General features: G+C 57.4%; 55 protein-coding genes and 1 riboswitch (1 of these 56 only partly in view). Of the genes, 20 read left to right on the forward strand and 35 right to left on the reverse strand.

Annotated features, from left to right (window positions below; genetic code table 11):
* Positions 1 to 266 precede the first annotated feature (266 nt).
* On the forward strand, positions 267 to 1028 hold the full coding sequence (locus tag AC2FHW_RS03025; RefSeq protein ID WP_142632779.1) for an NAD kinase: 762 nt from the start codon (positions 267 to 269) through the stop codon (positions 1026 to 1028).
* Positions 1029 to 1290: 262 nt separating this feature from the next.
* Here AC2FHW_RS03025 and AC2FHW_RS03030 read toward each other — a convergent pair whose 3' ends face one another.
* From AC2FHW_RS03030 to AC2FHW_RS03040, 3 genes are all read right to left on the reverse strand, one after another.
* Positions 1291 to 2730 (reverse strand): amidase family protein, encoded by a 1440-nt coding sequence (locus AC2FHW_RS03030; protein ID WP_496821394.1) that lies wholly within the window; start codon positions 2728 to 2730, stop codon positions 1291 to 1293.
* Positions 2731 to 2803: 73 nt separating this feature from the next.
* On the reverse strand, positions 2804 to 4693 hold the full coding sequence (prpE, locus tag AC2FHW_RS03035; protein ID WP_271948034.1) for a propionate-CoA ligase PrpE: 1890 nt from the start codon (positions 4691 to 4693) through the stop codon (positions 2804 to 2806).
* A 265-nt stretch (positions 4694 to 4958) separates the two neighbouring features.
* Entirely contained in the window at positions 4959 to 7232 is a 2274-nt protein-coding gene (locus AC2FHW_RS03040) for an NADP-dependent malic enzyme (protein WP_142632785.1), read from the reverse strand.
* Positions 7233 to 7418: 186 nt separating this feature from the next.
* Here AC2FHW_RS03040 and AC2FHW_RS03045 point away from each other — a divergent pair, with 186 nt between their 5' ends.
* The 7 genes from AC2FHW_RS03045 (at position 7419) to upp (ending at position 13804) form a co-directional block, all read left to right on the forward strand.
* On the forward strand, positions 7419 to 8111 hold the full coding sequence (locus tag AC2FHW_RS03045; RefSeq protein ID WP_271948030.1) for a hypothetical protein: 693 nt from the start codon (positions 7419 to 7421) through the stop codon (positions 8109 to 8111).
* Positions 8086 to 9177: a cupin domain-containing protein gene (locus AC2FHW_RS03050; RefSeq protein ID WP_271948028.1), complete on the forward strand. Its 1092-nt coding sequence runs from the start codon at positions 8086 to 8088 to the stop codon at positions 9175 to 9177. Before AC2FHW_RS03045 ends, AC2FHW_RS03050 begins: the two co-directional genes overlap by 26 nt.
* A gap of 102 nt (positions 9178 to 9279) precedes the next feature.
* Positions 9280 to 9672: a cytidine deaminase gene (locus tag AC2FHW_RS03055; RefSeq protein ID WP_496677966.1), complete on the forward strand. Its 393-nt coding sequence runs from the start codon at positions 9280 to 9282 to the stop codon at positions 9670 to 9672.
* Between the two features lie 4 nt (positions 9673 to 9676).
* Positions 9677 to 10984, forward strand: a complete 1308-nt coding sequence (locus tag AC2FHW_RS03060) for a thymidine phosphorylase (protein ID WP_496677965.1) — start codon at positions 9677 to 9679, stop codon at positions 10982 to 10984.
* Positions 10981 to 12192 (forward strand): phosphopentomutase, encoded by a 1212-nt coding sequence (locus tag AC2FHW_RS03065; protein WP_142632793.1) that lies wholly within the window; start codon positions 10981 to 10983, stop codon positions 12190 to 12192. The genes AC2FHW_RS03060 and AC2FHW_RS03065 overlap by 4 nt, the downstream gene beginning before the upstream one ends.
* The gene (locus tag AC2FHW_RS03070) at positions 12189 to 13175 is read left to right on the forward strand and encodes an adenosine deaminase (RefSeq protein WP_142632795.1); all 987 of its coding nucleotides are present in this window, start codon (positions 12189 to 12191) and stop codon (positions 13173 to 13175) included. Before AC2FHW_RS03065 ends, AC2FHW_RS03070 begins: the two co-directional genes overlap by 4 nt.
* Positions 13172 to 13804, forward strand: a complete 633-nt coding sequence (gene upp, locus AC2FHW_RS03075; RefSeq protein WP_281994363.1) for a uracil phosphoribosyltransferase — start codon at positions 13172 to 13174, stop codon at positions 13802 to 13804. Before AC2FHW_RS03070 ends, upp begins: the two co-directional genes overlap by 4 nt.
* A gap of 6 nt (positions 13805 to 13810) precedes the next feature.
* On the opposite strand, the gene AC2FHW_RS03080 is transcribed toward upp, so the two are convergent.
* Positions 13811 to 14824 carry a hypothetical protein gene (locus AC2FHW_RS03080; protein ID WP_496677962.1) on the reverse strand — a complete coding sequence of 338 codons (1014 nt, stop codon included), beginning with the start codon at positions 14822 to 14824 and terminating at the stop codon, positions 13811 to 13813.
* Positions 14825 to 14976: 152 nt separating this feature from the next.
* Here AC2FHW_RS03080 and AC2FHW_RS03085 point away from each other — a divergent pair, with 152 nt between their 5' ends.
* From AC2FHW_RS03085 to AC2FHW_RS03095, 3 genes are all read left to right on the forward strand, one after another.
* A complete protein-coding gene (locus tag AC2FHW_RS03085; RefSeq protein ID WP_271948019.1) occupies positions 14977 to 15912 on the forward strand; it encodes a DMT family transporter in 936 nt (311 codons plus the stop codon).
* A complete protein-coding gene (locus tag AC2FHW_RS03090; RefSeq protein ID WP_142632803.1) occupies positions 15909 to 16556 on the forward strand; it encodes a sulfotransferase family 2 domain-containing protein in 648 nt (215 codons plus the stop codon). Before AC2FHW_RS03085 ends, AC2FHW_RS03090 begins: the two co-directional genes overlap by 4 nt.
* A 188-nt stretch (positions 16557 to 16744) precedes the next feature.
* Positions 16745 to 17473, forward strand: coding sequence for a Hint domain-containing protein (locus AC2FHW_RS03095; protein WP_496821396.1), 729 nt, complete (start codon positions 16745 to 16747; stop codon positions 17471 to 17473).
* A gap of 67 nt (positions 17474 to 17540) precedes the next feature.
* Here AC2FHW_RS03095 and AC2FHW_RS03100 read toward each other — a convergent pair whose 3' ends face one another.
* From AC2FHW_RS03100 to AC2FHW_RS03135, 8 genes are all read right to left on the reverse strand, one after another.
* Positions 17541 to 19742, reverse strand: coding sequence for a 3-hydroxyacyl-CoA dehydrogenase NAD-binding domain-containing protein (locus AC2FHW_RS03100; RefSeq protein WP_271948013.1), 2202 nt, complete (start codon positions 19740 to 19742; stop codon positions 17541 to 17543).
* Entirely contained in the window at positions 19735 to 20223 is a 489-nt protein-coding gene (locus AC2FHW_RS03105) for a cupin domain-containing protein (protein WP_496707883.1), read from the reverse strand. Before AC2FHW_RS03105 ends, AC2FHW_RS03100 begins: the two co-directional genes overlap by 8 nt.
* The gene (locus tag AC2FHW_RS03110; RefSeq protein ID WP_142632809.1) at positions 20223 to 21434 is read right to left on the reverse strand and encodes an acetyl-CoA C-acetyltransferase; all 1212 of its coding nucleotides are present in this window, start codon (positions 21432 to 21434) and stop codon (positions 20223 to 20225) included. Before AC2FHW_RS03110 ends, AC2FHW_RS03105 begins: the two co-directional genes overlap by 1 nt.
* Positions 21435 to 21444: 10 nt before the next feature.
* Complete coding sequence (locus tag AC2FHW_RS03115) at positions 21445 to 22083, reverse strand: glutathione S-transferase family protein (RefSeq protein ID WP_496821398.1); 639 nt, start codon at positions 22081 to 22083, stop codon at positions 21445 to 21447.
* Between the two features lie 79 nt (positions 22084 to 22162).
* Positions 22163 to 22375, reverse strand: coding sequence for a hypothetical protein (locus tag AC2FHW_RS03120; RefSeq protein WP_142632813.1), 213 nt, complete (start codon positions 22373 to 22375; stop codon positions 22163 to 22165).
* A 51-nt stretch (positions 22376 to 22426) separates the two neighbouring features.
* The gene (locus tag AC2FHW_RS03125; RefSeq protein WP_496677959.1) at positions 22427 to 24208 is read right to left on the reverse strand and encodes an acyl-CoA dehydrogenase C-terminal domain-containing protein; all 1782 of its coding nucleotides are present in this window, start codon (positions 24206 to 24208) and stop codon (positions 22427 to 22429) included.
* A 48-nt stretch (positions 24209 to 24256) separates the two neighbouring features.
* The gene (locus AC2FHW_RS03130; RefSeq protein ID WP_496821399.1) at positions 24257 to 24658 is read right to left on the reverse strand and encodes a MerR family transcriptional regulator; all 402 of its coding nucleotides are present in this window, start codon (positions 24656 to 24658) and stop codon (positions 24257 to 24259) included.
* Between the two features lie 298 nt (positions 24659 to 24956).
* Entirely contained in the window at positions 24957 to 25325 is a 369-nt protein-coding gene (locus tag AC2FHW_RS03135) for a MerR family transcriptional regulator (RefSeq protein ID WP_142632819.1), read from the reverse strand.
* Between the two features lie 113 nt (positions 25326 to 25438).
* Here AC2FHW_RS03135 and AC2FHW_RS03140 point away from each other — a divergent pair, with 113 nt between their 5' ends.
* From AC2FHW_RS03140 to AC2FHW_RS03150, 3 genes are read left to right on the forward strand one after another with little or no spacing between them, the layout of a single operon-like run.
* Positions 25439 to 25858 (forward strand): PaaI family thioesterase, encoded by a 420-nt coding sequence (locus AC2FHW_RS03140; protein WP_142632821.1) that lies wholly within the window; start codon positions 25439 to 25441, stop codon positions 25856 to 25858.
* The gene (locus tag AC2FHW_RS03145; protein ID WP_271948008.1) at positions 25858 to 26376 is read left to right on the forward strand and encodes a PaaI family thioesterase; all 519 of its coding nucleotides are present in this window, start codon (positions 25858 to 25860) and stop codon (positions 26374 to 26376) included. Before AC2FHW_RS03140 ends, AC2FHW_RS03145 begins: the two co-directional genes overlap by 1 nt.
* A gap of 6 nt (positions 26377 to 26382) precedes the next feature.
* Positions 26383 to 27699, forward strand: coding sequence for an MATE family efflux transporter (locus tag AC2FHW_RS03150; RefSeq protein ID WP_142632825.1), 1317 nt, complete (start codon positions 26383 to 26385; stop codon positions 27697 to 27699).
* Here AC2FHW_RS03150 and arsC read toward each other — a convergent pair.
* From arsC to AC2FHW_RS03170, 4 genes are read right to left on the reverse strand one after another with little or no spacing between them, the layout of a single operon-like run.
* Positions 27696 to 28037, reverse strand: coding sequence for an arsenate reductase (glutaredoxin) (gene arsC, locus AC2FHW_RS03155; RefSeq protein ID WP_142632827.1), 342 nt, complete (start codon positions 28035 to 28037; stop codon positions 27696 to 27698). The two genes, AC2FHW_RS03150 and arsC, sit on opposite strands and share 4 nt — an antisense overlap.
* Positions 28034 to 29092: a quinone-dependent dihydroorotate dehydrogenase gene (locus AC2FHW_RS03160; protein ID WP_271948007.1), complete on the reverse strand. Its 1059-nt coding sequence runs from the start codon at positions 29090 to 29092 to the stop codon at positions 28034 to 28036. Before AC2FHW_RS03160 ends, arsC begins: the two co-directional genes overlap by 4 nt.
* The gene (locus tag AC2FHW_RS03165; protein WP_271948006.1) at positions 29089 to 29520 is read right to left on the reverse strand and encodes a DUF1330 domain-containing protein; all 432 of its coding nucleotides are present in this window, start codon (positions 29518 to 29520) and stop codon (positions 29089 to 29091) included. Before AC2FHW_RS03165 ends, AC2FHW_RS03160 begins: the two co-directional genes overlap by 4 nt.
* Positions 29517 to 29855 (reverse strand): DUF952 domain-containing protein, encoded by a 339-nt coding sequence (locus AC2FHW_RS03170; RefSeq protein WP_271948005.1) that lies wholly within the window; start codon positions 29853 to 29855, stop codon positions 29517 to 29519. The genes AC2FHW_RS03165 and AC2FHW_RS03170 overlap by 4 nt, the downstream gene beginning before the upstream one ends.
* Positions 29856 to 29962: 107 nt before the next feature.
* On the opposite strand from AC2FHW_RS03170, the gene AC2FHW_RS03175 reads away from it, so the two are divergent.
* A complete protein-coding gene (locus tag AC2FHW_RS03175) occupies positions 29963 to 31540 on the forward strand; it encodes a bifunctional metallophosphatase/5'-nucleotidase (protein WP_271948004.1) in 1578 nt (525 codons plus the stop codon).
* A gap of 65 nt (positions 31541 to 31605) precedes the next feature.
* Here the strand turns inward: AC2FHW_RS03175 and AC2FHW_RS03180 are convergent, their stop codons facing one another.
* Entirely contained in the window at positions 31606 to 33264 is a 1659-nt protein-coding gene (locus AC2FHW_RS03180; protein WP_496728516.1) for a tetratricopeptide repeat-containing sulfotransferase family protein, read from the reverse strand.
* 55 nt (positions 33265 to 33319) lie between these two features.
* Here AC2FHW_RS03180 and AC2FHW_RS03185 point away from each other — a divergent pair, with 55 nt between their 5' ends.
* Both AC2FHW_RS03185 and mnmH read left to right on the forward strand, forming a co-directional pair.
* On the forward strand, positions 33320 to 33985 hold the full coding sequence (locus tag AC2FHW_RS03185) for an SOS response-associated peptidase (protein WP_496821400.1): 666 nt from the start codon (positions 33320 to 33322) through the stop codon (positions 33983 to 33985).
* Positions 33986 to 34029: 44 nt separating this feature from the next.
* Entirely contained in the window at positions 34030 to 35082 is a 1053-nt protein-coding gene (gene mnmH, locus AC2FHW_RS03190; protein WP_496784714.1) for a tRNA 2-selenouridine(34) synthase MnmH, read from the forward strand.
* On the opposite strand, the gene selD is transcribed toward mnmH, so the two are convergent.
* Genes selD through AC2FHW_RS03225 form a run of 7 tightly spaced genes read right to left on the reverse strand, consistent with a single transcriptional unit; the run spans position 35073 to position 43168 of the window.
* The gene (gene selD / locus AC2FHW_RS03195; protein ID WP_496821401.1) at positions 35073 to 37232 is read right to left on the reverse strand and encodes a selenide, water dikinase SelD; all 2160 of its coding nucleotides are present in this window, start codon (positions 37230 to 37232) and stop codon (positions 35073 to 35075) included. The two genes, mnmH and selD, sit on opposite strands and share 10 nt — an antisense overlap.
* A 5-nt stretch (positions 37233 to 37237) precedes the next feature.
* A complete protein-coding gene (locus AC2FHW_RS03200; RefSeq protein ID WP_142632844.1) occupies positions 37238 to 37624 on the reverse strand; it encodes a Na+/H+ antiporter subunit G in 387 nt (128 codons plus the stop codon).
* A 7-nt stretch (positions 37625 to 37631) separates the two neighbouring features.
* A complete protein-coding gene (locus tag AC2FHW_RS03205; protein WP_142632846.1) occupies positions 37632 to 37901 on the reverse strand; it encodes a K+/H+ antiporter subunit F in 270 nt (89 codons plus the stop codon).
* Positions 37898 to 38398 carry a Na+/H+ antiporter subunit E gene (locus AC2FHW_RS03210; protein WP_142632848.1) on the reverse strand — a complete coding sequence of 167 codons (501 nt, stop codon included), beginning with the start codon at positions 38396 to 38398 and terminating at the stop codon, positions 37898 to 37900. The genes AC2FHW_RS03205 and AC2FHW_RS03210 overlap by 4 nt, the downstream gene beginning before the upstream one ends.
* Positions 38395 to 39939 carry a monovalent cation/H+ antiporter subunit D gene (locus AC2FHW_RS03215; RefSeq protein WP_142632850.1) on the reverse strand — a complete coding sequence of 515 codons (1545 nt, stop codon included), beginning with the start codon at positions 39937 to 39939 and terminating at the stop codon, positions 38395 to 38397. The genes AC2FHW_RS03210 and AC2FHW_RS03215 overlap by 4 nt, the downstream gene beginning before the upstream one ends.
* The gene (locus tag AC2FHW_RS03220) at positions 39936 to 40295 is read right to left on the reverse strand and encodes a Na+/H+ antiporter subunit C (protein ID WP_142632852.1); all 360 of its coding nucleotides are present in this window, start codon (positions 40293 to 40295) and stop codon (positions 39936 to 39938) included. Before AC2FHW_RS03220 ends, AC2FHW_RS03215 begins: the two co-directional genes overlap by 4 nt.
* Positions 40295 to 43168, reverse strand: a complete 2874-nt coding sequence (locus AC2FHW_RS03225; RefSeq protein ID WP_496677974.1) for a monovalent cation/H+ antiporter subunit A — start codon at positions 43166 to 43168, stop codon at positions 40295 to 40297. The genes AC2FHW_RS03220 and AC2FHW_RS03225 overlap by 1 nt, the downstream gene beginning before the upstream one ends.
* Positions 43169 to 43394: 226 nt before the next feature.
* Between AC2FHW_RS03225 and AC2FHW_RS03230 the strand changes: the two genes are divergently transcribed.
* Both AC2FHW_RS03230 and AC2FHW_RS03235 read left to right on the forward strand, forming a co-directional pair.
* Positions 43395 to 43868, forward strand: a complete 474-nt coding sequence (locus AC2FHW_RS03230) for a rhodanese-like domain-containing protein (RefSeq protein WP_496707888.1) — start codon at positions 43395 to 43397, stop codon at positions 43866 to 43868.
* Positions 43865 to 44680, forward strand: coding sequence for a CE1 family esterase (locus AC2FHW_RS03235; protein WP_496707889.1), 816 nt, complete (start codon positions 43865 to 43867; stop codon positions 44678 to 44680). Before AC2FHW_RS03230 ends, AC2FHW_RS03235 begins: the two co-directional genes overlap by 4 nt.
* Here AC2FHW_RS03235 and mdoH read toward each other — a convergent pair whose 3' ends face one another.
* The 7 genes from mdoH to AC2FHW_RS03270 all read right to left on the reverse strand — a co-directional run bounded on the left by mdoH (position 44681) and on the right by AC2FHW_RS03270 (position 54172).
* A complete protein-coding gene (gene mdoH, locus AC2FHW_RS03240; protein ID WP_496821403.1) occupies positions 44681 to 46549 on the reverse strand; it encodes a glucans biosynthesis glucosyltransferase MdoH in 1869 nt (622 codons plus the stop codon). It lies immediately after the preceding gene.
* Positions 46546 to 48045, reverse strand: coding sequence for an OpgD/OpgG family glucan biosynthesis protein (locus AC2FHW_RS03245; protein WP_496677946.1), 1500 nt, complete (start codon positions 48043 to 48045; stop codon positions 46546 to 46548). The genes mdoH and AC2FHW_RS03245 overlap by 4 nt, the downstream gene beginning before the upstream one ends.
* A complete protein-coding gene (locus AC2FHW_RS03250; protein ID WP_142632862.1) occupies positions 48042 to 49259 on the reverse strand; it encodes an OpgC family protein in 1218 nt (405 codons plus the stop codon). The genes AC2FHW_RS03245 and AC2FHW_RS03250 overlap by 4 nt, the downstream gene beginning before the upstream one ends.
* Before the next feature lie 34 nt (positions 49260 to 49293).
* On the reverse strand, positions 49294 to 50664 hold the full coding sequence (locus AC2FHW_RS03255; protein WP_271947985.1) for a tetratricopeptide repeat protein: 1371 nt from the start codon (positions 50662 to 50664) through the stop codon (positions 49294 to 49296).
* Between the two features lie 181 nt (positions 50665 to 50845).
* Positions 50846 to 52030 (reverse strand): CaiB/BaiF CoA transferase family protein, encoded by a 1185-nt coding sequence (locus AC2FHW_RS03260; RefSeq protein WP_496821406.1) that lies wholly within the window; start codon positions 52028 to 52030, stop codon positions 50846 to 50848.
* On the reverse strand, positions 52017 to 53636 hold the full coding sequence (locus AC2FHW_RS03265; protein WP_271947981.1) for a thiamine pyrophosphate-binding protein: 1620 nt from the start codon (positions 53634 to 53636) through the stop codon (positions 52017 to 52019). The genes AC2FHW_RS03260 and AC2FHW_RS03265 overlap by 14 nt, the downstream gene beginning before the upstream one ends.
* Positions 53637 to 53713: 77 nt before the next feature.
* Positions 53714 to 54172 (reverse strand): DUF302 domain-containing protein, encoded by a 459-nt coding sequence (locus AC2FHW_RS03270; RefSeq protein ID WP_496821408.1) that lies wholly within the window; start codon positions 54170 to 54172, stop codon positions 53714 to 53716.
* A gap of 68 nt (positions 54173 to 54240) precedes the next feature.
* Between AC2FHW_RS03270 and AC2FHW_RS03275 the strand changes: the two genes are divergently transcribed.
* A complete protein-coding gene (locus AC2FHW_RS03275; RefSeq protein WP_496677940.1) occupies positions 54241 to 54654 on the forward strand; it encodes a DUF1636 family protein in 414 nt (137 codons plus the stop codon).
* On the opposite strand, the gene AC2FHW_RS03280 is transcribed toward AC2FHW_RS03275, so the two are convergent.
* The 4 genes from AC2FHW_RS03280 to cobF all read right to left on the reverse strand — a co-directional run.
* Complete coding sequence (locus AC2FHW_RS03280; RefSeq protein ID WP_496677939.1) at positions 54651 to 55145, reverse strand: hypothetical protein; 495 nt, start codon at positions 55143 to 55145, stop codon at positions 54651 to 54653. The genes AC2FHW_RS03275 and AC2FHW_RS03280 overlap by 4 nt on opposite strands.
* 66 nt (positions 55146 to 55211) lie before the next feature.
* On the reverse strand, positions 55212 to 55910 hold the full coding sequence (locus AC2FHW_RS03285; RefSeq protein ID WP_142632874.1) for a CbtA family protein: 699 nt from the start codon (positions 55908 to 55910) through the stop codon (positions 55212 to 55214).
* A gap of 4 nt (positions 55911 to 55914) precedes the next feature.
* Entirely contained in the window at positions 55915 to 56085 is a 171-nt protein-coding gene (locus tag AC2FHW_RS03290) for a CbtB domain-containing protein (RefSeq protein WP_142632876.1), read from the reverse strand.
* Between the two features lie 37 nt (positions 56086 to 56122).
* A riboswitch (cobalamin riboswitch) is annotated at positions 56123 to 56331 on the reverse strand.
* 43 nt (positions 56332 to 56374) lie between these two features.
* Positions 56375 to 56481: the final stretch of a precorrin-6A synthase (deacetylating) gene (gene cobF, locus AC2FHW_RS03295; protein WP_271947970.1), read on the reverse strand. 637 nt of this gene lie beyond the right edge of the window; 107 of the gene's 744 nt are visible here — the last part of the coding sequence; its start codon lies beyond the right edge, outside the window; its stop codon occupies positions 56375 to 56377.

A 56481-nucleotide genomic window follows, 5' to 3' on the forward strand; every position in this document is an offset into this window, starting at 1 on the left:
CGCTGACGGCCCAGCTCGGACGTGATCGAGCCGAACAGCTCTGGGTCGCGCGCTGAGAGAGACTGGGTGAAAAAACCGGTATCACGTAGATTGGCGTTCATGGGGGCTCCACAATGCTGGGATTTCTTGCGGATTTCCTATCGGAAACGGGGCATCGGCAAAAGGCTTAAAGCGACGATTTGGCCAACGGTGGCGTCAAGTCTGGTCTATAGGGGAAAGGTATGATTGTTTCGGAACCAAATGTGCAGCACTGGAAACCACAATAGATGATTCAAAGAATCGCTTTTCTTGCCAGCGACGCCAAGGTGGCTCAAACCGCACGCGACAAACTGGTCAGGCGCTATGGCAATGCGGCGCCGCGTGATGCAGGTGTAATTGTCGCGCTGGGTGGGGACGGCTTTATGCTGCACACTTTGCACAACATGCAGCACCTCGATACGCCCGTATATGGCATGAATCGTGGAACAATCGGGTTCCTGATGAACGAGTTCCACGAAGAAGATCTGATGGACCGTCTTTCCGCCGCTGAAGAAGAGGTCATCAACCCGCTGGCGATGCGCGCGATGGATCAGTCCGGAAAGATCCATGAGGCGCTAGCCATCAATGAGGTCTCTTTGCTAAGGGCAGGCCCTCAGGCGGCGCGGCTGAGGATCAGTGTGGACGGTCGCGTGCGCATGGATGAATTGGTTTGCGATGGCGCTTTGCTGTCAACGCCAGCAGGATCGACGGCTTATAACTATTCCGCGCATGGGCCAATCCTGCCGATTGGATCGGATGTTCTAGCCCTGACAGCGATTGCAGCCTTTCGTCCGCGACGCTGGCGGGGCGCGCTGCTGCCCAAAATCGCCCAGGTTCGGTTCGATGTGTTGGACGCGGACAAGCGGCCGGTCATGGCGGATGCGGATTCAAATTCATTTCCGGATATTGATTGGGTCGAAATTCGATCTGAACCGGCGATTCGGCACCGTATCCTGTTCGACCCGGGCCACGGCCTGGAAGAGCGTCTGATTTCGGAACAGTTCACCTAAATGGAAGGTCAGGTACGAATTAATCGCGCTTGTGTGAACCAGTTCACACGAATCCGATTAACATTAAGGTACTGTGAACTTGCCTGGAGAACACGCCATGGTGGAAGTGAGTGGCCATCAACGGCGGTTTCGAAATGAACGTGCAGTTTATGTGCGGGCGAGGGTAGGTGGTGCTACGCTCGTTATCGGATTTCTAGGCATATTTTAGAAAGCGGACCCCGGGTACAAAACCCCGGGGTCAATTTTTTTGGACAACGTTTATTTAGAAGGACGTCCCCATTTTCTTCCACAATGGCAGGCACATTTGCCCCACCCGGTCTTCTATTGCCGCGGCGGCGTCTACGGCCATATCCTCGCGCCATCTGCGGGCTGCGATCTGGATGTTGATCGGCTGCGGCCCATGCGGCAGCTCGGCCAGCCGCGCCGGAACACATGCCGCGGGCAGGCCGATGAAGTTCATCGCATAGGAATAGACCGCACAGCCCAGAACTTCATGCACGCCCTCGGCGCCCTCGGTGTCTCGGTCCGGTTTGAAGAACGGCTGTGGCAGGAATGGTGACAGGACCAGAGGATAGTTTTGCATGAACAGAGACCACTCGCGCGCATAGTGGCTGCGTTTGGCCAGCATTTCGATAAGGTCTGTGCCAACTATGGGTGGGAATTCCTGAAAGTAGACCTCGAATATGTCGCGGATTGTTTTTGATCCCGCAGCCTCGATATCGGCTTTCAACAAGGTCAGAACTTCACCCATCAGGGCGCGGTACCCACCACGACCAGCTTCAAAGATATCGGGTGGTGCGACCTCTTCCACTACATAGCCTGCTTCGATCAATGCATCGCGTGCCGTATCCAGAGCCTTGCCGACTTCGGGATGCAAATCGTATCCAAAGGTCTGCTTGGTGAAGGCGACCTTGATCGGGCCGGTTTGGTCCTCACCCCGCCACGGCATCGGCACGTGAAACGGATCGCGCGGATCGGGCGCGATCAAGCTGGGCATGGACAGGTGCAGGTCCGCTGCGGAGCGCGTGATCAGACCCTGCACCGACATCGATTGTGCCAGTATGCCCCGTTCTGCCGATTGGCTGGGATTCCACGCCGGAACACGACCCAGACCCGGTTTGACGGTGACCGCCCCATTGGCGGCGGCAGGAAATCGCAGGCTGCCCCCTATATCGTTGCCATGGGCCACCGCACCGATCCCAGCCATCACAGCCGCGCCCGCGCCACCAGAAGATCCCCCGGGCGAGATATGACGCCCCCAGGGGTTATACGTGCGGCCATGCAGTTCGTTGTCTGTGTCAGCACGGAATGAAAATTCGGGCGTGTTTGTGCGACCGATGACGATGGCGCCCGCCTTTTGCAGGTTGGAAACAACCGGCGCATCATCCGGGGCGATCACGTCTTTCAGGGCAACGACCCCATTCGAGGTCGCATGTCCTTTTTGATCGACGTTGATCTTGATGGTGACCGGCACACCATGCAGGGGGCCAGGCTGCTCTCCGCCACTGACCGCCTTATCCAGATTTCGCGCACGGTCCAGCGCTTGTGAACTTAGATCTTCAACAACCGCATTCAGCGCAGGATTGACCTGTTGCATCCGGTCGATGGAGGCTTTGACGGCCTCTTCCGCGCTGATTTCCCTGTTGCGCGTCAACGCGGTCAGATCGGTGGCGTTCAGACGCCAGATGTCGGTTTCTGTCATGGGGCCTCACTGTCTTGGTCAGACAGTAGAGGCCCGGTGTCAGGTTGCAAGAGGCGGCAGGCGCGCCGATTTTCTACTGGGCGTAGCCGATGGATTTGAGGGCCTCGGTGATCTCGTCCAGAATCGCCGGATCGTCGATGGTGGCGGGCATCTTGTAGTCCTTGCCATCCGCAATCGAGACCATGGTTCCGCGCAATATCTTGCCCGACCGCGTCTTGGGCAGCCGGTCGACAACCACGGCCAGCTTGAAGGCAGCGACCGGTCCGATCTTTTCGCGAACCAACTTGACGACATCCTGAACGACGTCACCGTGGTCCCGATCACAGCCCGCATTTAGGCACAAGAAGCCAACCGGCATCTGGCCCTTCAGCTGATCCGACACACCGATCACGGCGCATTCGGCAACGTCAGGGTGCGCGGCCAGAACCTCTTCCATGCCGCCGGTGGACAGACGATGGCCCGCGACGTTGATCACGTCATCGGTGCGCGCCATGATGTAGAGGTACCCGTCCTCATCAACCATGCCCGCATCGCCGGTTTCATAATATCCGGGAAAGTGATTCAGGTACGAGCTTTTGAACCGGTCTTCGGCGTTCCACAGCGTTGGCAGAGTGCCGGGGGGCAGGGGCAGCTTTACCGCAATCGCGCCCAGCTCTCCGGGTTTCATCGGGTGGCCACCTTCGTCCAGGATCTGCACATCGTAACCGGGCATCGGCTTGGCAGGTGACCCTAGCTTGGTTGGCAGTTCTTCAATCCCCAGCGGATTGCCCGCGATGGTCCAACCGGTTTCGGTTTGCCACCAATGGTCGATGACCGGAACGTTCAGCGCGTCTTTGGCCCATTCGATCGTGTCGGGATCCGCCCGCTCTCCGGCCAGAAACAGGGCTCGCAGGCAGGAGAGGTCGTATTCAGGGATTAATTCCCCCTTGGGATCTTCACGTTTGACCGCGCGGATTGCGGTGGGAGCAGTGAAGAAACTGCGAACATTATGCTCGGATATCACCCGCCAGAAGGTTCCTGCGTCTGGGGTTCCAACCGGCTTGCCCTCGAACACTATCGTGGTGTTGCCGTGGATCAGCGGCGCGTAGCAGATGTATGAGTGGCCAACGACCCAGCCGACATCCGAGGCCGCCCAGAACACATCGCCGGGGTCTACGTTATAGATGTTCTTCATCGTCCAGTTCAGCGCGACCAGATGACCGGCAGTTGGCCGCACAACCCCTTTGGGCGCTCCGGTCGTGCCCGATGTATACAGGATATAAGCTGGATCATTGCCATCGACAGGAACACATTCCGCAGGCTCAACACCGTACTGGAACCCGTGCCAGTTGAAATCACGCCCCTCGATCAAATGCGCAACCTCTTGTTCGCGCTGGAATATCACGCAGAAATCGGGCTTGTGGCTGGCAAGTTCGATGGCACCGTCAAGCAGCGGTTTATAATGCACCACACGGCCCGGCTCCATCCCGCAAGAAGCGGCGATGATTGCTTTTGGTTTGGCGTCATCAATACGGACCGCCAATTCGTTGCTTGCAAAGCCACCAAACACAACCGAGTGCACCGCACCCAGCCGGGCACAGGCCAACATCGCCTCAAGCGCTTCGGGGATCATCGGCATATAGATGATAACCCTGTCGCCCTTTTCGACACCTTTTGCCCGCAATGCCCCGGCCAAAGTAGCGACCCGATTGCGCAGTTCGACATATGAGATCTCGCGCTTGGTGTGGGTGATTGGGCTGTCATAGATGATGGCCGTCTGTTCACCGCGACCATTCTCGACATGGCGATCAACTGCATTCCAGCAGGTGTTGACCCTGGCATCACAGAACCATTCATAAAGAGGAGCATTGTCGTCAAACAAAGCCTTGCTGGGTGGCCGAACCCAATCAATTCCTTTTGCAGCTTCCATCCAGAATGCCTCTGGATCGGATTTCCAGCTCTGGTAAACGTCCTGATATGCCACTTTGGTCTCCTCCGAAAAATCCCTGCACCGTGTCTAGGGCGGGGTATAGGGGGCAGACAAGCGGTCGAAGTGACGGGGCGTCACTTTATCGCAAAATATTTGCAGATGTATAAGAATTTCCCTGCTAATTTTTGCAAACCTGTCGGCAATTTATGGATTTTGCGCGCCGAATTCACAGTTTTGCAAAACTGCAAATGTTTTGGTGCAAATATGAAGGAATCAGTCCGGGCACCTGTTTCGGTGCCCGGAGGGGATCCGTGACCCTTTACCCGTAATGAGCGACAGGCGTTCCTGCGATCGCCGCCATGTTCAGTAACCCGCGTGCGGTGATCGAGGGGGTCACGATATGTGCCTTGTTGCCCATACCCATCAGGATCGGGCCAACTTCCAGCGCGTTGGCCTTCATCTTCAGGATGTTGCGCACACCGCTGGCGGCATCTGCGTGGGCAAATATCAGGACGTTGGCGACACCTTCTAGACGTGAATGCGGGAAGATGCGCGACCGCAGTTCAGGGTCAAGCGCTACGTCCAGATTCATCTCACCCTCATATGTGAAATCGCGCGGCTCCGAGTCCAGAATCTCCAAAGCGGCCCGCAGGCGCTTGCCCGAGCCTTCGGCCTGATTGCCGAATTGAGATTGCGAACAGAACGCGATTTTTGGCTCCAACCCGAAACGCCGGACATGACGGGCCGCGCCCAGGGTGGTTTCGGCAAGCTCTGCAGGCGTTGGTAATTGCCTCACATGTGTATCGGCGATGAACAAGGGGCCGTCTTCAAGAACCATCAGAGACAAAGCGCCATGTGCGCGCAGGTCGCCATTGGCCAACACCTGTTCGACATAGCTTAGGTGCCAGCGGTATTCGCCAAAGGTTCCGCAGATCAGGCTGTCGGCCTCGCCACGCTGGACCATGATCGCCCCAATGGCTGTGCTGTTGGTGCGCATGATGGCCTTGGCCAGATCAGGGGTGACACCGCGGCGCTGCATGATCTGGTGATATGAGGTCCAGTAATCATAGTAGCGATTGTCATGTTCCGGGTTCACGATCTGAAAATCCTCGCCGGGACGCACGGTCAGGCCCAGGCGCTCGCATCGCGCTTCGATGACTTCGGGACGTCCGATCAGGATCGGTGTTTCCGTGGTTTCTTCCAGAATGGCCTGAGCGGCGCGCAGCACACGTTCGTCCTCGCCCTCGGCAAATACTATTCGGCGCGACGCAGCTGCTGCGGCCTCGAAAACCGGGCGCATGATCAGGGCGGATTTGAAAACCGTCTGGTTCAGGCGCTCTTTATAGGCCTCCATATCTGGAATCGGACGCCTGGCAACGCCACTGTCCATAGCCGCCCGGGCCACTGACGAGGACACAACAGCGACGAGGCGCGGGTCAAAAGGTTTTGGGATCAGATAGTCAGGTCCGAAGGTCAGTTGCTCGCCCTTATAGGCGGCGGCGGCTTCTGCACTGGTCGTTGCCCGGGCCATATCAGCGATACCGTCTACGCAGGCGATCTGCATAGCGTCGTTAATTTCGGTCGCACCAACATCCAGGGCGCCCCGGAAGATGAAAGGAAAGCACAGAACGTTGTTCACCTGATTGGGAAAATCACTGCGACCGGTTGCGATGATCGCATCGGGGGCCACTTCGCGAGCTGCGTCCGGCAGAATCTCGGGCGTCGGGTTAGCCAGCGCGAAGATGATTGGTCTGTTGGCCATTTTCGCGACCATTTCGGGTTTCAGGACATTCGGTCCGCTAAGCCCCAGAAACAGATCGGCATCCCCGATCACGTCATCCAGCGTGCGCAGATCAGTCTTTTGCGCAAATTGGCTCTTGTGCGGGTTCATGTCCTCGGCTCGCCCTTCATAGACAAGCCCGTGAATGTCACACAGCCAGATGTTTTCGCGTTTCACACCCAGCTTCACCAGCATGTTCAGGCAGGCGATCCCAGCCGCGCCTCCGCCGGTCGAGACGATTTTGATATCCTCGAACTTTTTCCCGGCAACGTACAGCGCGTTCTTGGCAGCGGCGCCCACGACGATTGCGGTGCCGTGCTGGTCATCGTGAAAAACGGGGATGTTCATCCGCTCGCGGCACAGTTTTTCGACAATAAAACAATCGGGGGCTTTGATGTCCTCAAGATTGATTGCCCCGAACGTGGGTTCCAGCGCGCAAACGATATCGGCCAGCTTTTCGGGGTCGGATTGGTCAACCTCGATGTCGAAACAGTCGATCCCTGCGAATTTCTTGAACAGAACCGCTTTGCCTTCCATCACCGGCTTAGAAGCCAGAGCGCCTATATTGCCCAGGCCCAGCACTGCTGTTCCGTTCGAGACCACGCCAACAAGATTGCCCCGCGCAGTGTAAAGCTCGGCGTTGGATGGGTCGGCCTTGATTTCCAGGCTGGCCTCGGCGACGCCGGGCGAGTAGGCGCGCGCCAGATCCCGACCGTTGGCCATGGGTTTCGTAGCCCTGATTTCGAGCTTTCCAGGCTTTGGGTGAGCGTGATAATCAAGCGCGGCCTGTCGCAGGTTGGGAGTGTCAGACATAGGCAATTCATCTCCGTTCCGAATTTGGTTGAAGGGTTAAACTATTTCTGGCGCCTTGGCTACGTGACGTCACTTCATAAATGGATTTTTGCCAAACACGGCCGTAGGTTGAATTATGTTCTAATATGGTTACGGTCGCGCATCTTCATATTCGGCACCGCTTCCACAGGAGATCGAAGGCCCAAGATGACCCCGGAAAAACAATCTCAGTCGATACCCGTCACAACCGATACCAAGCGGTCCTTTGGGCTGGACCAGCCGCTGTTTCGTGCAGCGATTGGAGTTGCGTTGCTGATCTTGGTGGTCCTCTGTATCTGGCCGGTGCAGGCGATGTCCCTCAGCCATGAGGGTGGCCCGTTCGAATCCATTTCGGCCGCGGCGCTTGTTCTGGCCGGGGGCATTGCGCTTTTCCGGTATCGCGGGATTTCCCGTCTCTATATCGGTCTCGTCTGTTTGCTGCTGGCAGAGCGCGAACTTGCTGCGGATATCTATGCCGTAGATAGCTTGCCATATGGGATTCTGAATGGGCTGGACACGCTGCTCGATATGAACGCGGTTCGCGTCATCCTGGCTGTTTTGGTTCTGGGCGGCTTGCTCTGGCACGGGGTGCCAAACGGGTGGCGTGCGTTCAAGCATCGGGTCCCGTTTCTAATGGTGTTCTTTCTGGCCGGTATGTGTGCGGTGGTTGCGCAGGGGTTGGAAGAAGTCAGTGGCGCACTGAAAGACGACCTGTCGGACCAGATGATCATGCGTTTGTTTGTGTTGGAAGAAACGCTTGAGATGTTCTTTTCGATTGGCATTTTGGCTTCTGTTCTGATCGGATGGCCCAAAGCCACGACCGAAGAGAACTTGAATGACCAGCAATCAGACCAAAGCTGAGATTCGTCTGCCGACGCAGGAATTACGTGACGACATCCCGTTTTTTACCAAGGTACTGGGGATGCGGATGGATATGATCTATCCGGCTGATGACCCTCGGGTCGCCGTGTTCTCGGGGCATGGATTGCGATTACGGATCGAACAGGATGCACCCGAGGCGCCCGGAATGTTGCGCATTCTGACCGAAAATCCGGATCAGTTTGCGGCTGGCCAGCGCAGTTTGGTCGCGCCGAACGGGACGCGTGTCGAAATTGATGAACTGAACCCGCCGATGGTGATGCCGGATACCGTGCATTCCTTTGTCGTGCGCAGACTCAAGGATCAGGCCCCGTGGGTCATCGGGCGCGCCGGAATGCATTATCGCGATCTGGTACCCGATCGCTTGGGCGGGTCGATCATTGCCAGCCATATCCGCATTCCCGATGGCGGTCCGGTTCCGGACATGGTGCATTTCCACAAGGTCGGGTTTCAGTTGATTTTCTGCATCCATGGCTGGGTCGATGTGGTTTACGAGGATCAGGGCGACAAGATGCGCCTGACCGCCGGCGATTGCTTTATTCAGCCGCCCGAAATCCGCCATCGTGTGTTGGAAGCATCGGACAATGTGCAGGTGATCGAAATTGGTGTTCCCGCCGAACATGTCACCGAAATCGACCACGAAATGCAGTTGCCAACCCCGCAATTCCGCCCGGATCGCGAATGGCAGGGCCAGCGCTTTGTCTACAACCGGGCCGAGGGGGCAGAATGGGGGCCGTTCCGTTTGCCGGGCTACATCTGTCGCGACACCACGATTGCCCAGAACACGATGGGTGTCGCAGGCGTTCAGGTGGTGCGTCGGGGGCAGGGTGACACCGCCTGGGCTAAACATGATACCGATATTCATTTCACCTTCGTTATGAACGGTGAGCTTACGCTTGAAGGCGAGGGGCGCGACCCGTATCGGCTGGAACAAGGTGATGCCTTTGTCATTCCACCGGGCATGCGGACACGCCTGTCTGATCCGACCGATGATGTTGAACTGCTTGAGGTCACGCTGCCTGGCGTGTTCAATACGGTTCTGGATTAAGCATTTTGGCTCAGGAATTCTGCGCTCGGGGCTTCAATTCCCCGGGGGCTTTCATTTAGGGTATGACTTTCTGACCAGATGATCAAAAAATGGGGAATCGCCATGAGCTTGAAAGACGCAGCCTTGTCCGTGCGGGAAAACGCCTATGCGCCTTATTCCAATTTCAAGGTCGGCGCGGCGATCCGGTCCCTGTCGGGGCAGATCTACTCCGGTTGCAATGTGGAAAACGTGGCCTATCCCGAAGGCACTTGCGCCGAGGCCGGAGCCATTGCCGCCATGGTCGCTGCTGGCGAGCAGGAACTGACCGAGGTTTACGTGGTCGCGTCGTCTCCTCAGCCAGTACCGCCGTGCGGGGGGTGCCGCCAGAAACTGGCCGAGTTCGGCAAGCGTGACGTCAAGGTGGTATTGGCCAGCTTGGACGGGGCGGAGTTGAAAACCACTATCGGGGATCTGCTGCCAGGCGCATTTGACGCCTCGCATATGGAGGTTGTCTGACCCCATGGACGCCCGCTCGATCATCGCAAAGTTGCGCCGCAAGGATATACCCTCCGCCGAGGAACTGCACTGGTTTGCCCAGGGGCTTGCCGATGGTGGGGTCAGTGACGCGCAGGCAGGGGCCTTTGCGATGGCGGTTTGCATGGGTGGGTTGGGTGCGCAGGGCCGTGCCGATCTGACCATTGCGATGCGCGACAGCGGCGATGTCCTGAACTGGGATGTGGAAGGTCCGGTAATCGATAAACACTCGACCGGGGGTGTGGGCGACAGCGTCAGCCTGGTACTGGCCCCCGCACTGGCCGAGCTTGGGGCCTATGTGCCAATGATTTCTGGCCGGGGACTGGGACATACGGGCGGCACGTTGGACAAACTTGAATCCATCCCCGGTGTGACCACCCAGATCAGCCAGGACCGGCTGGTGCAGGTGCTGAACGAAACGGGGGCAGCCATTGTCGGCACCACCGGGCAAATCGCGCCAGCGGACAAACGGCTTTACGCCATTCGGGATGTCACGGCGACAGTAGAAAGCCTCGACCTGATCACCGCGTCGATCCTGTCGAAAAAGCTTGCAGCCAGCCCGGATGCACTGGTGCTGGACGTTAAGGTTGGCAGTGGGGCCTTTATGAAAACCCTTGATGACGCGCACAATCTGGCACAGGCGCTGACTGAAACCGCCAACGCTGCAGGGTGTCGGACCTCAGCAGTCATAACCGATATGAACCAGCCGCTTGCCTCTGCGCTGGGCAATGCACTTGAGGTGGATGAGGTCATGAAGGTATTGACCCAAGCGCCAGACGCGCCGTTGGCTGTGATCTCTGCCGAACTGGGTGGGGTTCTGTTGGCTGACGCCGGTATGTTTGCCACTTCAGAAGAAGGCCGGGACAAAATCGCCAAGGTCATCCGCGATGGCCGTGCCGCAGAACGGTTTGGCCGCATGATGGCCGCAGTTGGGGCACCCATTCACTTTGTCGACGATTGGTCGCGCTATTTACCCGAAGCCAGCGTGATCCTGGAAGTGCCCGCTCCCGCTGCGGGCTATGTAACCACGATAGACGGAGAGGCGCTGGGCCTTGCGGTTGTCGAATTGGGTGGCGGACGTCAGGTTGAAAGCGATGTGATCGACCCTGCGGTCGGGCTGTCAGATCTGGTGCGACTGGGCGACCGGGTCGAAAAAGGCGTTCCATTGGCTGTCGTCCATGCCGCCCGCGAGGATGCCGCGCGACGTGCGGCTGATGCTGTTCAAAAGGCGATCACGCTTGGAACGGGTAAACCAGTGGTGCCATCCCTTGTCCACGAGAGGATCACGCCATGAGCCGCGCCTTCCTTGTGGTGATGGATTCTGTGGGTATCGGCGGCGCGCCCGATGCTGATCAGTTCTTTAATGGCGACATGCCGGATACTGGGGCAAACACTCTGGCCCATATCGCGCAGGCTTGTGCACAAGGTCAGGCGGAAGAGGGGCGATCCGGGCCTTTGCATCTACCGCATTTGGATGCGCTGGGGTTGGGTGCTGCGGCACGGCTGGCCTCGGGTGCGGAAACGCCGGGTTTGCTGGCCCAGCCGACAGGTCTGTGGGGCTGCGCCTGTGAGGATTCTCCGGGCAAGGACACGCCATCGGGGCATTGGGAGCTAGCAGGGCTGCCTGTGCCATGGGACTGGCATTACTTTCCAAATACAACACCATCATTTCCGGTTGATCTGAGCAAGGCCGCAGCAGAGGCCGCCGGAACCGAAGGGATTTTGGGGGATTGCCACGCCTCGGGCACCACGATCATCGCCGAATTGGGGGCCGAGCATATGCGAACCGGTTGGCCGATCTGCTATACCTCAGCCGACAGTGTCTTTCAGATCGCCGCGCATGAAGAAAGCTTCGGCCTAGACCGTCTGCTTGACCTCTGCCGCACGCTGGCCCCACGTTTGCACCAGATGAAAGTGGGGCGTGTGATCGCACGGCCCTTTGTCGGCTCGCCCGAACAGGGGTTCACCCGCACGACCAACCGCAAGGACTTTGCCATCGTGCCGCCCGCTCCGGTGCTGACGAACTGGTGTCAGGATGCGGGCCGCCGTGTTCATGCAGTGGGCAAGATCGGCGATATCTTTTCCATGCAGGGAATCGACACACTGCGCAAAGGGTCGGATGCTGATTTGATGGGTCATCTGTCCGATCAGGTCGATGAGGCCGAAGAGGGCAGCCTGACATTCGCGAATTTTGTCGAGTTCGACAGTCTCTATGGCCATCGGCGCGACATCAGCGGCTATGCCCGCGCGCTAGAATGGTTTGACCAAGAGATAGGTGCAATTCTGACCCGGTTGCGCCCCGATGACCTGATGTTGTTGACCGCTGATCACGGCAACGACCCAACCTGGATCGGCACCGACCACACGCGTGAGCAAGTACCTGTCCTGATTGCAGGGCAGGGTGCGGGGCAGATCGGTCAAGTCAAATTCGCCGACATTGCCGCCAGTATCGCGCATCACCTGAATATCCCGGCTCAAGGGCCGGGGCGGAGCTTTCTATGACTGTCGCTGACCTACCCAAGATCGAACTGCACTTGCATCACGAAGGTGCCGCGCCGCCTGCCTTCATCCGTCAGCTGGCGCATGAAAAGCGCGTCGACCTGAGCGGGATTTTCAAACATGACGGGTCTTATGATTTCCGGGATTTCGCCCATTTCCTCAGCGTATATGAGGCCGCCTGTGAGGTGCTGAAATCGCCCGAGGATTTCCGCCGTCTGACGTTGGCTATTCTTGAAGAAAGCGCGGCGAACGGGGTAGTTTATTCGGAAAGCTTTCTGAGCCCCGATTTCTGTGGCGGTGGCGATTTGGTGGCCTGGCGCGACTATCTAAGTGCCATTCAGGATGCCGCTGATGAAGCCGAGCGGAAGTACGATATCACTCTGCGCGGCGTGGTGACCTGTGTCCGGCATTTCGGACCCGAACAGGCCAAGCTCAGTGCATATTGTGCTGCTGAAACTGCGGGCGACTGGATTACCGGGTTCGGTATGGGGGGCAATGAATCCATGGGGGTTCAGGGCGACTATAAGTGGGCGTTTGACTGCGCGCGCGAGGCCGGACTGCGCCTGACCACCCATGCCGGAGAGTTCGGCGGGCCGGATAGTGTCCGCGATGCGATCCGTGATCTGGGAGTTGAACGCATCGGCCATGGCGTGCGTGCGATCGAAGATCCCGACCTTGTGCATGAGATCGTTGATCGTGGTGTGACGCTCGAGGTTTGCCCGGGCTCGAACGTGGTTCTGGGCCTGTTTCCCGACTTTGCCAGCCATCCGATTTCCAAGTTGCGCGAGGCAGGTGTCAAGGTCACCGTGTCCACCGACGATCCGCCGTTTTTCCACACCACAATGCGGCGTGAATATGAGATGTTGGCCAAAGCTTTCGGTTGGGAGGCCGAGGATTTTGCCGCCCTGAATGAAACCGCCCTGAATGCGGCTTTTTGCGATGAAGCGACCCGTGCGCGGGTCAAGAAAAGACTGGAGATATCATGAGCGAACACCTGACCGTCGTCGACCACCCGTTGGTGCAGCATAAATTGACGCTCATGCGGGACAAGGTCACTTCGACCGCCGAATTCCGTCAGTTGCTGCGTGAGATCACCTTGCTTCTGGCCTATGAAATCACGCGGGAAATGCCATTGACCACGCGCCATATCGAAACCCCGATGGAAGAGATGGACGCCCCCATCCTGGCAGGTAAGAAACTGGCGTTGGTCTCTATCTTGCGCGCCGGTAACGGAATGCTGGACGGCGTTTTGGAACTGATCCCCTCGGCCCGTGTTGGCTTTGTTGGCCTGTACCGCGATGAAGAGACTTTGAAGCCCGTCCAATATTACTTCAAAGCGCCCGAGGGGCTGAAGGACCGTTTGGTCATTGCTGTCGACCCGATGCTGGCAACCGGCAACAGCTCGGCCGCTGCGATTGATTTGCTGAAAGAGGCTGGCGCGACGGATATCCGTTTCCTCTGCCTGTTGGCCGCCCCCGAAGGTGTTGCCCGCATGAAAGAGGCGCACCCGGATGTTCACATCGTCACCGCCGCACTGGACCGTGAGCTGAACTCAAAAGGCTATATCATGCCAGGTCTGGGCGATGCGGGTGACAGGATGTTCGGGACCAAGTAAGCGGGCTTATCCGCCGCAGATATTCTGCAGCCGGACCCATTCGCGATCTGGCAGTATCTGTTGCAGAGGCTGGCCCGCCATCGGGTCGGCCTCGATCAGGCCCAGCACGGTTTCACCTGTGACGTCCGTCGCATAGGCAAAGGGGACCGAGGGCAAAGCTGCCTCGGCAAAAATTTCCAGCAGGTTCTCGTCTGGTACAGCCGGACGGGGTTCTGATAGAACTTCTTCGGTATAACTGTCGACAATCTGAGGTGTCAGCTCACCGGTTGTCAGCAGGCGGAACGCAGATCTGATGCCGGTCCGGTCCAGCAGATCATCCAGTGGGTCCTGTGCCTGCACACGTGCACGTTCCGCAAGGATGTACCCGGCCACGACCGAGGGGTCCTCGTGATCTTCGACCAGAGATCGGTTCAACAGGACAACTCCACCCGGCAGGGTCAGGCTGGTCTGTACTCCGGCTGGTAGGATAACGATTGCGCGCACGCCCGTTCTTGCAGCCAGATGATCCAGTGCTTCCTGAGTGCCCTCGGACACGCAGGCGCGGCCTGACACTCTTTCGATGCGCCTCAGGATCGTGTCGCCGATGTCGATACGTTTGATTTCGGGAACGACGGATACGACATGGTTTTGTAACGCTGACGGTAACCACAACAGCATGAGCGCGGCCACAGCAGCCACAACCCCGGCCACGCTGAACCACCGCAAACGCCCGGGGTGGGGGCGTGACCGGTCGATGGCACGCTGCAGACGGTCAATGGCTTCGATCATCGTGGTTTCGGATTGGGCCAGTTCCAACGTCTCTTGCGGGTCGCCATCCGGGTGGTAAATTGCAGGGAAAACACCGGGGTTCTGGCGCTCTAACGCGGCCAGCGACCAATGCGTCAGTGCCCGGTCGTTGAAATCCGATATCGTCAGCGTCGCTTCGCCAATCGACACAACAACCTCGCGCCGCTGAACATCGGGCGAGGGGCGCCACAGACCGGTGGCTTCGATCCGCTGGAACTGTTTCAGTGCCGTCATCGGGGTGATGTCTGCTCGTTCTTAATTGGAGCCAGCTTAACACGCTAAATTCAACCGGCGCAAACCTGTTGCGCGATGTTCAGGAAATGTGCTGGATACCTAGACGAGCGGAATATTCTGTTACCGCTCTCCATCATGCCGCGGGGAAAATGATGCAGGCGGACACCCAGACTTCACCGGTTTTGGCCTCGGTGCTGATGGTCAGTGCTATGGCAATCATCGGCGTGATTGATAATGTGGTCATCTTGGTGGCCGAAACGATCGGTCTGTGGCAGTTCCATTTCAGCCGGGCACTGCTCATGCTACCGCTGATAATGGGCCTGTCACTGCTTGGGCTGGGCCGCTTGCGCCCGATTAGGCTTGGCCCCGTGATCCTGCGTAGTGTTCTCATCACATTGGCCATGTTGTTCTATTTTGCCTCGCTTGCGCTGATGCCGATTGCTCAGGCGTTGGCGGGTTTGTTCACGTCGCCGATCTTTGTGCTGTTGATTACAACCGTCGCCATGAAGCAACGGATAGGCCCATGGCGTATTCTGGCCGTTGCAGTAGGGTTTGCTGGGATTTTGTGCGTGTTGCAGCCGAATCCCGGCGAGTTTGATGCAAAAACGCTGTTGCCGGTCGCCGGAGGGCTGTTCTACGCGTTCAGTTCAGTCATCACCCGAAGCCACTGCGCGCAGGAAAGCACAACGGCATTGCTGGCGGCTATGGTGACAACCTTGGGAGTGGCCGGAGCGGTAGGGCTGATCGTGTTATCCTTGTTTCCGGGGGTTCCGGTCGCTGGGCCGGAGGGCTTCGTCACCCGTGGCTGGGTCTGGCAAATGGGACCGGCAATTCCTTGGATTATAGTTCAGGCAATAGGGTCGACGATTGCGGTATTCATGCTGATCAAATCCTATCAGATCGGTGAGACCTCTTATGTGGCGGTGTTTGAATACTCGGTGATGATATTTGGACCCTTGTTCGCCTGGAGGGTCTTTGGGCAGAATATCGGTGTTCTGCAGATCCTCGGCATATGCCTGATCGCAACGGCCGGAGTTCTGCTGGCCTGGCGGTCCACGCGTTCCGCCGCTACAGAGTCCGCATCGTGATCATTTCGCGCGGTCGCTCTTATATCTTCGTCCACATTCCCAAAACTGGAGGGACATCTTTGTCGCTGGCTTTGGAACAGCGCGCGATGAAGGATGATATTTTGCTGGGAGATACGCCCAAGGCAAAGAAACGCAATAGGCGGATCAAACAGCTATCGGCACGTGGCCGCCTTTGGAAACATTCAACCCTCGCCGATATCGAAGGTGTTCTTTCACCGGATGAGTTGTCGGGGATGACAGTCTTTACCCTGGTCCGAAATCCCTGGGATCGGCTTGTCAGCTATTATCACTGGCTCAAGGTGCAAGGCTTTGATCACCCCGCAATCGCGCTGGCCCGCGCCCATTCGTTTGAAGGATTTGTCTGCCACCCTGCGACGCAACAATCGCTCCGTCAGCATCCGGCGCGGCACTACGTGACGCGAGCCGATGGTATCGAGCAGTGCCAGTATTTCATCAGACTCGAAGCGTTTGATCAGGACGCAGAGCCTCTGTTTGACCACCTGGGGTTCCGGATCACGCTGCCGCATCTGAATCGTTCAGAGCGGGCGAAAGATTACCGAAGCTATTATTCAGCCGCATCACAAGAGGCCGTCGCCGAGGCATGCGCTGAAGATATAGACAGATTCGGATACTCTTTTGATTAGATGACAGAAATATAGTTTCCCTGCCGGACTTAATACCGGGCGATTACAGATCGTTGTTCCGTTTTTAGCGTTATCCAACGGGGTTTGGGACCCAAATCAGGCTCAAATGTGTCAAAATTTGGACGCGTGATCGGTTTGGATGCTAATGAATATCTATTGTTTTTGGTGCCAGCAGGGGGGGGAGGCACGTGTTTGAAGTAGTGAGTGACATGGGTATTTCAGATGTTCCGGAAAGCCGGACACAATTCGAAACCAGAGTAGAACTGAACGCGCGCCGTGGCGGCTTGATCCACGGGACCAGGGTTGCAACTGTCGACGGCTGGACGCCGATTGAAGACATTCAGCCTGGTGATCTGATCCGGACAGTCGAGAACGGCTTTAAGGCAGTAAGGCGCATTTCTGTCGATACGATTTCGGTTCCTACCGAAGAAAGTCGGATCGAGTATTTGCCAGTCCGCGTACCCCCAAGTGCCGTCGACAGCCCAGGTACGATTTGGATCATGCCTGAACAGGGTATAGCATTGGAGCATGGCACCGCAGATCTGACTGTTGTGGCAGCACGAAAGTTGAGCGGTTTGTTCCGCATCAAGTCGGACGTCCCGGCATCATCATTCGATGTCAGCGCACTGTTCTTTGACGAGGATGAAGTGGTCTATATGGAAGGCGGCATGCGCGCCTTCTGCCCGTCAGGGCGTTTCGGCGGCCACTGCGGCACAAGTGCGGGCTATCAAATTGCCGAAAGCGAAACAGCGGCGGAATTGGTCGAAGATATACGAACCGAGGGCCGCGTGGCAGCCCTTGCCAACCCGTTGGGTGCGCTGCCTGCACCCATCTCGCTGGAACAAGTTGTCCCTTTGAGACCCAGCAGGGGCGCGCGTCGCCCGGGTCGTCCGGGCCGACCTCTCCCAGTGATCTGAACGGCAGACCAACCAAACACGACAAGCAGGGTGCTGGCGTAAGGTCTCTTACGCCAGCACCAACTGTTTAGGCAGCCTTGGCTTCGGGGTTGAAACGCCCGTAGAAGCTTTGGCCTTTATCTGCCATCTCACGCAGCAGCGGCGGGCAGGTAAACCGTTCCCCATATTGTGCGGTCAACTGATCGCAGCGCTCGGCCGCATAAGGGGTGCCGATGATGTCCAGCCAGCTCAGTGGGCCACCTGACCAAGGTGCAAAGCCCCAGCCCAAGATTGCGCCGACGTCACCCTCGCGGATGTCTTCCAGAACGCCTTCTTCCAATGCGCGGACGGCCTCCAGAACCTGAGCGAACATCAGGCGTTCCTGCACTTCGATCAGGTCGGGCTGATCCTCTGCCAGCGGATACTTGTCCTGCAGACCCTTCCAATATTCGACGCGCTTGCCTTTTTCGTCATAGTCGAAGAAGCCCGCGTTTGCCTTGCGGCCCAGGCGGCCCTGTTCTTCCATCCAGAAGATCAGATCATCGGACGGGCTTTCAGGATATTCGTTGCCCATCGCGGCCTTGGTCGCGCGTGCGATCTTGGCACCCAGATCAATCGAGGTCTCATCAGTCAGCTGGATCGGCCCGACAGGGAAGCCCAACTGGCGTGCCGCGTTGTCGATCAGAACCGGGCTGACGCCTTCGGTCACCATCCGGGCACCTTCATTGATGTAGGGAATGATGCAGCGGTTGGCGTAGAAGAAGCGGGCATCGTTGACCACGATCGGCGTCTTGCGGATCTGGCGCACATAGTCCAGCGCCTTGGCCACTGCGCGATCACCGGTTTCCTTGCCTTTGATGATCTCGACCAAGAACATCTTCTCGACGGGCGAGAAGAAGTGGATGCCGATGAACTGATCCGCACGCACCGAAGCTTTGGCCAGGTCGCTGATCGGCAGGGTCGAGGTGTTCGAGGCAAAGATGCAGTCCTCGGGAATGATCGCCTCGACCTTTTTGGTCATCTCGGCCTTGACGCCCATGTCTTCGAAGACGGCTTCGATGATCAGGTCACAGCCCTTCAGATGATCAAGGTCAGGGGTCGCGGTGATGCGGCCCAGCATGGCCTCTTTCTTTTCAGCCGTAACCTTGCCGCGCTTCATACCTTTGTCCAGGTACGTCTCGGTATAGGCTTTGCCTTTGTCTGCTGCTTCCTGATCGCGGTCGACCAGAACAACTTCCATACCGGCCTGCGCCGATACAAGTGCGATACCCGCACCCATCATGCCAGCGCCCAGAACACCGATCTTCTTGACTGACTGATCCGGTACGCCCGCAGGACGCACGGCGCCTTTTTCCAAGGCTTCCTTGTTCAGGAACAGTGATCGGATCATGGCACCCGAAGACGGGTTCATCAGAACGGAGGTGAACCAACGGGCTTCGATCTTCAGCGCGGTGTCGAAATCAACCAGCGCACCTTCGTAAACAGCGCTTAGCAACGCCTTGGCGGCAGGGAACGCACCCTGGGTTTTGCTATTCACCATAGCCGAGGCGCCGACGAAATTCATGAAACCGGCAGGGTGGTAAGGCGCACCACCGGGCATTTTGTAACCCTTGGCATCCCAAGGCTTCACAATGTCCGCATCTTTGGCGTTCAGCACCCAATCTTTTGCCGCGGCAACTGGATCCTCTGCGATCTCATCGATGTAGCCTGCACTTTTCGCCTTTTTGACGTCCAGCATCTTGCCTTCCAGCAACAGCGGAGCGGCTGCAATCGCACCGACCTTGCGGACCATACGGGTGGTGCCACCAGCGCCGGGGAAGATGCCAACCATGATTTCAGGCAGGCCGTATTTCGCCTTTGGATTCTCGGCTGCAAAGATGCGATGCGTCGACAGCGGTAGTTCCATGCCAATGCCTGCGGCTGTACCGGGCAGGGCGGTTGCAATCGGCTTGCCGCCTTTCTTGGTCTTGGGGTCCATGCCCGCCAGCTCGATCTTGCGCAGCACGCCGTGCATATTCATGGTGCCTTCGAACAGGCCCTTGGCGGGGTTGTCGCCCGCCTGTTCTTTCATCACCGCAAGCAGGTTCAGGTCCATGCCACCGGCGAACGAACCTTCTTTCCCGCTGGTGATAACGATGCCTTTGATCTCGTCATCGGCAAGTGCCTGATCGATGCAATCGCTCAACTGTGCGAAGCCGTCAAAAGACATCACGTTCATGGACTTTCCTAGGACGTCCCAGGTGATAATGGCGACGCCGTCCGCGTCTTTGCTCAGAGTGAAATCAGTCATTGTCATCTCCAATCTGGTCAGCCGTTAGCGGGCTGCCATCTTTCCGGGTGAAGGAGAATCCGTTCTCATCATCCTTCACCATCATGTCTAAGTCGCTGTAATAGCCGGTCTCGTTCGGGGTCCGTGTGCCCACCACCAGAAAGGTTGCAGGCGCATCGGTGTTGTTCACAAGGTGATGGCCGTTGGCTTCACCTGCGGGCCATGCGGCGCAATCGCCGGGCTGCATTTCATGCTCGCCATCGTCGTCGATCAGCGTACAGGTGCCGCTTAGCACGATTGCAAACTCGTCCTGCTCCATATGGTAATGGCGCAGCGAGGACATGCCCTGCGGTTCCAGCCGCACGATGTTCACACCGTACTGGGTTAGCCCGCCCGCATCCCCGAGGCGCTGAACAAAACGGCCTGCGGTCGCCTCGGCCAGCTTGCCGGGATAGGCCGAGCCGCCCTGAAACGGAATCTGAGAGAGATCCAGCTTTGGCATCAGACGCGCTCGATGATCGTTGCTGCACCCATGCCGGATGCGATGCAAAGCGTGGCCAGCCCGGTTTCCTTGTCCTGACGTTCAAGCTCATCCAGCAGGGTGCCGATGATCATCGCGCCGGTCGCGCCCAGCGGGTGGCCCATTGCGATCGAGCCGCCATTGACGTTGACCAAAGCCGGATCGACATCGAATGCCTGCTGGAAGCGCAGAACAACCGAGGCAAAGGCTTCGTTCACTTCGAACAGGTCGAGATCGCTGATTTTCATGCCGTTGTCGGCGAGGATTTTCTCGGTCACCGGAACCGGACCGGTCAGCATAATGGTGGGGTCGGTGCCGATCTTGGCCGTGGCCTTGATGCGTGCGCGCGGCTTCAGGCCGTATTTCTCGCCGAATTCCTTGTTGCCGATCAGAACTGCCGCCGCACCATCCACGATGCCCGAGCTGTTACCCGCGTGGTGGATATGATTGATCTTTTCCAGATGCGGGTACTTCAGCTTTGCGACGTTGTCGAAGCCGGGCATCTGCTCACCCATCATCTGGAAGGCGGGGTTCAAGCCACCCAGGCTTTGCATGTCCGTGCCGGGGCGCATGTATTCATCATGGTCCAGAATGGTCAGGCCGTTCTGATCCTTAACGGTGATGACCGATTTAGAGAACCGGTTGTCGTCCCACGCAGCTTTTGCACGGCGCTGCGATTCCATCGCCAGCGCATCAGCCTGATCGCGTGTGAACCCGTATTCGGTCGCAATGATATCAGCCGAGATACCCTGCGGAACGAAATAGGTGTTCATCGCCAGTGAAGGGTCAGCAGCAATCGCAGCGCCATCGCTGCCCATCGGAACACGGCCCATCATCTCGACCCCACCTGCGATATAGGCGTCGCCTGCGCCGCCTTTGACCTGGTTGGCCGCCAGGTTCACAGCTTCCATGCCCGAGGCGCAGAACCGGTTGATCGCCAGCCCGGGGATCGATTCATCCAGATCAGAACCCAGCACTGCGGTTCGTGCCAGACAGCCGCCCTGTTCCATAACCTGGGTTACGTTGCCCCAGATGACGTCCTCTACGGCGTGGCCCTCTAGATTGTTCCGCTCTTTTACGGCGTTCAATGTCAGCGAGGACAGGCGCGCCGAAGTCAGCTCGTGCAGGCTACCATCCTTGCGGCCTTTGCCGCGCGGAGTACGCAGGGCGTCATAGATATATGCGTCGGTCATAGTTTTCTCCTTAAGCTCGATCCGGCACAGAGCCGGGCATCAGGTCGTAGGGGTGTTTCCAGCCAGGCTGCTGGGACAAGCGTGTCAGCCAGGCGTCGATATTTGGCCATTCGGTGCGGTCAAAGCCGAAGGGTTCAGGATAGTAGAGATAGCCACAGCAGCTGAGATCAGCATTGGTTACACCGTCCCCAACGATCCAGTCGCGACCGTTCAGATGTGCATCCAGGACTTGATACGCAGCCTTCAGGCGACCCTGGTTGAATGCGATCACATCTGGGTTGCGATGTTCTTCCGGCAGAAAGTTGATCAAAAAACGGGTCAGGCCTGCCATCGAGCTGAGTTTGTGATTGTCCCACAGCACCCAGCGCAGTACCTCGTATTTCTCTTCCTGCGACTTTCCTCCGAACATACCTGTCTTTTCAGTTATATAAGTCTGAATGGCCCCGGACTGACTGGTGCGAAAGTCGCCATCAATCATGACGGGCGCTTCACCCATTTCGTTGACAGTGGCACGAAATTCGGGAGTGCGTGTCACTCCTTTGAAGAAGTCGACTTCGACGGCTTCCCATTCTAACCCTGATAACTCCAGAGCCAGCGCCGCCTTGTACGAGTTTCCGCTGACGCCGAAACAATGCAGTTTGATGGTCATCATTTGCCTCCCTTGGCACATGAGTCAGTGCGATGTGCTGTATCATGTAGCCCGCCCTTTTTTGGGCGGGTCTGTTTTCTTATCGTTTGCGTTCTTCAAGTTCGGAATTGAAGATACGCAAACGGTGCGTCAGGCTCTCTTCGTCGATGACACTGTTGAAGTTCTCGAACAGGAATGACAGTGCCTCACCTTCGTCCAGACCAGCCTCGCGCGCGAACCCTCTGAGTTTGCGATAGCCGTCTTCGGTCATGGCGACCGGGAAACGGCGTGTTAGGCGAAATCGTTTTGGCATATCGAGCCTTTCGAATGGCCGGCCCCAAGATGGTCTGGGGCCGGTCAGAGATCAGAAGCTTGCCGCGTCCAGGCCCATGACAGTATCCGCACCGCTCTGGATGCGTGTCAGATGAAGACCGGTGGCTGGCAAGCGACGCGCCATGTAGAACTGGCCGGTGGTAATCTTTGTCTCGTAGAACTCGGTGTCCGAAGTCCCGGCTTCAAGTGCGGCATAAGAGGCTTTTGCCATCTGTGCCCACATCAGGCCCAGGCAGACATGACCGAACATGTGCATGAAGTCATTCGACCCCGCCAGCGCATGGTTGGGGTTCTTGGTGCCGCTTTGCATAAAGTACATGGCAGCGGCCTGCAGATCCTTGGAGGCCGCTTTCAGCGGTTCGATAAACGCCGTATCATAGGCTTCGTTCTGACCTGCGTTTTCCTTGCAGAAGTTTTTGACCATTTCGAAAAACGCCATGACGTGTTTGCCGCCATCTTGGGCAAGTTTACGGCCCACAAGGTCAAGCGCCTGAACGCCGTTTGCGCCTTCGTAGATCATCGCGATCCGGGCGTCGCGGGTATATTGCGACATGCCCCATTCTTCGATGTAGCCGTGGCCACCATAGACTTGCTGCGCCTTGACCGTCATGTCATAGCCTTCGTCGGTCAGGAACCCTTTGAGGACCGGCGTCAGCAGTGAGATCAGGCCATCGGCGGCATCGTCACCAGAGCGGTGGGCCTTGTCGATCATGGTCGCTCCCCACAGAACAAAGGCACGGGCACCCTCGGTAAAGCTCTTCTGATCCATCAGGCTGCGGCGGATGTCGGGATGCACGATCAGCGGATCGGCTGGACCGTCCGGATTTTTCGCGCCGGTCACATCGCGGCCCTGCAGGCGGTCCTTGGCGTATTCCACCGCGTTCTGATAGGCCGCGTCGGCCTGGGACAGACCCTGCATGGCTACACCCATACGAGCTTCGTTCATCATGGTGAACATCGCGCGCATGCCTTTATGCTCTTCGCCCAAAAGATAGCCGGTTGCCTCGTCATAGTTCATGACGCAGGTCGAGTTGCCGTGGATGCCCATCTTTTCTTCGATGTTGCCGACCGATACGCCGTTGCGTTCACCCAGGCTGCCATCTTCGTTCACCATGAATTTAGGAACGATGAACAGGGATACACCCTTGATGCCTTCGGGGCCGCCCACGATCTTGGCCAGCACCAGGTGAATGATGTTGTCGGCCATGTCGTGTTCACCAGCCGAGATAAAGATCTTCTGACCGGAAATCTTGTAGGAGCCATCCGCCTGCGGTTCAGCCTTGGTGCGCATCAGACCCAGGTCGGTGCCGCAATGCGGTTCGGTCAGGTTCATGGTGCCGGTCCAATCGCAGCTAACCATGTTCGGCAGATAGGTTTCTTTCTGCTCTTGGGTGCCGTGCGCCAGAATGGCCGAGGCTGCGCCGTGGGTCAGACCTTGATACATGGTGAACGCCTGGTTCGAGGCGGAAAACATCTCGGCCACGGCAGAGCCAATGACATAAGGCATGTTCTGGCCGCCGAACTCTTCGGGCATGTCCAGGCCGGTCCAGCCGCCTTCCTTCATCTGAGCGAATGCGTCTTTAAAGCCAGTAGGGGTATATACCACACCGTTTTCCAGACGACATCCTTCGGTATCACCGATTGTATTCAGCGGGTGCAGAACATTTGTCGCCACCTTACCGGCTTCTTCTAGGACAGCGCCGGTAAAATCAGGTTCAAGCTCGCTATAACCCGGGATGTCCGATCCCGATACATTGAGCACTTCGTGCAATACGAACTGCATGTCTTTGGTTGGTGCATTGTATACGGGCATTGGGAACTTCCTTAGTTTCGCTTGTCCGGTGGGTGGGTGCCGCCGGGGTTATTCTGCGGCCTTTTTGTCGCTCTTGATCGAGGCGATCACTTTCTCGCCCCATCTCAACTGTTCTTTTAGATCGTCAATGGCCTGGGTCAGCTCTTCACGCCGGGATTCCATATCGGCAAGCCGCTCGCACGCGATCTCATAGGTGCGGGTCATCTGCGTAACCTGCTGATCACCTACGTGATACAAATCAAGAAGCTGGCGAATTTCTTCCAGGCTGAAGCCAAAGCGTTTGCCTTGCAGGATCAGCTTGAGACGCGCCCGGTCGCTTTTGGTGAACAGTCGTTTCTGCCCTTCGCGGATCGGAAACAAAAGTTCCTTTGCCTCGTAAAAACGTAATGTGCGCGGCGTGACATCATAGGTCTCGCACATTTCACGAATGGTCATCAGATCTTCGGTCATGGTTTCTGCACTCTTGTAACTGGCCTTCGTTAAGCTGATTTGCGCAGTCGATGCGCGTCTTACAGCACGTAGATGCCGTTCACGTAACGCGAACGCTGCGTCACAAATAAGTTGACGTAACTTCCGTTCGCGTCAAGGTTTCTACTGCAGGGAATTTCAGGACGTCACGTCAGATCACCTTCCAGATGCAATTTCCCAAACACGGAAAAGCATGCTGAAAGGGTAAAAGAGCCGAGGAAGGGTCTGTTTTTGGCTTTGGCAAATCCGATTGTAAACGCGGTCAGCCGGGCAGCAATGCCTAGTCTAACAATTTCGCGGTCTGGTCACGCATTTGTTCCAAGGCATCTATGGCTTCATCCAACTGTTTTTTCTGATTGTTCAGTTCGACAAGCTGATGTTCGGCCATTTCGATGAAGGCCTTCATCTGTGCCTGATTCCCCTGATCTTCGTAGATCAGCAGCCACTGGCGGATATCTTCCAGAGGAAATCCGTATTTCCGTCCCCGCATGATCAGCGTCATCCGAGCGCATTCCCTAGGCCCGTAAAAGCGAGTTCGGCCTTCGCGGTCAGGCTGCAGAAGTTCGATATATTCATAGTAGCGCAGGGTACGTGGAGTCACGTCAAACTCGGCGCACATCTCTTTGAATGACAAACGGTTGTCGGGCATTCCTGGTCTCCTTCGAAACAGCGTAGGACGTGGCGACTTCAAGCGCAACAGGCGGGCTTGCTCTTTTGCTAGCCTGACGCTCATAAAGGGAGAAACAGAGAGGACACAAGTAGATGGTCGACAAAGCTGCTATAGCACGACAGTTTATTGAGGCCATTCCGCATGCCAAAGCTTTGGGTTTGACACTCACCAAAATGGGTAATGGCGAGGCCGAGATTTCGATGCCCTACAAGGCCGAACTGATCGGTGATCCACGCACGGGTGTGATCCATGGCGGGGCGGTTTTTGCCCTGCTTGACACCTGCTGCGGTTCCGCGGTCATGTGCCATCCTTCTTCGCCCGGCGCCACCGCGACAATAGATCTGCGGATAGACTACATGCGCCCGGCGACGCCAGGACAGAGCATTACGACACATGCTGTCTGTTATCACATCACCAGAAACGTGGCCTTTGTCCGCGCAACTGCGATGGATGAGGACAAGGACCTGCCCGTGGCAACCGCCACCGGTTCATTCACAGTGGAGAGCCGATGATGTCACGACCTCGGCCCGAAGCCATGCAGCTCATCGAACAGCGTCGCGATGCAGCACTGAAGGCAATCGTGGATGGTGTTCCATATATTCAGTTTCTCGGAATCGAATTTGACCGGCGGGGAAATGAGTTGACCGGGGTACTGAACTTTGACCAAAAGCTGATCGGAAACCCGATGCTTCCGGCGCTTCATGGTGGTGTGACGGCTGCCTTTCTGGAAGTAACCGCGGTTATCACCCTGAGTTGGGAGTATTTCTTTCCCCGGATCGAAAACGGCGAATTGGATGCCAGCACGGTCTTTCAAGATGAAACCATCATGTTTCCAAAAACAGTAGATTTTACCGTTGATTACCTGCGATCGGGCTTGCCACGGGATGCCTATGCGCGTGCCTTTGTTCGCCGTTTAGGGCGCCGGTATGCGTCGGTTCGTGTCGAAGCGTGGCAGGACAATCATCAGCGTCCTTTCGCACAGGCCAGCGGGCATTTTCTGATGCCGCAGTCCAAATCGAAAGCTGAGTAGATTTCCATGCAAGACGCCTCGGCACCCATCACGCACAGGCGCGTGCTTAAAATTGCAGCGCCCATCGTGCTGTCGAATGCCACGGTTCCGATCCTTGGGGCCGTGGATACTGGCGTAGTCGGGCAGATGGGTCTGGCTGCGCCGATTGGGGCTGTTGGGATGGGGGCCGTGATTCTGGCCTCGATCTACTGGATATTCGGCTTTCTGAGGATGGGGACCACCGGCCTGGCGGCGCAGGCGCGCGGGGCAGGTGACACTGCAGAAACCGGTGCGCTGCTGATGCGGGGCATATTGCTGGGCAGTGCGGCAGGTATGGTTTTCATATTGGCCCAAGTCCTTTTGTTCAAAGGGGCTTTTGCCCTTTCCCCCGCCAGCCCCGAGGTTGAGGCGCTGACCCGCGACTATTTGCGGATACGCATCTGGGGTGCGCCGGCAACGATTGCGCTGTTCGCCATCACTGGCTGGTTGATTGCGATTGAACGTACGCGTGGGGTCTTTGTCCTGCAGGTCTGGATGAACGGGCTGAATATTCTCCTGGATCTGTGGTTTGTGCTTGGTCTGGGTTGGGGCGTCGAGGGGGTGGCCATCGCGACGCTCATCGCCGAGTGGAGCGGGCTGGCACTGGGTCTCTGGCTGTGCCGCAGTGCTTTTACCGGGAATCAATGGCGTGACTGGCCGCGAATTTTTGATCCCACGCGTCTGCGTCGGATGATGCAGGTGAATGGCGACATCATGGTCCGTTCGGTATTGCTGACCGGCGCCTTTACCACATTCCTCTTCGTCGGGTCGGATCTGGGGGATGTTAATCTGGCAGCCAATCAGGTCTTGCTGCAGTTTCTCGAAATTACCGCCTTTGCACTGGATGGGTTCGCCTTTTCCGCCGAAGCACTGGTCGGCGGCGCCATTGGCGCGCGGGATCGGCATCAGGTGCGCCGAGCCGCGGCCATGGCTTCGCAATGGGGGGTAGGGGGTGCATTTGTACTTGGTGCGGTTTTCTATCTGGCCGGGCCAGCGTTGATCGACCTGATGTCAACTGCACCTGAGGTGCGACTAGCCGCACGCGAGTATCTGGTCTGGGCGGCGCTGGCGCCGGTGATCGGTGTGGCAAGCTGGATGTTTGACGGCATCTACATAGGCGCGACCTGGACGCGCGCAATGCGCAATGCGATGATCCATTCGGTTGCGATTTATGTTTTGGCCCTGTTCATATTGGTGCCTGCGCTCGGCAATCACGGCCTTTGGGCCGCGCTGATGATCTTGAACATCGCGCGTGCCTGCACGCTGGGATGGCGATACCCCAAGCTTGAGGCTTTGGTCGCCTAAAGAAGGTCCAGAAGGGATTCCGTAGGGCGACCAATGGCTGCGTTGTCCCCTTTGATTGCAAGCGGACGCTCGATCAAAATCGGATGGGCCGCCATTGCTGTGATCAGGTCATCCTGAGCGGTATTCTTGGTTAGGCCCAGTTCCTTGAACAGCTTTTCGCTAGTCCGCATCAGGTCGATGGCGGGGATATCAAGGCGTGTAAGTACGGCCCGGATTTCGTCTGCCGAGGGCGTATCCTCAAGGTATTTGCGAATTTCGACCTGCGCTCCGTTTTCCTCAAGCAAAGCGAGCCCTGCGCGAGACTTAGAGCATCTGGGATTGTGCCAGTATTCGATCATATCCAGTCCTGTCTTTTGCTTCCAACGGCCTGCGCAACTGTTTCAAACCCATCGCGCGCCAGCAAGTCATCCAAGCCTCGCGCGATTTCCGCTGCAAGTGAGATACCACCGAAAACCATCGCGGTGTAGAATTGCACGGCCGAAGCACCGGCGCATATCTTGGCATAGGCCTGTTCTGCTGTGCTGATGCCACCAACGCCGATCAACGGAATCTGACCGTCGGTCAAATGGCTAAACCGGGCAAGAACGCGGGTGGATTTTTCGAACAAAGGCGCGCCGGACAAGCCGCCTGCTTCGTCTCTGTGTGCGCTGCGCAACCCATCGCGCGACAAAGTGGTGTTCGAGGCGATGACCGCATCAACGCCCGATTCATGGGCCACTTCGGCGATATCCCGCAGCTCATCCTCGGTCAGATCGGGGGCGATCTTGAGGAATACTGGTAGAGGGCGCATTAGGGTGTTTCGGGTTTCGATCACGCCGCTCAACAGAGCGCTCAGCGCCGCTTTGCCTTGCAAATCCCGCAGCTTTTCAGTGTTCGGAGATGACACGTTGACCGTAGCGAAATCCAGATGCGCCCCACAATGGGCCAGTACCTTGGCAAAGTCGCCGGGGCGATCATCGCTGTCTTTGTTCGCACCAAGGTTCAGTCCGATCACCGCATCCCTGGGGCGCGCCGCCAGACGACGGGCCATGGCCTCCATCCCTTCGTTGTTAAAGCCAAAGCGGTTGATGGCAGCCTTGTCTTCGGTCAGGCGGAACAGGCGCGGCCTGGGATTGCCGGGCTGCGGGCGTGGGGTAACGGCACCGACTTCGATGAACCCAAACCCGGCGCTGGACAGGGGGCCAAGAACCTCTCCGTTCTTGTCGAACCCTGCGGCCAGACCAACCGGATTGGGCAGATTCAGCCCAGCGATTTTGGTCTGCAAACGCTGTGACGTGACCGGCCCTGGTGCAGGCGCAAGCCCTGCCTTCAGGGCTTTGATCGACAGGGCATGTGCAGTTTCTGGGTCCAAGCGGTGCAGGGCAGCCAGCCCCAGCTTTTCAGTCAGTTTCATCCAAACATTTCTCCGCCTTCAGTCGGCGCGCACCGGATCAGGCGAGAGGTCTTCACCGCAGCCTGACGATGCACGACCGCCTGTTTGTAATCAGGGTCGGATATCATTTCCAGAAAGGCATGGGCCGATGGGTAACGCGCGATAAATACCGCGTCCCATAGCTCATCCTTTGGGCCAATCAACGTAGTCTGAAACGCGCCGCGCCAAATGATCTTTGCCCCAAGGCGGGTAATGATCGGCGCGGTTTCGATCCCATAATTTCGATAGGCCTGAGCGCCCGACAGACCGCTTCTGGCCAGTTCGTGCCCCGATGGATATTCGGCCCGGTCGCGGAACCTCACCAGGTTCAGCATCTCAATAGGCTGGTCACGATCCAGTACCTTGAAGGCCTCAAACTGGGCGCGATCCGGGTCGATATACCCCGTCATTTCATGTCGTCCGGGAAGTGATGCGCTTTGCCGTCAAAGGGCAGGGGGCAAGACCAGATAATGTCGGTCATACGGATTTGACGGTAGAGATGCGGAAACAGAGCCTCCCCCCGCGAAACCTCCCATTTCAGGTCCTCGCCCATCGCGTCAGAATCGCAGGCCAACAGCGTCAAACCTTCGGCGCCAGCAAAATGCTTGGCAGCGGTTTCCGCAGCTTGTTCAGCTGTCGAAAAGTGGACAAAACCGTCCGAAACATCAATCGGAGCACCATCCGTGGCGCCATCGGTCTGCAGCGCCGTCCATTCGTTGGCGCGGAAAATCTTGTAAATCAGCATAGAACGGTCATGCCCCGCGCTGCGGCTAGATTCAAGCCGGATTTCCCCCTTTGACTCTTTGCTGAAGGCGGCGCAACATCTTGGCAATTAACAAAGGGAGTTAAAATATGTTCACCCGTTTCCTAGCCTCGGCTGCTGTGCTGGGTTTGACTGCAGGAATGGCCGCCGCCGAATATAAACTGACCATTCTGCACACCAACGACTTTCATTCGCGTATCGAGCCGATCAACAAATATGACAGTGGCTGTAGTTCAGATGACAACGCCGAAGGCAAGTGTTTTGGCGGATCTGCCCGTCTCGTAACAGCAGTGGAAGAAGCCCGCGGACGTGCCGAAAACTCGATCCTGGTAGATGGCGGCGATCAGTTTCAGGGCTCGTTGTTCTATACCTATTACAAGGGCAAGGTCGCGGCCGAGTTCATGAACAAACTGGGCTATAACGCTATGACCGTGGGCAACCACGAATTCGATGATGGCCCGGAAGTCCTGCGCGGGTTTATCGACACGGTTGATTTCCCGGTGCTGATGTCGAACGCGGATTTTTCCGGCGAAGAATTGCTGAGTGGCAAGATCAAAAAGTCTACAGTGATTGAAGTCGGCGGAGAAAAAGTCGGCCTTGTTGGCCTGACGCCGGAAGACACGCATGAACTGGCCTCTCCTGGCCCGAACATCACATTCTCGGACCCGGTTCCCGCGGTTCAGGCCGAAGTGGACAAGCTAACCGCGGAAGGCGTGAACAAGATCATCGTTCTCAGCCATTCGGGATATGCTGTCGACCAGCGTGTTGCACAGGAAACGACCGGCGTTGACGTAATCGTAGGTGGGCATTCCAATACATATTTGTCCAACGTTTCCGACAAGGCTGTTGGTCCCTATCCGACAGTGGTCGATGGCGTGCAGATCATTCAGGCCTATGCCTACGGCAAATTCCTGGGCGAGCTGAATGTCACTTTTGATGACGACGGAAATGTTGTCGCGGCGGCTGGTGAGCCGCTGATCATGGACAACAACGTGGCCGAAGATCAGGCCTCGCTGGACCGTATCGCGGAACTGGCCGCTCCTTTGGACGAAATCCGCAATAAGGTCGTGGCCAGCACGTCTGAGGCGATTGAGGGTGACCGTTCGATCTGTCGTGTTCAGGAATGTCAGATGGGCAATTTGGTCGCTGATGCTATGCTTGCGCGGGTTGCTGATCAGGGCGTTCATATCGCGATTGCGAACTCTGGCGGCTTGCGTGCTTCGATTGACCCTGGCGACGTGACCATGGGTGAAGTTCTGACTGTGCTGCCGTTCCAGAATACGCTTTCAACCTTTGAGATCAGCGGACAAGGCATCGTTGACGCGCTTGAAAACGGCGTGAGCCAGGTAGAAGAGGTCAAGGGCCGCTTTCCGCAGGTTGCCGGTCTGACCTTTGTTTGGGACGCATCGGTGGCACCAAACGAAGGGCGCGTATCAGAGGTCATGGTATCCAACGGCGATGGGCTTACCCCGATTGATCCGGCGGCGACTTACCTTGTCGTTACCAATAACTACGTCAGAAATGGCGGTGACGGGTACAGTATGTTCGAAGGCGACGATAAAAATGCCTATGACTTTGGCCCGGATCTTGCAGATGTCACGGCGGAATACCTAGCCGAAAACGCGCCTTACCAGCCTTATCTGGACGGTCGCATCAAGCAAAAGTAAGGCGACCAGAGCGAAACGAAAAGGGCCGCACCTTGGGATGCGACCCTATTTCATTCAGCTAACCTTCAGCCTTGATCAATGTCGTATTCCGGCCAAAGCCCTGTATCAAAACCCGCAAGCATGGGCTGGATATGTTCCGACACAGATCGCCATCCCCCAATGGATTTGGTTGAGATTTTGTTGCGAACCTGGTCGATACTGGCAGTCCGGACCTGTTTGGTATTCTCTTCCGGATGCATCATCGTCTCGGTCCATTCGAGGTCGCAGAAAGCGGCGACCTGCTTGCTATAGGTTTCGGGGTCCGCGACCAGCTTTTCATATGGAACGGTCAGGATCTTGTCGCCAAAAACAGCATCCCAATGCGCCATATAGCGACGATACAGGTTGGCAGAGTGGGCAATGGTCTCAAGATTCGAGGCATAGTTCATGCCCCCCGCAGGGAACCGGCGGATCCATTTCGAAAGACCGACATCGCGCGGATCACGCAGCATGTTTATTATCTTGGCGTTTGGGAATGCCGACAACAGGAAGCCGACCCGCTGAAAATTGTGGGGCATCTTGTCAACAAAAGCGGTCGAGCCATCGGGGATCGGCGGCATCAACTCTCGGAACTCTTTGGCATATATCGCTGCGGCAGTGGAATCGAAGGTCTTGCGATGTTGTGCGTAGTCGCGGGAAAGATCGGCCCCAACCGTCAGTTCGCCGCAGCCAGCAATGTCTGGCGCGGAGCTCAGCATCATTTCCATGAGCGTCGTGCCAGAGCGCGGCTGGCCCAGAACGAAGATCGGAACCGGCTGATCGGTTTGTTCGGACCAAGGAACTCTTCCTCCTACAGGGAACAGGCCAGTGATACGTTCGAACTTCTGTTCTTCCGCCTCTAAATCATAGGGTTTGACGTTGTGTTGGATAGCATTGGCACGTGCAAATTGCGGCAGTGCTGCGCCAAGGCTATCGGCTTTTTGGATCAGGTGGGCCTTGGCAAATTCCAGTTCCGACAGCTCGTGTACGCTTTCGGATATCGCTGCTTCTACCGCCTCCATCAGTTTCGGGGCGTCCTCTTTGCTGGACATTGTCGAAAGCTGAAGAAGGGTGGCAACATGGAAAGGTTCTTTGGCGTAGATGCCCTGCAGAATATTGGCGCATCCCTTTTTGTCGCCGCTCTGGTGCAGATTTACGGCTTTTTGAAAGGCTATCTTTTCGTTTTCCGGATCCAGTTCATACGCTTTGGAAATATCGCGCGAGTTGTGCTCGACATAACCAATACGGCCATACGCGCGTGCGCGGGTGGACAATAGGTTGACACTCTCAGGGTCGCTTTGAAGCTTTTTGGTCACGTGTTCGATGATCAGACGCCAGTTCTTACCTTTCAGGGTGATCTCATCGATGACCCGGTTCAGTTCCTTGCTGGCTGGGAACTTTTCGACCTTGAGTTCGGCGTACTCCAAGGCTTTGGCAATCTGACCGGTCTGCATAAGGGCATTGGCGAGGTTTTCGACGAATTGCGGATCGTCAGGTTTCATCCGCGCGGCTTCGACAAAATGCGGGATCGACCTTTTATACTGTTTCATCTCGGTCAGAACAAAACCGGAAATGGCATGAAAATCCGAGTCGGTCGGAAACTTTTTTACACCAAGTTGAGCCTTTTTCAGCGCAGCCTGGAATTTGCCTTCTTCCAGCGCTGCGACAGCTTTGACTTTTAAGGTTTTCGCCGTTTGATTTTGCATATGACCCCGTGAGAACCTGTGCCTGTAGAAAACGATTGTTGAAAGTTCATTACCTATGTGCGGACGGTTTGCAATAACCCTTCCAAATGATGCCATGGCCCAGTTGTTTTCTGCGCGCCCGGCCAATGCTCTGCCTGTTGTCCCGAATTTCAACGTTTGTCCGACATGTCAGGTGCATGTGGTCAGGGCAGGCGAAACCGGGCGTCAGCTGGATGCCTTGCGTTGGGGGTTTTTACCACACTGGTACAAGTCAAAAACCGATGGGCCATTGTTGATCAATGCCCGCGCCGAAACGCTAGCTGAAAAACCGGCTTTCAGGGCTGCCTGCAGAGAACGCAGATGTCTGATCGTTGCCAGCGGGTTTTATGAATGGACCAAAACCGAGAGCGGAGACCGGCTGCCCTGGTATATTTTCAGAAAAGACGGGGCCCCGATTGCTTTTGGCGGGGTATGGCAAGATTGGGGACCCGAGGGCGACAAGAAGGGAACATGCGCAATCGTTACGACACCAGCGAACCGCAATCTGGGCAGAATTCATCACCGCATGCCCCTGATTGTTGATCCCGAAAACTGGCCGTTATGGTTGGGTGAAATGGGCAAAGGGGCTGCGCGGCTGCTGTCTCCGGGGCAGGAAGATCTTCTTGGCTTTCATCGTGTCGATCCGGGCGTCAATTCCAATCGGGCCAGTGGACCGACGCTTGTCGATCCCATCGCAGGTTGACACCGTGCCTTTCCATCCGGTTCAACGGGGGTTAGATCGTTGACATGGTTCTGAAAATCACCAGCCTTCAGCAGTTATACGCGCATGAGTTCGACACAACCATAGACGTGCGCAGCCCGGCTGAATTTGCCGAGGATCATTTGCCCGGATCTATCAACCTGCCAGTTCTGGATAACGACGAACGGGCGCGCGTCGGGACGATCTATGTCCAGGAAAGCCCGTTTCTGGCCCGCAAGCTGGGGGCGGCTCTGGTTTTCAGGAATGCGGCCAACCACATTGAACACAGCCTGTCCCATCACGAAGGGGGGTGGAAACCCCTTGTATATTGCTGGCGCGGTGGGCAGAGATCTGGTTCGTTTACCTGGATGCTACAACAGATTGGCTGGCGGGCCGAGGTTGTCGAGGGCGGCTATCGGGCTTATCGCCGCTTGGTGAGCCGGTATCTGTATGACGATCCGTTGCCGTTTCAATTCGTCCTTCTGGATGGGTATACGGGCACAGCAAAGACCGAGCTGCTTACACACCTTCAGGAACGTGGTGTCCAGGTTCTGGATCTCGAAGGGCTTGCCAATCACCGGGGGTCGTTGCTGGGGGCAATACCGGGCGGACAACCCAGTCAAAAGGCATTCGAATCCGCGCTGGCCGCAGAACTTTGTGGTTTTGACCCCACCCGTCCTGTCGTAGTCGAAGCGGAATCGTCCAAAATCGGCTCTTTGATCCTGCCGCCGAGGCTTTGGTCCGCCATGTGTGCGGCCGTGCGTATTCAGATTGATGCCCCGATAGAAGCGCGCGCGGAATATCTGGTCTCGGCATATGACGATGTCCTCAGCGATGCCGAGCGGTTGAAAGATCTCCTGTCGCCGCTAAGGTCTCACCGTGGGCATGAGGTGGTGGATAGTTGGTTTGCGCTTATTGACGGGGATAACAAGTTGGCCCTTACACGGTCACTTATGGAACAGCATTACGACCCGGCTTATGCCAAGTCCGCGCGCGTACACAGCGCCGAAATTGTAGCCTCGATCCAGGTGCCCTCGCTGGCAAGTGCCGGTCTGAAAGAGGTCGCTGTGCGGGTCGAACAGGTCCTGGATCAGCTCTGAAGTTTTAAACCCGGCGTATCGTCGATCATGCCGATGATTGCTGCCGGATATCCAGCCGCACGTAGGTCTGCACACAGGCCTGGCGCGTCATCGGCTTGGACAGCGGCCAATAGCCCTCCGGCGGTTTGAGGATCGAAAAGAAGATCAGCCTTGGGTCCGTTGGCGAGTTCAGGCGCGATGGCGCGGTTGTCCTCGAAGATCGTGGACCGAACACCGCTTGCACTGAGCTCCACAGCCCCGGCCATCACGGGAACCGCATCCAGAGCAATTACCGCACCGCAGCCCGAGGCACCGCAAATACCCTGCAGATGCCCTGCCAGACCAAACCCGGTCACATCGGTCATCGCATGGGCGCTGAACAGAATGCGCGCGGCTTCGCCTTGCGGCTGAACCATGTGGCGGAACGCCTCTGCGACCCAGATGCCATTGGCCAAACCGGCCATTTCAGCGGCCATGATCACGCCGCTGCCAATCGGCTTGGTCAGGATCAAAGCGTCGCCCTTGCGGGCCCCGGACAAGATGATCGGGTCGTTTTCGCACAAGCCGGTCAGAGTGAACCCGATGGTCATCTCATCCCCCATCGAACTGTGGCCTCCGACGATTTCGGCCCCGGTTGCGCGGATGACGTCACTGGCGGTGGCCATGATTTCTGACATGGTACGTTGTTGCAGCGCGGGTGACATCCGAGGCAGAATAATCGTCGCGGTGGCGGCCTGCGGTGCCGCACCCATCGCCCAGATATCACCTAATGCGTGAATGGCCGTGATCCGTGTCATCAAAACCGGATCATTGGTAAAGCTGCGCAAATGGTCCGACGTCATCACCTGTCGCGCGCCGCCGGTGAGAAGCAAAGCCGCATCGTCACCTGAAAGCGGTATTACGTCTTGCCGATCAGGGGGCGGTAAATCAGACAGAACACTGCGCAAAGCGCGACGCCCAATCTTTGCGCCGCACCCACCGCACATGGGCTTTTCACCCAGGACTTCGGGCACGCCCAAAGCGTGGTCGCGGGGCAACTCTGCTGCTTTCATCTGCGGCAGATTCCGGAACTTATTCATGAAATTCTGGTCGATATGGTTCTTCCATTTCCACATCAACGGACCACTGAGCGAGGTTCCCAATCGCTCGGCCAATGCGGATTTCCCACCCAGCGATATCAGCTTGAGGTAATCTTTTTGCGGATGATAGGGGCGCATCTTTCCGACACCTAGCGAGGCCCGAAGATTGTCATAAAGAATCGGGGCTTCTCGGACGGCATAGACACCTGCTTTTGGTCTGGGGTTTTCTGACAGATGGGCACAATCGCCGGCTGCGAACACAAAAGGATTGCTGGACTGCAGCCTGCTATTCACCGTGATATATCCATCGTGAAGATCCAGCCCGGACTGCGCCATCCAACCATAGGGTTTGGCCCCCGCCGCCCCCGTCACGAATCCAGCCGCAATCTGGCGCCCGTCCTCCAACCGGATGTGATCCGCATGAATTTCGACGATGGCGGCCTGTTCGATCACGTCGATGCCAAGGTCAGCCATCGCATTGCGAATGATCGAGGCCGCCTTAGCGCCAATCGCGGTCAGGGCCCGAGCATTGTCGATCAGGGTCAATCGGGCGCTGCGGTTTGCGGAACGCAGAGCGTGCGCCATCGCCATGATCAACTCGACACCGGCAACACCACCACCGATCACGGCAACCGAGGCGGCGCCTGCGCCAGATTGGTACTCGGCCCACCTGGCGGCAAAAGACCCTAACGGTTTTGCGGGGACCGCATGGTCGGAAAATCCAGGCAGGGCCGGCATGTCGGATGTAATGCCAACATTAATCGAGGCTACATCATAGGCGACGGGCGGTCGGCCGGGCACATGTACCTCTTGCCGGTCAGGGTCTAACCCTTCGACGGCACCCAATATCACCCGTGCCCCGGCAAAGCGAGCCAGACGCACCAGATCAATATCCAGGTCACCCCGGCGGTAATGACCGGCAACGAAACCGGGCAGCATCCCTGAATAGGGGGCTGAAGGCGTGGGGTTGATGACCGTCAGGCGCGCGCCAGGCAGGGGGTTCATTCCCCATTTTCGCAACACCAGCGCGTGCGTATGACCGCCGCCGATAAGAACCAGATCGCGGGTCAGGGGTAGCGGAGGTCTATGCATAGGTATCAGGTGTTTCTGTGATCAGGAACGTCTTCGACCTGTTCGACCGCATGTGTAGCCCAGATTTTGTCCTCACCCGCGTCCGGCAGATCCTGGGGCTTTTCATGGCGGTGAATATGCCATTTGGCAATAAACAGGGCCGTGATCGGAGCAGTCAGGAATAGAAACAGCGTGATCAGCAGCTCGTGCAGAGACAGGTGATGTTCGATCAATACGGAATGGATGATTGAGGCGATCAGAACGCCACCCACCCCAAGCGTTGTCGCTTTGGTGGGGGCGTGAAGCCTGGACATCGGGTCCTTTAGCTTGATCATCCCGTACGATCCGACAAAACCAAATATGCCTGAAACAACCAGGAAGAAGGCGACCAGAAATTCAAAGATTACCGACATGTCGCCCTCACTCGATGATATTGCCGCGCAGCATAAAGCGCGCGTAGGCAACGGTTGAGACAAAGCCGAGCATGGCGATGATCATGGCAGCCTCGAAGAAGATTTCGGTCCCCAGAAACAGCCCGTAAAGCACCATAAGGGCAATTGTGTTGATCACCATTGTGTCCAGCGCCAGAACCCGGGTGCCCACTCCATCGGCCGTAATGATCCGCCACAGGCACATCATGATGGCTGCGCCGAAACAGGCAAAGGCAAAGTAGATTGCTAGCTCGATCATTCGAAAATCTCCTTTAGCCTGCGCTCGTATCGTTGCTTGATTTGATCGCGTACTTCGTCCGGGTTTGGCGCATCGAGGCAGTGGACCAGCAGGTTGTGACCCTGCGCGGACAGATCGCAACTGACGGTGCCGGGGGTCATGGTGATTGTCCCGGCCAGAACCGTAATCGCCTCTGGTGTGCGCAGTTCCAGCGGAATGCAGACCCAGTTCGGTTCACGGTCGGAATCCCGTTTGAAGAGGATGATCCTAGCAACTGTCATGTTGGCGACAACAATGTCCCATAGAACCACCAATATGTATTCGGCGATCATCGGCCAATTCCGAAGAATGGGCCGGTCTGGCCAATACGGCTGTGTGACGAAGGGGATGATAATCCCCAGCACAAGGCCAAACACCAGTGAATTCAGCGATGGTGTGTTTGCCAGCAAAATCCACACGACCGTCAGCAGGAAAGTCAGATGCGGGTGCGGGAATATCCGGTGAAGCAGTTTTTTCATTCTTCCACCCCTAACACGGCCGAGATGTAGTTTTCGGGTGCAAACAACTGTTCCGCTGTGCTGGTAGCGTAGTTCATTGCAGGCCCGGCAAACAATGTCAGCATGACCAGACCGATGATCAAAGCAAATACCGACGTAAAGGCCAACCCGGGCGAAGGTTCCGGGGCTGCCTGAAAGGCGGTCTCGCCGTCAGCTGTATCGGCTTGGTCGGTGGCCAAGCTGGCGTCATGGCTTTTCCAAAAGATCAAAGTTCCGGCGCGGGCTAGCCCTACTATGGTTACGAATGAGCCGATCAATACCACAGCCCAGACCGTATTTGCGTCTGGTGCATCTCGCGCGGCGTCCAGGACCAGCAGTTTGCCAATGAACCCGGACAGGGGCGGCATCCCGGCCAAAGCAATCGCACCAATAAAGAACAGTGCGGAAATCAGTCCGGTCTGTGCCATAGGGTGCTTTGGGGCAATCGCGCCTCCGCGCCGCTCGATCACCAGATCAGCAATCAGGAACAACAGCGCCGTCGCAAGCGTCGAATGGTAGATATAGAACAAAGCGGCGGCGGTTGCTGTTTCGGTGAACAGGGAAATTGCAATCAGCAGGGTACCCATTGACGCGATGGCGCAAAAAGCCACTAGGCGCGCGATGTGTCGTGAGCCCAATATGCCGATTGTACCAACGGCCAGAGTTACCAAAGCGGCAGGTTGCAGCCAGTTGATCACAAGATCATGCGCAACCAATACCTCGGGGCCAAAGCCAAGCGTGTACATGCGCAAGATCGAGTAGGCCCCGACCTTTGTCATGATCGCAAACAGCGCTGCAACTGGCATAGGAGCATTCGCATAGCTGGCCGGTAGCCAGAAATGCAGCGGTAGAACTGCAGCCTTAATGCAGAATACCAGCAGCAACAGGGCAGCACCCACTCTTATCAGAGCGGTGTCTTCGAGCGGAAGCTCGGCAATCCGTACAGCCATATCCGCCATGTTCAGCGTGCCGGTCACTGAATAGAGTGTGCCAAGGGCAAACAAAAACAGCGTTGAGCCCAAAAGGTTGTAGGCGACATATTGTACGCCTGCCTTGAGCCGAACGGCTCCACCGCCGTGCGTCATCAAACCGTAGGACGCGATCAGCAATACCTCGAAGAACACGAACAGGTTAAAGGCGTCACCTGTCAGAAAGGCACCGCATACGCCCATAAGCTGAAAGTGGAATAAGGGATGAAAGTGCTTGCCGCGTGCATCCCATCCGGAGGCAATTGAATAAAGCACTATCGGAAGGGCTAAAAGCGCGGTCAGCAAGACCATCATGGCAGATAACCGATCCAGCACCAGCACGATTCCAAAGGGCGCTGGCCAGTTGCCCAACTCATAGACCAGAATGTCTCCACCTGCGGCCTGTGCGGTGATTGTCAGGGCGATGCCAAGCAGTGCCACGACACCGGCGACCGAGAATATGCGCTGCAAATCAAGGTGGTACCGCAGGACCATGATGATGAACGGAGCCAGAATCGCGGGCAGGACGACTGGCGCAACGATCCAATGGTTCATGCGTCTTCTCCCGGCGCGTCCGTATTGTCATGAGCGGCCATGTCGATGTGGTCATCCTTGGCCGACAGGTAAGCCGAAAGCGAGATCATCACGATCACCGCAGTCATCCCGAATGAAATCACGATGGCGGTCAGCACCAGGGCCTGCGGCAAGGGATCGGTATAGGCGACCTCTTCATATTTGTTCAGAACCGGCGGCGCGTCCAAAGCCAGCCGCCCGGTGGCAAACAAAAAGACGTTCACCGCATAGGTCAGTAGAGACAGTCCCAGAATGACCGGAAAAGTCCGGCGACGCAGGATCAGGAAAATCCCGGCGGCGGTCATCACGCCAACCGCAGAGGCTACGAGCGCTTCCATCAGACCTGCTCCTTTTCTTCTTGTTCTTCTTCAGGCGGATCGTCCCGCAGCGGGTTGATATCCATCGGGAATTCCTGCGCCATGCCGGGCTGCCAGGCCAAGCGGGACAGGCTATCCAGTGCCAGCATCACCGCGCCTAAAACCGCAAGGAACACACCGGTATCGAACAGCATGGCGGTTGCCCATTCGAACTCTTCCAGCGGCGGCCAATTCAGATATCCGAAATCGCTGGTCAGGAAGGGACGTTCATTGAACCATGCGCCAATTCCAGTTGCTGCGGCGATCAGAACGCCCCAACCGATTGTGCCGTGGTAATAGAACCGTTGCCGTTCGATGGCCCAGGTATAACCGCTGGCCATATATTGCATCAGATAGGCGATGGCGACGACCAGACCGGCGATGAACCCTCCACCTGGCTGGTTATGGCCGCGGAAAAAGATATAGGCCCCGACCATCAGCGCGATGGGCATCATCACACGGGTTGCCACAACCATCATCAGCGGATGCGAGTCGCCCGATTGTGGCCAATGCGGTTTGCGGTTCAGCAGATAGGCCCGGACATTGGTTTCCAGCACCGCCTCGGTCAGGGCAAAGATGATCAGGGCGGCAATGCCCAGAACGATAATCTCGCCGAAGGTATCAAAGCCCCGGAAATCCACCAGGATCACGTTGACGACATTGGTGCCTCCGCCGCCCTTATACGAATTGGCCAGATGGAATTCGGAAATGCTGGGAAAGCCGAAATCCCGCAGCATCAGCGCATAGATCAATGCACCTGATCCGATGCCTGCCACGACCGAGATCGCGGCATCCCGCCAGCGCCGTGCCGCGCTGCTGTCCCAGGGGGTGTCCGTGGGCAGGAAGTTCAGCGACAGCAACAGCAGGATCATCGTCACCACCTCGACCGAGATCTGCGTCAGGGCCAAATCAGGGGCGGACAGATAGTTGAACGCCATCGAGACGATCAGGCCAACGACTCCGATCAGCACCAAGGACAGCAGCCGGTTGCGGTGGAACCACATGATGGCCAGCGTCGCGGCGATCAGGCAGATCCAGCCAATGAACGGAATGATCTGAACGGGTAGGGGCGTGCGTGTTTCAACGCCAATAGATCCGGTGGCGAATGCATAATATCCCAGCCCAACCGTAAAGACGATCAGGATGGCCGCATACCGGCTGAGGACCCCGTTATGCAGAGTATCTGTGACCCAGCGGCTGGTCGCCGTAAGCGCAGCGATCACTGCGTCAAAAATGGTTTTCGCCTCGGGTCTGGGCAGGGCATTCCAGATGAACTCACCACGCCGATGCTGTGCCAGCAAGGCCAGGCCACCCAGTGTGGCGAACGCGGACATATACAAGGCAGGCGTAAACCCGTGCCAGAGTTTCAGCGAATAATAGGGCAGCTTCTCGCCCCCGATTACCGCACTTGAAACAACCGCCACCAGCGGACCTACGATGGCGTTGGAATAAAGACCGATCAGGACGACAAGCACGACCAGGAAAGCGGGTGCAAGCCAAAGCCCGGCCGGTGGGTCATGTGGATGGGTTGGGTAATCGTCGCGTACTGGACCAAGGAACACGTGACCAACAAAGCGGAACGAATAGGCTGCAGAGAACAAGGCCGCCAGCAGCGCCAGTCCGGGCACAAGATAATGCGAATGCAGCCAGGTTGTGTGGACCGTTTCCTCCAGCATCATCTCCTTGGACAGAAACCCGTTCAGCGGAGGTAGACCGGCCATGGAAAGTGCGGCAATCGTCCCGATGGTGAAGGTGATGGGCATCAAATGGCGCAATCCGCCCAGTCGCTTGATGTCGCGGGTCCCGGCCTCGTGATCCACGATACCGGCGGTCATGAACAGGGCTGCTTTGAACGTCGCATGGTTGATGATGTGGAAGATGGCAGCAACGGCGGCGATCTTGGTTCCAAACCCCAGCAGCATGGTTATCAGGCCCAGATGCGACACGGTCGAAAACGCCAGCAGCGCCTTGAGATCGTCTTTGAACAGGGCGATGCAGGCCCCGATCAGCATGGTTACCAGGCCGGTTGTGGCCACAATGTAGAACCACGCATCAGTACCCGCCAGAACGGGCCACATGCGGGCCATCAGGAACAACCCTGCCTTTACCATCGTGGCCGAGTGCAGATAGGCTGATACTGGCGTAGGGGCGGCCATCGCGTGTGGCAGCCAGAAATGGAAGGGGAACTGTGCCGATTTGGTGAAACACCCCAGCAAAATCAGGACCAGCGCTGGCATGTAATAGGGTGAAGACTGGATCAGCTCTTTGTTCTGGAGAATGACGCTTAGGTCATAAGAGCCAACGATATTGCCCAGGATCAGCATCCCCGCAATCATCGCCAAGCCGCCAGAGCCGGTCACAGCCAGCGCCATACGTGCGCCCTGTCGTCCCTCGGGGAGGTGTTTCCAATATCCGATCAAAAGGAATGAACTAAGCGAGGTAAGTTCCCAGAATATCAGCAAAAGTAGGATATTGTCCGACAGAACGATTCCCACCATCGCGCCCTGAAACAGCAGCAAATAGGTGTAAAACTGCCCCATCGGGTCTTCGCGCGACAGGTAGAACCGGGCGTAGAGGATGATCAGCAAACCGATGCCAAGGATCAGCAGCGCGAACAGAAACCCAAGGCCGTCCAACATGAAATTGGCGTTTAGGCCCAGTGCCGGAATCCAGTCGAACCGGGCGGTAACGACCTCGCCGCGCATCACGGTTGGGATGTGAATCAACAGCCCCATCAGCGCCAGAAAAGTGGTCAACCCAGCGGCCGAGGCTGCTGCGTTTCGTCCAGCCCGGATCAAAAGGGCTGGGAATACAGCTCCGAGGAAGGGAAGGGCCGCGATGAGGAATAGGGACAACTGCGATACTCCGGTCTGGGCGGTCAAAAGTGCTATTGATTTTGTAAGGATAATTCGCGGTGTGTCCAGCGATTGCAAGCCATTCTGCCTGTTCAGGGGCCCCAAGGCAGAGGATGGTACAGGTAAAGCGGCGATGACACGAACTTGAACAGGCAGGTTAATTTCGACGCGGAACTGGATAAGCTGCTGTGATACATAGGACTGCATCGGATCAGGAGGGATTACAGTGGCTGCTGGGGCAAACCGGACACGGCGAATTGTTTTGCTGTTTGGTGCGGCTGCTGTTCTGGGCGGTTTTGCAATCCGTGAATACCGCCTGATCCCGCAGAGCTATGCGGGCGGTCGGATCAGTGTCGGGGATGCGCATCAGCAAGCTAAGCTTGGAGATATATTTTTGGTGGACATCCGTACCCCACGCGAATGGGATGCCTCAGGCGTGGGCGAAGGCGCGCATCCCCTAGACATGCGTCGCGATGATTTTGATGAGGCGCTGCTGCAGATTGTCGGCGGAGACCTCGACGCCCCAATCGCCCTGATCTGCGCGCGCGGTGTGCGCTCGGCCCGGCTGAGCAACCAGCTGTCCGAGGCGGGGTTCGCAAATATCATCGACGTGCCCGAGGGTATGTTAGGCTCAGCAGCAGGGCCGGGCTGGGTCCGGGCAGGCCTGCCGGTTCAACACTATGATGGGAAAGCAGAATGATCCGAAGCTTGTTTCTGTCGGTCGGGATGGCCGTGATCGCGAATGCAGGAATGGCCGCCTGTGTCGATCAGGAAGACATGTGCGAAACGCCGTCGGGTGGGTACCATATCGAACTTCCCGAAACCGAAAACCCACCGCTGGTGGTGTTTCTGCACGGTTATGGCGGGACTGCGACCGGAACGCTGAAGAACCGCAGCTTGGTTGATCCTCTGCTTGCGCGCGGATATGCGGTTATGGCACCGGAGGGGTCCGAGCGTAACGGCCGCCAAAGCTGGAATTTCTTCCCGGGTTGGGAAGGGCGTGACGAAACGGCTTTTCTGCGCGAGGTGGTTCAGGATGCGTCGGACCGGTTCGGGGTCGATGATGACCGCGTCGTGTTGGGCGGGTTTTCTGCGGGGGCCTTCATGGTCTACTACCTCGCCTGCGCGGCGCCGGATACGTTTTCGGCCTATGCTCCGGTTTCAGGTGGGTTTTGGCGACCGCATCCCGAGGCCTGCGATGGCCCGGTGCGCATGTTTCACACCCATGGCTGGACCGACAATGTAGTCCCGCTGGAAGGGCGTCTTTTGGGCGGTGGTCGATTCCATCAGGGCGATATCTTTGCCGGTCTGGAAATCTGGCGGGTCGCAAACGAATGCGCCGATACCAAACCCAGCGGATTTTCCACGACCGGGCAATTCATGCGCCGCAGATGGACCGGATGCGCCGATGGCGCGATGTTGGAATTCGCACTTTTCCCAGGTGGTCACAACGTGCCGCAGGGATGGTCGGATATGATGGTAGAGTGGTACGAAGGCCTGCCGGGTGGTTGATCACTCGGCAGGGGTCATGACGGTTTTGCCTTCGACCAGGCGCTTCAATTCATCCCTGTGGAGACGTGCGGACCGGGTGATTGCCGGTTCCTGAACATCTTCTTTCATTCCGACCATGCGCCGCGCCGGTGAGGTTGAAACGCCGCTGAGTGCGGAAAGCGGGATGGCAAAGGCCAGGCTTATGGCAATCGGAGCCAGCCAGATTGACACCAGACCCGATAGGATGCCGGCGCCCAAGGCTATACCGCTGATAGTTTCCAGCGTGTGACATAAGATCAGCGTCCGCAGTCCATAGCTGCCACCATCCCGCGCCTGAGGAGACCAGCCTTTTTGAATACCAAGAATTGTCCGGAAGACGGCGATCATCTGTTGCACCATAAGGATCGGCGCATAGAGGATCGACAGGATGACTTCCGAGATGAATGAGGTCATGAACTTACCTGCGCCACCGAAATCCGCATAGCGCACACCGCTAAGTGGCAGGGCAAGCACGCCAAGTACCTTGGGGGCCAGCAACATGGCATACATGACCAGAATGATCAGCACGTGGCGGGTTTCCGACATCTCGGGCCATTGCGGGAACAGCGGATTGTCGGGGCTGAAATAATGAAGGACCGAGGCATCCTCGCCCTGACCGATCAGCGCCCACATCACCAGCAAGGCAAACCACAGCGGCGACATCAGATACCCGACTGCGCCGTGGAACATATGGAACCGCGATACAGCGCGGAAACCGGTTGAGCCCAGCAGCTTCAGGTGCTGCAAATTGCCCTGACACCAGCGCCGGTCGCGCAGCGCATGGTCGATCAGCGTGGGCGGGGTTTCCTCGTAAGAGCCCCGGATACGCGGCAGGAACCGCACGCCCCATCCGGCGCGCCGCATGAGGCCGGCCTCGACGAAATCATGGCTCATGATCAGCTTTTCCTGACCATTCATCGCGCGCAGTTTCGGCAGCCCGGCGCAGTTGGCAAACGCTTTGGTGCGGATAATCGCGTTATGGCCCCAATAGTTGCCTTCCTGACCGCACCAGCGGGCCAGACCTTCGGCGAAGGCGATACCATAAACACCATTGGCAAATTGCTGCATCCGAGCAAAAACCGACTGAGCGCCAATTAACTGAGGGTAACTCTGGATCAGGCCCGCACCGGGGTCGCGCGCCAGAGAATCCGTCAGGCGCAGGATGGCGCGGCCGGTCATCAGGCTGTCGGCATCCAGCACGAGCATCGCATCCCAATCCGCACCCCAACGGCTGACCCAATCTGCGATATTTCCGACCTTGCGGTCTGTGTTCTGTTCTCGCCGACGATAATACAGTTCCAGTCCCGGCGCGAGGGTGGTGCGCAACGCTTCGACGCTGGCTTGTTCCTGTGCCGCGATCTCGGGGTCGCGGGTGTCAGAGAGGATGAACATCGCATAGTGGTGCTGACCATCCCGCGCGCGCAGGTCTTCCAGCATGGTTCGGGCGTTGCCCAGCACGTTCCAGGGTACTTCATTATAGACCGGCATAAGAAGCGCGACGCGCAGCGCCTGTGGGCGGCCCTGACGTTTGGGCTGTTCCTGCCGCGACAGGGAAATCATACCCAACAAAACGGTGCAGACCGTGAAAGAGATCCAGAAAAAGTTGAATGAGATCAGAGCCAACAGAATCGCTTCGATCAGGTTGATCCCTTCGGCTCCGAACCAGTCGGTCATGACCCAAAGCAAGCCCAGCGTAGCCGCCATCGCAGGCGAGAACGCCAGCGCACGCCAGAATCCCGCAGATGCCTGCCTGCTGCGGGGCGCCTGAGCGTCACGGAACCCAGCGCTGAAATTCTGCTCCGGCATCGCCAGGGGTGCCTCAGGCGGCATGATATGCAGATCGTTGCTCATGATGTCCAACGATACAGCCAGACTTCGGAGGCAGGCTGCTTGTCTTTCAGCAACTGTGCGCGCAGTTCCACATGGTTCCGGTCTCCCGGCTCGAAGGAAAAGGCCAACCGCAGGCCGCCAGTATCGGGGTTGCGCTGTAGGACGCCTTCCGAGGTCTCTGCATGGGGCGAGTCCACAAAGATCGTCATCGCCTCAGGTTCGTCGAATAGCTCGCTGGCCTCAAAGTCGATCACCGCCAGACGGCCCTCGCCAAATGTATTGTCACCCATCGCGGTGTTGATCACGCGTGGCATCGGGGTGCGCTCTGGTTCCTCACCCCAGATAAGGCGGTAGGACAGGTCCACCTGGCTTCCGGCCGCATAGGGCTCCATCGGGCGCCAATAGGCGACGATATTGTCGTAGATTTCCTGATCAGCCGGGATTTCGACCAGAGTGACCGCGCCTTTGCCCCAATCGCCGGTTGGCTCGACCCAGAGGCCGGGGCGTTTGTGGTAACTCGCCTCAAGATCGGCATAATCCGAGAACGCGCGTTTCCGCTGCATCAGGCCAAACCCGCGCGGGTTCATGTCAACAAAGGACGAGAACTGCAGGCGGGTCGGGTTTGCCAAAGGCCGCCACAGGACCTCGCCAGCGCCGTTGCGGATCAACAGCCCGTCGCTGTCATGCACCGCAGGGCGGAAATCGTCGAAACGGCTGTGATTGGTCTGATCGAACAGGAACATCGACGTGCCGGGTGCAATGCCGACATGGGTCAACTCGGTGCGTGGGAACAGCGTCGCCTCGACCTCCATCACGCAATCCGCGCCGGCCGTGACGTTGAACCGATAGGCACCGGTCACGCTGAGGCTGTCCATCAGGGCATGAACCACCATGTTGCGCTGACCGGGCTTGGGACGTTCCAGCCAGAAACGGATGAATTCAGGGAATTCCTCACCGTCCGGGTCGCCGGTTTTCAGGGCCAAACCGCGGGCCGACAGGCCATAGACCTCGTGCAGGCCGATGGCGCGGAAATAGCTGGCGCCTTGAAACACACAGAACTCATCGGTTTTTCCGGGGCGGTGCATTTCAGTCCGCAGGCGCAGGCCCGAAAAACCCAGCGTGTCGTCGACGGGCAACTGAGGGACCTCGGTCGACTTGTCAAACATTGACAGATCGAAGGCTACGGGTTTTGCCATGCCGTTTTCGACGGTCGAGACCTGAACCGTACGCGGAAAATAAAGCCCGGGCGTAAAGAAATCTACGTTGAAAGGCGTCTCAGATTCGAACCAAAGCGCACGATCCAGGCGGAACCGGATCGAGCGGTATTGCTCATAGGTCAGGTCCTGCCATTCCTGCGGGACCATCTCGCGCTCGGCAAAGGGCTTTGCGGCCAACTCGCGGGCCAGCGAGATCACGTCACTGCGGTCAAACGGGACCTCTCCGCCCACGGCAAAGGTGGCCGGGGCGAAGGCAAGCGCCGAAGTCGTGGCCAGAAATGCGCGACGTGTGAATTTCATTTCTTTGATTTCCAGGGTTGTGACTTAAACCACGCGGCCAAATAGGCCACGCTGATGATCATGGCAAAGCCAATCATATTAGCGACAAAGACAGTGGCAAAATCCCGCCCAAACAAATCGAGCCCAACGCCGATAAGTCGTGCTGCTGCCATGGAAAATACGAATACGGCAAGTGATTGCTGACCCACTTTGGTGACCAGGGTCAGCACGATTTGCCAAGCTTTGGCGCCTGCGCTCTGACCGGTTGCGATCAGGCGGTGTCCATGCTCGCCAGCAGCGACCCAGCCCAGATAGGCCAGCGACAGGAAATGCATGTAGCGAAACAGACCGAAATCGGTCTTGTCGCGGAATTCCTTCGTGATGGGCCAGACTTTGCGGATTTCATCGGCCAAATCCGGGGCTGCGGCATTCACCCATGTGAACACTTTCCACGACCCGAAAGGCATTGAAAAGATCAGGAACAGCGCCGCTGCCCAAATCAACGTTTTTGACACCGGAGGGGCCGGGATCCAGCCGCGCATGAATGCAAAGCCAGTAAAGAAAAGCAACTGCCAGCCAAAAGGGTTAAAGAACCACTGACGATCCGACCAGGGCTCGGCGGGCAGGTCCAGAACGTCGGTCTGCGCCACGAGCCAGATAGCAACGGATGTGGCTGCAACCGCCCAGAATCCGATGCGGGACAGGCCCATAAACAGCGGCATCATTGCAAGAACCACCAGATACATGGGTAGAATGTCGAAATAATTCGGCACGTAGGTCAGGGTGAACAGGCCGACGATCTGCGGAGCAGGATCATTGAAGAAATGCTGCAGGTTCAGGGACGAGATGTAGTTCTTCTCAAACAGGCCTGATTGATTCAGCGCAGCCATCGTCATCGCGACAAAGAAGAACAGGCCGATATGCGCCCAGTAAACCTGCCAGATCCGGTATGATACCCGCGCAGTGCCCATCCACCAGCCCTTGCGCAGGAACGCGCCGCCAAAGGCGATGGCCGAGGCCATGCCCGAACAAAAAACAAAAATCTCGGTTGCATCCGAAAAACCAAACCGGGCAGGGATCCACTTGGCCCAGGGGTCGTTGGGAATATGCGCAATCAGGATGATGAACATCGCGATTCCGCGATAGAAATCCAGACGCGGGTCGCGCGTACTAACGGGGGCGGCCGAGGTGGCTGCCACAGGTGCAAAATCAGAAGCGGGCGATAGAGTCGCCATACGAGTTCTGTCCTTCTTCAGTCTTTTTGTTTTGTTATTCTGCCGGAACGCTTTGTGCGTCTTGGTTATCGCGAGCCGCGTCGATCAATGCGCGGCGCGCCATAGCATAATTGTCCTCACCCCCGGCCCGCTTGGCACGGCGGTCGTCTAGAATGCGCTCGACAGCATCCAAACGGCCGGCACGCAGGCCGGAATCAATAGTGATGCGCTCGAATACATCACGTTGGGCGTGGCTACCACCGGCCAGTTGCATTCCGTCCCGTGCATTCGACAGGAAATCAAATGCTTCGCCGTAAAGGCCGTCGCCAAAAGCCTCAAGCCCTTTGGCTGCGGCAATACCGGGATCCGACATCCGGATCGGAGTGTCGCCCTGATTGCGCTGGGCATCTTTCTGGATGCGCTGCAGCATTTTGCCGGTCGCTTCGGTCCGGTTGTCGCCGGTCAGGGCCAGCAGATAGTGAAGATCGGCGAAGATCAGGCAGCCATCTTCGGTCCGGGCGGCGCTGAGGTCGGCCAGTTCCTCCCAGCGGTTTCCAACTTTGACGCCCTCAAGCTCGAGCCGGGACAAAAGCGACGTGGCATTCGATATGTCACGGTAATCGTCAGTTTTGTCCTGCCGGACATACTGGTCATACAGTTCCATAACCTGATCGACCTGACCCAGGTCCAGATGCATCAGCGCCTTGTGCCACCAGACGTGATAGCGGAAGTTGTTGCAATGCGCCCAGGCATCCTCGCGTCCGGCCAGCCAATCAAGACCTTGCTGCGCATTGCCGGTCATCTCGTGCACATGGGCTACTGCGTGCAGGCCCCAGGCATCATCCGACACCATCCACAGTGCCTGACGTCCGGCGATTTCGGCTTTTTCATAGGCCCCGGTTTCCTCAAGCGCGAAGGAATGGCACCCCAGAAGATATCCGCGGCCGGCGTGGTCGGGTTCATAAGCAGGCAGGACACGTTCGATCGACCGTCGCATACCAGCGGCATCTCCCAAGACAAACCGTGTTGCATGGCTGAGTTTCATCGCCAGCGAGTCCTGTGGGTGGAGGCGCAGAATTTCTTCAAACTTCTGGATTGCATGTGAGGGCAGGTCGGACAGGTAAAGGGCCAACGCGTCGACATAAAGCCGCTCGCGCTCAGTTACCGGTTGGCGATCCATAGCGGTGTTGGCAGCATTCAACGCTTCCGCTGCAACTGGCATCATCTCGCGCCGACCCAGCAGGACCAGGAACAGACCTTTGATGGCGTGACCAAGCGCGAAATCGGGCTCAAGCTCTAGCACTTTGCCCAGATGCTGGGGTGTGACAGCTGAATGCGCCATGAAACCAAGCAGAACACCATTCCACGCCTCGACACTGGCCGAATGGCAAAGAGTGTTCATCTGTCCGAAAACATCTTGTTTCATGCGCGGGATCCAATCCATTTGCGATTTATTACTTTGTTCGATTTAGCAGAGAGTCAGGCGGGGTCGTATCAGTATCGGCCCTGCTCTCGAATTGGTGAAAAGCTGTGTGTGGAAAACGTGAAAAAATCCGCCGATTCAACGGCATGTTTCAGCAATATGCCGCCTAGTAAGGCATTGTGTTTCAATCTTCAAATGGGTTCTTAGCGTTCAAGACTGCTGCAGTGTCCGCTCCGAACTGTGGCGGAGCCGTCCGGTAGGTAACCGGTGTCCGCGACAATTTCAGCGGGTTTCCGATCAGTTTTACCTCGGCCGGGGCAGCCTGCATCGCGATCTGCATTTGCCGCGCCGCGACCTGCTCGGTGTCAAAAACCTGATCCAGGGTCTGGACCGGCCCAACTGGTACTTTGCGTGCCTCAAGTTCTGCGATGACGGTTGTTGTGTCATATGACTGAACCGCAGGGCGCAATAGGGCGTTCAACGCATCCCGGTTTTCCAGCCGCGCCGGATTCGTCGCAAAGCGGACGTCATCCGCCAGATCAGGTTGGCCGATGAATTCGCAGAACCGGCGGAACTGACTGTCATTACCTACAGCAAGGATCACATGGCCATCAGCGGTTTCGTAAACGTCATATGGAACGATATTTGGATGACCATTCCCACGGCGTTGTGGCACATTGCCGGATGTCAGATAATTCACGCCTTCATTGATCAGCCACGCAATCTGGGAATCGACCAGAGCCAGATCAATTTGCTGTCCCTCTCCGGTCTGGTCCCGATGGCGCAATGCTGCCAAAATGCCAACGCAGGCATACATACCGCACATGACATCAGCGATACCAACTCCAACTTTCATCGGCGCCCCTTGGGGATCGCCGGTCAGAGACATGACACCGCCATAGCCCTGCGCCATCAGATCATATCCGGGCTTTGATGCGTTAGGCCCATCCTGCCCGTAGCCTGAGATCGAACAATAGACGAGGCTAGGGAATTCCTGCGAGAGCGATTTGTAATCCAGCCCGTATTTCGCAAGCCCGCCGGGTTTGAAATTCTCGATCAGGATGTCCGCAAACGAGGCCAGCCGCCGAATTTCCGCCTGACCTTCGGGTGTGGTGATGTCGATGGCGACCGATTTCTTGTTGCGGTTGGCTGACATGAAATAGGCACTAAGATCCGATGGAACCCCGTCGGCATCAGCGACATAGGGTGGGCCCCACTGGCGCGTGTCGTCCCCTTTAGTGGCAGGGTTTTCGATCTTGATAACGCTGGCACCCAAATCGCCCAGCAACTGTGTGCAGGTCGGTCCGGCCAGAATGCGAGACAGGTCCAGAACCTTGACGCCCTTCAGCGGTCCTTCAGATCCGGCCATCATATCCTCCGCGATCAATCTCAGCAGCGATTACGGTGAACCTATCAGACTTGGTTGCCGCTTCCAGAGCATCCCTCAGTTCGGCGCGGGTGCGCACCGTGTGACCATTCCCGCCGAAGGCCCGGCCAATAGCTGCAAAGTCGTGGCGGTCGAAATCGACGCCTACGTTCCCAATTTGCCGCTGACGCTGTTTCAATTCGATCAGGGCAAGGCTGGCGTCGACGAACACCAGGAAAATCGGGTTACCACCCATCTCGGCAACGGTCGACAGTTCTCCGGCGACCATCAGGAACCCGGCATCGCCGGAAAAGCTGATGACCGGGCGCGTGGGTTCGGCCAGTTTCAGCCCGATGGCCATTGGCAGAGCGCAGCCCATGGTGCAGAGCGCTGAAGATTGGATCAGCCCGCGTTCTTCGGAACATCCCCACATCTGGCTGAGAAGGATGCGATGTGCGCCACTGTCAGCGGTGGCCAATGTCTCGGCAGGAAGAACCGCGCGGGTTTCCGCAATTACCGCGGCGGGACCCCATACGTCATCAGTAGGGAAGGCTCGCGCCAGGGCGGCCCGAACCTGTTCGGGCTCACCGCCGGGCCAGGTGGCGCGGGCAGGGTTGCCCTTTGCAACGGCCTCGAGGGTCGCGCCGGTATCAGCCACCAGGTTCAACCCGGCCTGATGCATGTAGTGATCGTTCGGAACCGCCGAAATGTCGATGACGCGCTTTTCTTCGGGGTCCCATATCTCGCGCCAGCCAGGGCGCATTTCGATCGGGTCATAGCCCAGACACAACACCAGATCGGCCTGTTCAACCAGCGGCACCAGATGGGTGTCAGCAAGCGGCGACAGGCCCGCGCCGCCAAGGCACAGTGGATGATCCTCGGGAACCACGCCCTTGGCCTTGTAGGTTGTCACAAAAGGAATGCCAAAATGTTCAAGGAACGCCTGCACCACATTGCGCGAGTCGTCGTATAGAACATCCAGGCCGATAATCGCGATGGGCCGTTCGGCCTGTGCCACCCAGCGGCGGGCTTTTTCAACGCAATCCCCCTCGGGCGCGACGGCGGCAGGTTTGACAAGACGGCGGCGTTTGACATCGGTCACAGGCGCATCCGCAACCGAAATCGGCACGTCGATATGCACCGGCCCTGGGCGCGGCTGACTGGCGAGCGACACCGCTTTGTCTGCGATAACATCCGCGCCTTTGGCGGTCAGCATGAATGTCCCTTTGGTGATCGAGCGATAGACCCGTGCGTGATCCATGACCTGATGGGTGTATGTCAGCGCCTCATCTGCGTCGACACAGCCGGTCAGCACGATCATTGGCACCCGGTCCTGCAACGCATTGGCGACCACATTGATCCCGTTCATCGCGCCTGGACCGAGTGTGGCCACCAGAATGGCCGGGGCACCGTCGCGGTGATGCACCGCCTCGGCCATAAAGCCAGCCGCGTTCTCGTGTTTGGTCAGGTGAAAGGTTATTCCCGCCTTTTCCAACGCATCCACTAGGGTCAGCACCTCGCCACCTGGCATGCCAAAAGCGTGGCGGCAGCCAGCCTCATAAAGCCGTTGGGCCAGAATGTCCGCAGCGCGGGGCGACGAGTCCTGCATCAGTAAAGCTCCGAAAACTGTTTCAACGCAGATTGCGGAGGACAGACCCGGACGCAAGGCGCATCACGCCAGTGTGACTATTTGACAGCGGCTTCGGCCACGATCTGAAAGGTGTCATCCAATTTCTGGGCAATGTCCCTCAGGGGGTCTCCTCCCTCATAGATATAGGGCGCGAATACAAAGCTGGGCGTTTTATAGGACAGGGTGGCGGTGCCGTCCTCGTTTTCAGTCACGTAAAACCGGATCGGTGCTTCGATCATTGCGCGCACCGAGGTTTCCAGCACGCGCACCGCATAGTCATTGTTGAAGGCGCCGATCACCAGATTGCCTGGGATTGTAATCCCCCGCGCGGCGGCGGCTTTGGTGGGGCCGGCCTGCGTGACCACGATCAGACCGTTTGCCTTAACCGCCGATTTGGTGTCCGAGACTAATTCACTATAGCTTTTGCCCGTTGGATACACGGCCCATCCCGAGAGCGGTTCGTCGGCCCAGGCGGGCAGAGCCAGCAGGGCGAAGACAGTCCAAAGCAGTTTCATCCAGAGGCCTCCTTTTAAGGTGTCTGCAGGAATCTTGCCAGAAATGTGAGAACGTCGCACTCACAATCTTGTGCGCATTCGGGATTGCGCCGCGCCGCTTAAAGCCGCAGAAACGGGCGCAGGACGAAGGGAAAGGTCTGGATCGGATGCGCCTGATGATCTGCAAAACCTGTGGCACCGCACGCGATCGGGCGGCCGAGGTGCAGGCTGTGAAGGACGCACTGAAAAGGGCTGGATTGACGGATCAGGTCGAATTGAGCGAACACGCCTGTTTCAGCAGCTGCGCGGAACCCACGGCGCTGGCTATACAGGCGCAGGGGCGCGCATCTTATGTGTTTTCGGGAGTCGATGTGGCGGCGGATGCTGCGGATATCGCTGAAACTTGCCGTACTTACCTGAACAGCCCGCAGGGCTGGATTGAAGACGCCCGACCCTGCGGGCGGCTTCGGATGTGTTTGCGTGCGCGTATTCCGGCGCTTTAATCGACCTGAACCGTAGCCGCAGCACGAACCGGCACGTTATCGACCGAAAGCGGGCTATGGCTGTTGGAATTCAGCGAAACCGAAACCTCGACCTCGCCTTTGGGCAACTGATCAATGTGCATCCAACTGCCGTAAAGCCGGGCGAGCTTTTCTCCGTTGATGTAAACATGCGCGTGCCCTTCGCCCACCATGTCTGCGGTCGATGCGTTCTGCGGTGCGAAGGTAAAGTTTTTTGGCATGACATGCAGGTTCCAGCCAGACATAGGATCCTGTGTCAGAGCGATGTCCAGTGTAGGTGCATCTGTGCCTGCCGGTAGGTTCAGGGCCGTGGAATGATCGTGGGCCATGGTCTCAGTGTGTGAGGCTCCGTGAAGAGACGGATCAGAATGGTCGTGGCCATCAAATGTGACGCCATTTGCAGCAGCAATTACAAATCCTGCACCGCCGCCAAAGACCAGACCGATCACGAATAGAGCAAGTGAACGGGTCATTGTATTTCCTTGAAAACATAGGGAAACGCGCCAAGTTTACACCCGGCGCGTTCATTCGAAGTGCGATCAGGCCGTTGCTTCGGAAGGTTGCGCTTCTTTCTGCCAGAAATAGCCAGCGAACGCGCCAACCAGAACCCATGCAACCAGACCGATTCCAAAAGCTCGTGCCGCGAACAATGCGCCAATTTCAGTCGGCACAGGGCCGGTGAAAACATCGGGCTCGGGTGCACCGATAAGATGTGGCACCAACAGAAGTACTGCGGCGATCACATAGCTGATCAGGTTACCTCCAAAGGCGATCAACCACATGGCGACAAGGGCTGCTGCAACCGTTGCGAACCACCAGACCTGACGTGCATAGACATCGGCTGCTGCGACACCCGGCACTTCGGGCGCCAGGGTGAAACCTGGTGCAAGGTGGAAGGCGATAAATCCGGCCAACCCCCAAAGAACGCCGGTCCGGCCATCAATCTGATGCCCTTGACCTTCGGCTACCGACATCAGCGCAACCATCACCAGCGCATAGCCGGTATAGGTCAGCATGGTAAAGATGACACTCAGCGCATCACGCGTCAGTTCAGAGAACATGCGCGGCAGCTCGGGATGAGCCGATACGGTCTCGCCCCCGAAATGCACCAGCTCTCCGGATTCATAAAGCTCGGCATGCAACAATACTGGTTGCACAAATACCAACTGCAGCAAGGCGGCAATCAGCCCCGCTGCAGCACCAGCGAACAACGCGCTGGTCAATATACGACTGAACACGGTCTTAGTGGCAGGGGAAGCCGGTCGCGTGACGCACGTCATGCGCTGCATCATGTAGGGCCGCTGCCTGAACGTGACCGGTCAGCGTGATGAGGCCCAGACCCAGAACCACTGCAAACATGACCGGAACAAAGCCTGTACGCGCGGCGGATGCTGTTTTCGTTTGTGTTGCCATTTTGTATTCTCCTCTGCCGCCGCACCCGACGGCCGGTGTTTCGTTTTTGCGCCTGGCAGGTCTCCTGGCTTGCGGGTCGATGCCTCTGTTCGCCTTCCCCCCGGAGAACCGGGAGTGGCTGGTTGAACAGGGGCTCTCCGCTTACAGTCGCGGGGGCGGCTTTGGAGTTGACCACCGAGGCAGTCGCACCAAATTCCCTCTTAGCATCCGGATTTCTCCGGCAGGACCAGACACCCCCATTTAGCCGCTATAGCTGTGGCGGTGCAATCATCATTTGCGACGTATTGTGTCAGATTATGCGCTTTTTCAGCAAATAAATATCCATGATCCAACCATGGTCGGCACGGGCATGGGCGCGGCGGTCTAGAATCTGCTGCGCAACCTCGGCCAAAGGGC

It is taken from the genome of Ruegeria sp. YTSA108 (assembly GCF_059610185.1).

Excerpts from the sequence above, each read along its gene's own strand:
- AC2FHW_RS03025 (WP_142632779.1), top strand. The coding sequence starts at position 267 with ATGATTCAAAGAATCGCTTTTCTTGCCAGCGACGCCAAGGTGGCTCAA.
- AC2FHW_RS03030 (WP_496821394.1), bottom strand. The coding sequence starts at position 2,730 with ATGACAGAAACCGACATCTGGCGTCTGAACGCCACCGATCTGACCGCG.
- AC2FHW_RS03040 (WP_142632785.1), bottom strand. The coding sequence starts at position 7,232 with ATGTCTGACACTCCCAACCTGCGACAGGCCGCGCTTGATTATCACGCT.
- AC2FHW_RS03045 (WP_271948030.1), top strand. The coding sequence starts at position 7,419 with ATGACCCCGGAAAAACAATCTCAGTCGATACCCGTCACAACCGATACC.
- AC2FHW_RS03050 (WP_271948028.1), top strand. The coding sequence starts at position 8,086 with ATGACCAGCAATCAGACCAAAGCTGAGATTCGTCTGCCGACGCAGGAA.
- AC2FHW_RS03055 (WP_496677966.1), top strand. The coding sequence starts at position 9,280 with ATGAGCTTGAAAGACGCAGCCTTGTCCGTGCGGGAAAACGCCTATGCG.
- AC2FHW_RS03060 (WP_496677965.1), top strand. The coding sequence starts at position 9,677 with ATGGACGCCCGCTCGATCATCGCAAAGTTGCGCCGCAAGGATATACCC.
- AC2FHW_RS03065 (WP_142632793.1), top strand. The coding sequence starts at position 10,981 with ATGAGCCGCGCCTTCCTTGTGGTGATGGATTCTGTGGGTATCGGCGGC.
- AC2FHW_RS03070 (WP_142632795.1), top strand. The coding sequence starts at position 12,189 with ATGACTGTCGCTGACCTACCCAAGATCGAACTGCACTTGCATCACGAA.
- upp (WP_281994363.1), top strand. The coding sequence starts at position 13,172 with ATGAGCGAACACCTGACCGTCGTCGACCACCCGTTGGTGCAGCATAAA.
- AC2FHW_RS03080 (WP_496677962.1), bottom strand. The coding sequence starts at position 14,824 with ATGACGGCACTGAAACAGTTCCAGCGGATCGAAGCCACCGGTCTGTGG.
- AC2FHW_RS03085 (WP_271948019.1), top strand. The coding sequence starts at position 14,977 with ATGCAGGCGGACACCCAGACTTCACCGGTTTTGGCCTCGGTGCTGATG.
- AC2FHW_RS03100 (WP_271948013.1), bottom strand. The coding sequence starts at position 19,742 with ATGACTGATTTCACTCTGAGCAAAGACGCGGACGGCGTCGCCATTATC.
- AC2FHW_RS03105 (WP_496707883.1), bottom strand. The coding sequence starts at position 20,223 with ATGCCAAAGCTGGATCTCTCTCAGATTCCGTTTCAGGGCGGCTCGGCC.
- AC2FHW_RS03110 (WP_142632809.1), bottom strand. The coding sequence starts at position 21,434 with ATGACCGACGCATATATCTATGACGCCCTGCGTACTCCGCGCGGCAAA.
- AC2FHW_RS03115 (WP_496821398.1), bottom strand. The coding sequence starts at position 22,083 with ATGACCATCAAACTGCATTGTTTCGGCGTCAGCGGAAACTCGTACAAG.
- AC2FHW_RS03120 (WP_142632813.1), bottom strand. The coding sequence starts at position 22,375 with ATGCCAAAACGATTTCGCCTAACACGCCGTTTCCCGGTCGCCATGACC.
- AC2FHW_RS03125 (WP_496677959.1), bottom strand. The coding sequence starts at position 24,208 with ATGCCCGTATACAATGCACCAACCAAAGACATGCAGTTCGTATTGCAC.
- AC2FHW_RS03130 (WP_496821399.1), bottom strand. The coding sequence starts at position 24,658 with ATGACCGAAGATCTGATGACCATTCGTGAAATGTGCGAGACCTATGAT.
- AC2FHW_RS03135 (WP_142632819.1), bottom strand. The coding sequence starts at position 25,325 with ATGCCCGACAACCGTTTGTCATTCAAAGAGATGTGCGCCGAGTTTGAC.
- AC2FHW_RS03140 (WP_142632821.1), top strand. The coding sequence starts at position 25,439 with ATGGTCGACAAAGCTGCTATAGCACGACAGTTTATTGAGGCCATTCCG.
- AC2FHW_RS03145 (WP_271948008.1), top strand. The coding sequence starts at position 25,858 with ATGTCACGACCTCGGCCCGAAGCCATGCAGCTCATCGAACAGCGTCGC.
- AC2FHW_RS03150 (WP_142632825.1), top strand. The coding sequence starts at position 26,383 with ATGCAAGACGCCTCGGCACCCATCACGCACAGGCGCGTGCTTAAAATT.
- arsC (WP_142632827.1), bottom strand. The coding sequence starts at position 28,037 with ATGATCGAATACTGGCACAATCCCAGATGCTCTAAGTCTCGCGCAGGG.
- AC2FHW_RS03160 (WP_271948007.1), bottom strand. The coding sequence starts at position 29,092 with ATGAAACTGACTGAAAAGCTGGGGCTGGCTGCCCTGCACCGCTTGGAC.
- AC2FHW_RS03165 (WP_271948006.1), bottom strand. The coding sequence starts at position 29,520 with ATGACGGGGTATATCGACCCGGATCGCGCCCAGTTTGAGGCCTTCAAG.
- AC2FHW_RS03170 (WP_271948005.1), bottom strand. The coding sequence starts at position 29,855 with ATGCTGATTTACAAGATTTTCCGCGCCAACGAATGGACGGCGCTGCAG.
- AC2FHW_RS03175 (WP_271948004.1), top strand. The coding sequence starts at position 29,963 with ATGTTCACCCGTTTCCTAGCCTCGGCTGCTGTGCTGGGTTTGACTGCA.
- AC2FHW_RS03180 (WP_496728516.1), bottom strand. The coding sequence starts at position 33,264 with ATGCAAAATCAAACGGCGAAAACCTTAAAAGTCAAAGCTGTCGCAGCG.
- AC2FHW_RS03185 (WP_496821400.1), top strand. The coding sequence starts at position 33,320 with ATGTGCGGACGGTTTGCAATAACCCTTCCAAATGATGCCATGGCCCAG.
- mnmH (WP_496784714.1), top strand. The coding sequence starts at position 34,030 with ATGGTTCTGAAAATCACCAGCCTTCAGCAGTTATACGCGCATGAGTTC.
- selD (WP_496821401.1), bottom strand. The coding sequence starts at position 37,232 with ATGCATAGACCTCCGCTACCCCTGACCCGCGATCTGGTTCTTATCGGC.
- AC2FHW_RS03200 (WP_142632844.1), bottom strand. The coding sequence starts at position 37,624 with ATGTCGGTAATCTTTGAATTTCTGGTCGCCTTCTTCCTGGTTGTTTCA.
- AC2FHW_RS03205 (WP_142632846.1), bottom strand. The coding sequence starts at position 37,901 with ATGATCGAGCTAGCAATCTACTTTGCCTTTGCCTGTTTCGGCGCAGCC.
- AC2FHW_RS03210 (WP_142632848.1), bottom strand. The coding sequence starts at position 38,398 with ATGAAAAAACTGCTTCACCGGATATTCCCGCACCCGCATCTGACTTTC.
- AC2FHW_RS03215 (WP_142632850.1), bottom strand. The coding sequence starts at position 39,939 with ATGAACCATTGGATCGTTGCGCCAGTCGTCCTGCCCGCGATTCTGGCT.
- AC2FHW_RS03220 (WP_142632852.1), bottom strand. The coding sequence starts at position 40,295 with ATGGAAGCGCTCGTAGCCTCTGCGGTTGGCGTGATGACCGCCGCCGGG.
- AC2FHW_RS03235 (WP_496707889.1), top strand. The coding sequence starts at position 43,865 with ATGATCCGAAGCTTGTTTCTGTCGGTCGGGATGGCCGTGATCGCGAAT.
- mdoH (WP_496821403.1), bottom strand. The coding sequence starts at position 46,549 with ATGAGCAACGATCTGCATATCATGCCGCCTGAGGCACCCCTGGCGATG.
- AC2FHW_RS03245 (WP_496677946.1), bottom strand. The coding sequence starts at position 48,045 with ATGAAATTCACACGTCGCGCATTTCTGGCCACGACTTCGGCGCTTGCC.
- AC2FHW_RS03250 (WP_142632862.1), bottom strand. The coding sequence starts at position 49,259 with ATGGCGACTCTATCGCCCGCTTCTGATTTTGCACCTGTGGCAGCCACC.
- AC2FHW_RS03255 (WP_271947985.1), bottom strand. The coding sequence starts at position 50,664 with ATGAAACAAGATGTTTTCGGACAGATGAACACTCTTTGCCATTCGGCC.
- AC2FHW_RS03260 (WP_496821406.1), bottom strand. The coding sequence starts at position 52,030 with ATGGCCGGATCTGAAGGACCGCTGAAGGGCGTCAAGGTTCTGGACCTG.
- AC2FHW_RS03265 (WP_271947981.1), bottom strand. The coding sequence starts at position 53,636 with ATGCAGGACTCGTCGCCCCGCGCTGCGGACATTCTGGCCCAACGGCTT.
- AC2FHW_RS03270 (WP_496821408.1), bottom strand. The coding sequence starts at position 54,172 with ATGAAACTGCTTTGGACTGTCTTCGCCCTGCTGGCTCTGCCCGCCTGG.
- AC2FHW_RS03280 (WP_496677939.1), bottom strand. The coding sequence starts at position 55,145 with ATGACCCGTTCACTTGCTCTATTCGTGATCGGTCTGGTCTTTGGCGGC.
- AC2FHW_RS03290 (WP_142632876.1), bottom strand. The coding sequence starts at position 56,085 with ATGGCAACACAAACGAAAACAGCATCCGCCGCGCGTACAGGCTTTGTT.